Genomic DNA, 57,671 nt, shown 5'->3' with positions numbered 1-57,671 from the left:
GGCGTGTCGCTCTCGATACCCATTAGTGACCAGGTGCCGGAACTGAGGTAGGCGCTGTCGCGGCTCAGTAACGGTGCGCCGACCACCGCGCTGGCGGTGTCGTGCGTGGCGACAGCGGTGACGGGAATTTGCCGTCCGCTTGGTGCTGTCCAGTTCCCTACGGCGTGCCCCGGCTGCACCGGATCGCTCAACCAGCGGCGCGGGATGCCCAGATAGTCCAGCAGTTCGCTGTCCCAGGTTTTCTGTTCCAGATTAAGCAGTTGGGTCGTGCTGGCATTGGTGTATTCGCAGACCAGACTTCCGGTGAGGCGATAGTGAAAATAGTCGGGAATCATCAGCAGGTGTGCCACCTGATTCAGATCGTCAAATGATGTGTCACACAGCGCTTTAAGCTGGTACAGCGTATTAAATGGCAGGAACTGAATGCCGGTACGCTGATAGATCGCCTCACGCCCCAGCTCGGCGGTGACCGTAGCCATCACGCCGTCGGTGCGGTGGTCGCGATAGGAATAGGGTAGGCCAACGCGCTGCCCGTCCTTATCCAGCAACACATAGTCCACGCCCCAACTGTCGATCCCGATGCTATCGGGGGTGATACCCATGGCATCGATTTGGTGTAATCCTGTGAGGATATCGCCTTCCAGCGCGGCCAGATCCCACTGGTGATGGTTGTCCTGAAACACCAGCCTGTTGCTGAAACGGTGAATTTCTTTCAGCGTCAAATGCTGCGTTGCGGTGTGCAAGGTTGCCAGCATGACCCGACCACTGGATGCACCTAAATCCACCGCCACGATATTCTTCACCGCCATAGCCGCACTCCTTACTTGTTAGATGTGTTGCAGTGTAAGGAGCGGTAACAGAAGCCACCTTCCTATGAGTGCCATCTACAACAGGCGGCTGGCAAAATGACAAAGCTGAACGTGAAAGGGCTCACAATCTGGGAAATTACTTAGGGAATAACCATGAGGAAATCAGGGAAAAAGGCGGTGTGATCCTTGCCACACTTCAATCAATTAGGCGGTGAGATCTTAAAAAAAGAGCAGTCAGATGGCGTGTGGGCGACGGTATTTGAAGGCCGGTTTTGTGGCTTCTGACTACTCTTTTTCAAAGGCTACACTTTTGCCAGAGGCTGAATGGAGAACTGAAATGACGTTACTTCGTGGTGATGATTTTTTTACTTCGCGTGCCGTAACGGTTGCGGTGGAGCCGCGTACCCCACAAGTGGCGTTTCCTGAGCATTATCATGATTTCTGGGAAATCGTGCTGGTGGAGCAGGGGGCGGGCGTCCATGTGTTTAACGACCAACCCTATGCACTGTGCAGCGGTTCGGTCTTCTTCGTTCGCGATAACGATCGGCATCTGTTTGAAGACGTCGAAGGGCTGTGCCTGACCAACATGCTGTACCGTTCGCCACGCGGGTTCCGCTTCCTTTCCGATATCGCTGCCTTTTTGCCGTATGGCCCGAACGGCGAGTGGCAAGGGCAGTGGCAGGTGAATGCGACGGGTATGCAGCAGTTGAAACAGTCGATGAACAGTCTGGCGGAACTGGCGCAGAGCGATGCACCGGAAGCGATTGCCGCCAGCGAGAGTCTGTTTCTGCACATTCTGGTGCAACTGCGTCAACACTGTTTCCAGACGCAGGCCAATGGCTCCGAGCGTCAGGGGGTACAGGCGCTGCTGGGCTGGCTACAAAATAACTACAGCGAAGAGGTGAACTGGGGCAGTCTGGCCGATCAGTTCTCACTGCCGCTGCGCACGCTGCACCGTCAGCTCAAACAACACACGGGTATGACGCCACAACGCTATCTGAATCGGTTAAGATTACTGGAGGCTCGTCGGCGGTTGCAGCAGAGTGATGATTCCATCACCACTATTGCGCACGCCTGTGGATTTAGCGACAGCAATCACTTCTCGACGCAATTCCGCAAGGCATTCTCGCAGGCACCTAAGTCACTGCGCCATCAGGCGTTTTCTCGTGAAGAGTAGGTAACGGCAACTGCGGGTGAGGGAATGACGACAGTAATACGGGGTTTGAAATTACAGACTGAAGACTATTTCCTCACCGACAAGAATATCGTGATGGTTGCCGAACGGCATCCACAGCCTGTGTTTCCGCTGCATCATCATGATTTCGATGAACTGGTGATTGTCTGGCGTGGCAACGGCCTGCACCTCTGGAATGATGTGCCTTACCGCATTACTCGCGGGGATATGTTCTATGTCTCTGCGAACGATCGCCACAGCTATGAATCTGTCCACGGGCTCGAACTGGACAACATTCTCTATATTCGCAATCGCCTGACGCTATCTGCCGACTGGCAATCGTTATTGCCAAGCGGGGAGCTACCACAAAGCCAGCGTCACTGGTGTTTAGGTTCAGAAGGTATGGATACCCTCCGCGAGAAGGTGGATGCGTTGACGCAGGAGTGCATGAAGTCGGATGCGTTGTCGCTGCAACTGAGTGAAGCACTGCTGTTGCAGATAGCGCTACTGGCGGCGCGCTATCGCCACACGCCGGATAGTCCACAGTTGGCCGATGCGCATCAGTTGGATATGTTGATGAATGCGCTGCGTGCCAGCATCGCAGCACCGTTCCGCTTTGAAGCCTTCTGTGAACAGCACCACTTCAGTGCCCGCAGTTTACGTTCGCGCTTTAAAGAACAAACCGGCATGAGCGTGCCGCACTACTTGCGCCAACTGCGGCTATGCAAGGCGATGGAGCTGCTGCGTTATGACCTGCAAACCATTGGCGACGTTGCCGCACTGTGCGGCTTTGAAGACAGCAACTACTTCTCCGTGGTGTTCCATCAGGCGTTCGGCGTCTCACCCAGCGCCTACCGCCAGCGCTTCCTGAATGCGGAGTGACACCCGCATCATTCAGGGTTAATATCATTGGTGACACCAGTGATATTAATCGGAGCACATCATGGCTGACACGCCACGCCAAACCACGACGCTGCGCATCGATCAGGACATTAAAGAACGACTGAAAACGTTGGCCGATGACCGCCATAGCTCAGCCCATGCGCTAATGCTGGAAGCCATCGCCGAATACGTGGAGCGTGAAGAAAAACGCAGTCAGTACCGTAAAGAGGCGCTGGCCGCGTGGGATGAATACCAGAGCACCGGCGAACACATCACCGTCGATGAGACGGTCACCTGGTTAGAATCCTGGGGTTCTGGGAGTGAACAGGATGCGCCTGCATGCCACAAGTGATTGTTTCAGAACGCGCAAGACGTGATTTGCAGCGTCTGCAGGATTTTCTAAAAAACAAAAATGCGCTGGCTGCGAAAAAGGCCGCTGAAGTTTTGATTCGCGGCATTCGTCAGTTAGAAGCGCTGCCGAATATCGGGCGACCCGTTGAACATCTCCCTCTTGAATATCAGGAACTGGTGATCGAATTCGGCAGCAGCGGGTACGTGATGCTTTACCGCCATGATGAACTGACTGACAGAGTGGTGATCCTGACCGTCAAGCATCAAAAAGAAGCCGGTTACCAAAACCCTTAATCCTGTCCTCTGAGATTCCCCATTCGCCAAATTCAGCGTGCCACTACACGTCAACAGCGCTACTCCGCCACCGTTGAAAGCAACAGGCGCGTGTAAGGGTGCTGCGGCTGATTGAAGATCTGCTCGACCGGCCCCGTTTCTACGATATCCCCGTCTTTCATGACCGCGATGCGGTGGCTCATATGCTGCACCACGCCCAGATCGTGGGAGATGAACAGCATCGTCAGCCCTAGTTGGTGTTGCAACGCCACTAGCAAATCCAGCACCTGCGCCTGTGTGGTGACGTCCAGCGCCGAGACCGGTTCATCGCAGATCAGAATCTCGGGTTCCGAAGCCAGCGCCTGTGCGATGGAAACGCGCTGACGTTGCCCGCCGGACAGCGCTCTTGGACGGCGGCTCAGTAGGTCGGGCGTCAAGCCGACATACTCCAGTAGCGTCAGAATGCGCCGCTGTTTCTCATCGTCGCTCAAATCGCGGCGCAGGCGCAGCGGCTGATTCAGGATCTGGGCGACGGTAAATTGTGGATCGAACGAACTGAGCGGATCCTGCGTGATCGTCTGAATGCGTGCGCGCAGCGGCCGGCGCTCGCGTTCCGTTAACGTGCTCCAGGCATTGTCCGCGAGTCGGACTTCACCGCTGTCCGGCTTTTGCAGCGCCAGAATGACTTTGCCTAGTGTGGTTTTACCGGAACCGGATTCCCCAACGATGCCCAGCGTTTCGCCGCGCTTGATCTGGAGAGAAACCTGATTGACGGCCTGCATCCGACTGCCGTCAGGGCGCTTGAACGACACTGCAATCCGATCCGCCGTGAGTGCAATGGCGTCGCCGGTGTTGGTGTGATTGGCTGCCAAAGAAGCGGGTGACGGTGCAATGCCGCTCTGTAATGGGTCCGCACCAGCCAGCCACTTTCCACGGGTAGACGCGGTCGGGATCGCCGCCAGCAACTTGCGGGTGTAGGGATGTGTCGGCGCGGACAGGATCTGCTTCGCCTCACCGCCTTCTACCAGCGATCCTTGCTGCATCACGATGACGCGATCCGCTACCTCTGCGACGACGGCAAGATCGTGGGTGATCAGTAAAACGCCGTGCCCTGCCTGTGCTAATGCGGTGAAGACTTTCAGCACCTGCTTTTGCACCGTGGCGTCCAGCGCGGTAGTGGGTTCATCGGCAATCAGCAGCTGTGGGCCTGCTGCCAACGCTGAAGCGATAAGCGCCCGCTGACGCAGCCCGCCGGACAGCTCATGTGGATACTGCGCCGCGCGATTCTCTGGATCGGGAATGCCCGCCTTCGTCAGGAGTTCGGCGACGCGTGCGGGAACCTGCTGGCGAGGCAACAGGCGATGAGTCAGAATCGGCTCGGCGACTTCCTGCCCGATCTTGCGCAGCGGGTCGAGAGACACCAGCGCATCCTGCAAAACAAAGCCGACTTCACGGCCACGAATCGCCCGCCAGTCGCGGTCAGTCAGATAGCGTAAATCACACAGGCTGCCATCATGGCGCGTGAGCTCAATCGCGTTTGCCTGTACGTCAACGTTTTCACCGGCCAGACCCACCAGCGTGCGGGCGGTGACGGATTTCCCTGAACCCGATTCGCCGACCAGCGCCAGTATTTCTCCAGCATTCACCTGAAATGAAAGGTTTTTAACCGAACGAACGGGGCCGAAAGGGCTGGGAAACGTGACACTTAGTCCGTCTACGCGCAGCAGCGGCGTTTTTGCGGACGTTTCTGAAGATGAATGAGAGGGGTGAGAATGTGTGTTCAGGCTCATCGTGCCTCTCCTTTTGCCAAAATGGACTGTAAACGACGTCCCAGCAGCGTGATGGAAATTACCGACAGCGCGACGACGCTGGCGGGCAGCAGGCTGACCCACGGCGCGATATCAAGGAAGTTGCGTCCGTCAGCCAGCAGCGCGCCCCATTCGGCGGTCGGTGGGACGACGCCCAATCCGAGAAAGCTCAGCGCCGAGGCGGACAGCACCGCATGGCCGACGCCAATGGTGGCGACAATCAGCAGCGGGCGCAGCGTATTGGGAATGATGTGGCGGAAAACGATATACAGCGGGTGTTCACCCAGCGCAATCGCGTGCTCAACGTAGCCGGATAGCCTGACTTGCAGCACCTGAGAGCGAATCAAACGCGCATAGCCAGCAATCCCCGCCAGACCGACGGCCAGCATGGTGTTTTCCGGTCCGCGTCCTAGGACGGCGATCACCAGCAACGCCAGCAGCAGATCGGGAAACGCCAGCATGATGTCCAGCAGGCGCACCAGAACCTGACGGATGCGCAGCGGCGCGAGCACCGACAGCGTGCCAAACAGCACGCCGCCGAAGCAGGCGATCAGCATCGCGCCGACGCCAATCCCCAGCGACAGCGAGGTGCCGTGAACGATGCGGGAAAAAATGTCACGTCCCAACTGATCGGTGCCGAACCAGTAAGTGCTATTCGGCGACTGAAATACCGCACCCATATCCATTTCGTCGGCGGTGCGGCTGGTAAATAGCGAGGGGAAAAAGACCGCCAGCGCCAGCAGGAAAACGATAGCCGCAGGCAGCAACGTCGCCGTGCTCAGCCACGGGCTGCGATAGGTTTTTCTTGAGGGGGTCTGAGTGAAGGGCATCGGTTCACTACTCATGGGCGCTCGCCTTCTTGCGTAAGCGGGGATCGATAATGAGGTACAGCGCATCCACCAGCAGGTTGATAACGACAAACAGGAAGGCGGACAGCATGACGACGCCCAGCACCAGCGGCATGTCGCGGTTTTCAATCGCGCTCAGCGTGACCTGCCCGATACCCGCGCGGCCAAAGACGGTCTCGGTCAGCACGGAGCCGCCGAGTACACTTGCCAGCAGCGTGCCAGTCAGCGTTGAGGCAGCCAGCGCTGCGTGGCGTAAACCGTGGCGGAAGCGTAGCCGGATTTCACTGACGCCGCGCGTGCGCACGGTGAGCGAGAACGGCTGGGAGAGCGCATCTTCCAGACCGTCGCGCAGTACCTGACTCAAAATAGCGGCAATCGGTAGGCTCAGCGTGATGACGGGCAGCACCAGCGACATGATGCCATCGTTGCCAGTGACCGGAAACCATTGCAGACGAAAACTGAACAGGCTTAGCAGAACGATACCAATCCAGTAGACCGGCGTGCTAAGCAGCGTGAGTTCCAGCCAGGACACGGTGGTACGCATGACACCATAGCGGCCTGCAGTCAGCAGTGCGCTGGTGATGGCAAGGAGCAGCGCCAGAATCAGGCCGCCGAGCGCCAGCGGTAGCGTTTCATGCATCGCATCGCTAATCACGCTGCCGACTGGCAGGCGGTAAAGATAGCTGACGCCAAAATCGCCCTGTAGCGCCTGTCCGCAGTAGCGCAGATATTGCACCCACAGCGGCTGGTCGAGCCCAAATTGTTTGATGAGTACGGCGCGATAGGCTTCGTCTACCACGTTATCGCCGCCGCTAAGAATGGCGACCGGATCGCCGGGGATCAGTTTGACAGCAATAAACGTCAATGTGGCTGCGCCCCAGAGCACAGCCAGAATGGTGAAAAGACGTTTACCTATCGCGTACAGATTAACGTTTAATCCAGACATCATAGAAGTTCGGTTTTGCGTTGGTGGCCCAGCTTATGCCCTGTACCTGTTTGGACAGGCCGAGTTGGTAGGCAGGAATATACAGCGGAACAACATACGCCTGATCGATGACCTCACGCTGTATTTCGCTATAGAGCTGTTTACGTTCTGCTTCGCCCGCGCCGATGGCTTTTCTCAGCTTGTCATTCAGTACGCTGATACGCGTAAAGTTGTTGCCGTTCGGTGGTGCATAGGCTGAATCGAAGACGGTACGCAGAATATCCGGCTCTGCACGCACGAAGAAGTTAGAAGCGATATCGTACTCGTTGGCATTGGTGCGCGTGGTGAATTCACCCGCATCAACCGGCGTCAGTTTGACGTCGAAGCCTGCCTGCTTCACTTGATATTGCACCGCCTGGAACAACGCGACATCCGCAGCTTCAACGTTGGTTGAAGCGTAAACGAAGCTGACGCTCAGGCGTTGGCCATCTTTGGTTCGGAAGCCTTCGCCGTCTTTCTGTTTCCAGCCTGCGTTATCCAGCAGTTCGTTGGCTTTTTTCACATCAAAGCCCCAGCGGGATGCGACGCTCGAATCGTAGTACAGCGTGGCCGGGCCGAGCACGTTATCGGCGGCTTTCAGCGTACCGAAGAAGGCGACTTTCACCGCCGCGTTGGTATCCACCGCGCTTTGGAATGCCTTACGCACCGCGACATCCTGGAAAGGGCCTTTGGTGGTGTTGAGATAGAGTACACGGTTAACGCCCGGGTTCTCATAGGTGATCACTTCCAGCTTCGGATTGCGTTTCACCGTCGGGAAATTAGCCGGTGGTACGGCGTCAATCGCTTGAATCTGGCCGCTGCTCAGTGCGCCGAGGCGAACCGACGCTTCCGGCAGATATTTGAACACCAGACCGTCCAGATAGGCTGGACCCGTGTGCTTGGCGTAACCCGGTCCCCAGTTGTAATCAGGACGCTTCGTCAGCTTGCTGCCGCTGCCTTTCACAAAGGAATCGAGAATAAACGGACCGGAACCCACCACGGTGGTGCTAGTGTTTGGTGTTTTCTTCAGGTATGTCGGTGATTGAATGCCCAGATACGGCAGGCTCAGGCCTTGTAACAGCGCCGCAAACGGCGAGCTGTAGTGGAGCACAATCGTATAATCATCCGGCGTTGAGATCTTGTCGATAGGACCTAACAGCGATTTTGCGTAGCTGGAGGTGGTTTTTGGATCGAGAATACGTTCGATGTTGTATTTCACCGCTTCCGCATCCAGCTTGGTACCGTCGCTGAACGTCACGTCCTTGCGCAGGTGGAAGGTGTACTCGGTGTTGTTGTCGTTAATTTTCCAGCTTTCCGCCAGCCAAGGCGTAAAGCGGTTATCTTCCGCCTGTCCTACCAGTGAATCCACCACGTTACGCGCAATCAGCGCGGTAACGCCGTAGGCCGTAATGTGTGGATCGATAATCGGCGTATCGCTGCCCAATCCAACATTCAGAATACCGCCGGATACCGGTTTTTCACCCGTTTCCGCCGCGTATGCGCCGGGGTTGAATGCAAACAGTAACGAGAGTAACCCTGCGGCGAGAGTCGTAACTTGCGGATGATTTTTTTCCATTCCCTGTGTCCCTTACCAATGACATGAGGCCATACACGGCGATTTTTTCGCTACTCTAAAGTGTGGCCTTATGCATGTAAAAGAATAAAATTTGATTTTCAATTCCATAAAAATATATATGCGAAAGGGTGTTACGTTCGCTGATGAGTGGGGCTTCTGCTTGAAACCGCAGTGCCTCGAACTGCCGAAAATGAATATCAGCTTTTGCTGAGGTGAGGAAATATTCTGAGTGAGAGGGATACAAGGCGAGAGGATGAGTGACTGCACTGTTATTCTTTCACAAAAAAATAACCAGATTATTTCTTATTGATAATATTATTGGTGAATTATTATTCTTTCTCATCATTTTGGATATACATTTCGAACACGTTAGAGAATCTGGTTTTTCAATGATTGAATAAAAGTTTCACAAAAAATAAACGTGTGATTTCTCTTTTTTATTTTTATAAAATTTAAAACCGTGTTCCTAATAACAAAATAACCTAGAGAGATTGTTCGATATATCAATTAACCTCTTTATAAGTACATGATGTCTATGTAAGACTATAACCTTTAATGGTTAGATTGGTAAAAAAATGAACTTCTTTGAACAAACATCTCCCTCTCGGAGACGCTATGGATTAGCTGCTTTTATTGGTTTGATTGCAGGTATTGTTTCATCTTTCGTTAAGTGGGGAGCAGAACATCCGCTTCCTCCACGTAGTCCTACTGATATGTTTACCGGCGCTTGTGCACCAGAATCACTGATTAGAGCGGCCGAGCAAATTGATTGCTCTCGTAATTTTCTTAACCCTCCCTACATCTTTTTACGCGATTGGCTTGGGGTTGTTGACCCTAATGCGGCGGTTTATACCTTTGCCGGCCACGTATTCAATTGGGTGGGTGTGACGCATATTATTTTCTCTATTGTTTTCGCTGTAGGTTACTGCGTTGTTGCAGAAGTATTTCCTAAAATAAAATTATGGCAAGGTCTGTTGGCTGGTGCGCTGGCTCAATTATTTGTCCATATGATTTCTTTCCCATTGATGGGTTTGACTCCTTCTCTGTTTGTTCTCCCGATGTATGAGCATGTATCAGAAATCGTAGGTCACCTCATTTGGTTCTGGTCTATTGAGATTATTCGCCGTGATTTACGCAATCGAATGACTCGCGAACCTGATCCAGAGATTCCGTTGAGTGCTTCACGATAGGCTGTGATTTTATTTTAGATAATTAATACATCAACGGCTTAACGCATTTTTCCGCCAGTTGATTGACGCTATTGTCATCGCGTTCGGTACTTGCTTTGATGGCACCGAACGCGATGAGAAGGCGCTTACGCGGCCATGCCTAACCCGACGATATTCGCTGCCAGAATAATGACCACGCAGCCGAGAACCAGCATACGCACCGGTTTTTGACCCACAGCCTTCCACTCCTTAAATAGTAACCCGACGATACCGCCGCACAGGACGTAGAAGCTCATGTGCAGCATCCAACTGATGTAGGTGTAATCGGCTAGAATATTGGCGTGCCCCCAAGCATAAAAGAAGAACTGCAAATACCACATGACGCCGCCCAGAATGGCGAAGAGCGCGTTGGCAATCAGTAACGGTTTGGCCTGCGCCAGATCGGCTTTTAATGAAATTCCCTTGCAGGTCGCTAAACGGATGAAACAGAAGCCCAGGTTGACGATGGCACCGCCGCCCATAATCACCACGTAGCTGGGAAGTGCGACATACAGTGCGTTGATCCCCAGCTCTTGTGCTGCGGTGTGCATGGGTTTCGCGGCATCCATCGCAAAGGACATACCTGCGGAGAAGATGCCGCACATCACGGCCAGAATCAGCCCTTTTTTCAGGTTGAACTCCTTGGCGCGAATACCGAGCGCACGCTCTTTCAGTAAACCGGCATAGCTGACAATCGCGACGCCAATGACCGCGACCAGCACGCCCAGTAGCGTCATGCGTCCGCCTGCCGAGCCAAACAGAATGGAGAACTTACCTTGCAGGACGGGCGTCATCAGCGTGCCGATAATCAGCGTCACGCCGATGGCGATACCGATGCCCATCGACATGCCAAGGTAGCGCATCGTCAGGCCGTAGTTGATATTGCCGATCCCCCACATCGCGCCGAAGAGAAAGACGGGGAGTAGGGTCGCCATATCGAACGAACCGTAATAACGCCAAAAATCAGGTAGTAACCACCAACTGATGCACCAGGGCAGGATAATCCACGAGAAAAATCCGCCCAGCGACCACATGGTTTCCCACGACCAGTTTTTGACCTGCTTAAACGGTGCATAGAAACAGGCCGCGCTGGCTGCTCCGATGAAGTGCCAGAAAATACCAAGAAAAATCGGATCGCTCATGCGTAACCCCTTGTTTTATTTTGTGGTAAGCCTGTATTCGGCTCTGAATGTAGAGTGCAGTGTATGATTGCTGCCAGACCTGCTGGCGCTAGACAGTGTAGGAAGGTGAAAAAGGGTGAACCTTCAGATGCGTGCCACTAACGGCAGGAGGACGGCATCAGTTTGAAGGTGGGGGTCGGTCCGATCACAAAACGTGGAAATCATCGCTGAGGGCAAGACAGGGCAGAGCATTCTGTAAAGGGTGCATTCTGCTCAAGAATTGATTAACACCACAGCAGGACTTTTCGCTATTATTTCCCCCTTTTCCACCTGCATATAGTGAGTTATGGAACGTTTTATTGAGAATCTGATGTACTCATCGCGCTGGCTGCTTGCCCCCGTTTATCTCGGGCTATCGCTGGGATTGCTGGCGCTGGCGATCAAGTTTTTCCAGGAGGTGTTCCACGTCCTGCCTAATATCCTAGATATCGCTGAAGCAGATTTGGTGCTTGTGCTGCTGTCACTCATCGATATGACGCTGGTCGGCGGATTGCTGGTGATGGTGATGCTGTCTGGTTACGAGAACTTTGTCTCGGCGCTGGATATCTCCAAAGGCACAGAAAAGCTGAACTGGCTCGGTAAGATGGACTCCGGCTCGCTGAAAAATAAAGTTGCTGCCTCGATTGTCGCTATCTCGTCGATCCATCTGCTGCGCGTGTTTATGGATGCCCGTAATATCCCAGATAACAAGCTGATGTGGTATGTGATTATCCATTTGACGTTTGTGCTGTCTGCATTGGTCATGGGGTATCTGGATCGCATGTCGCGTTACGAAAAAAGTAAAACGGCATAACGAATGCCGCACGGTTTGCGTAGTCAGATGAAAGAACAGATCCTATTGTTAACGAAGTGATGTTATCAACATGCTTTGTTTAACGGAGGATATTATGCCGCAAACCGATCAAATTAACCGCCGTGTGGTTCTGGCTCAGCGCCCGCACGGCGCGCCAACACCAGAGACTTTCCGTCTGGAACAGCAGCCTGTCCCACAGGTCGATTCAGGACATATCCTGCTGCGTACGGTGTTTCTCTCCCTTGACCCTTATATGCGTGGCCGCATGAGCGACGCCCCTTCTTATGCTAAACCCGTCGAACTGAATGACGTGATGGTAGGCGGGACAATCAGCCGCGTGGTGGAATCAAAACACCCGGATTATCAGACCGGCGATTGGGTGCTGTCCTTCAGCGGCTGGCAGGACTATGCAATTTCCGACGGCAAAGGATTAACCAATCTGGGTCAGTCGCCGACAAATCCTTCCTACGCATTGGGCGTGCTGGGTATGCCGGGCTTCACTGCGTATATGGGGTTAACGGATATCGGCCAGCCCAAATCAGGTGAAACGCTGGTGGTGGCCGCCGCGACCGGCCCAGTTGGTGCGACGGTTGGGCAGCTCGGGAAATTGAAAGGCTGTCGGGTTGTCGGCGTGGCGGGGGGCGCGGAAAAATGTCGCTATGCGGTTGAAGTACTGGGATTTGATGCTTGCCTCGACCACCGGGCGGATGATTTTGCCGAACAGCTGAAACAAGCCTGCCCGAAGGGAATCGATATCTACTTTGAAAATGTCGGCGGGAAAGTCTTTGACGCCGTGCTGCCGTTGCTTAATACCTCGGCACGTATTCCGGTGTGCGGGCTCGTCTCTGGCTACAATGCTACTAGGTTGCCGGATGGGCCGGATCGTTTACCGTTGCTGATGGGGACGATCCTGAAGAAACGTATTCGGATGCAGGGATTCATTATCTTTGATGATTATGGTCATCGTTTCGATGAATTCTGGAAGGATGTGTCGCCGTGGGTGGAAGAAGGTAAGATCAAATATCGGGAAGAGATCGTCGATGGGTTGGAAAACGCCCCCGAAGCCTTTATCGGCCTGCTACATGGCCGCAACTTCGGTAAATTAGTGGTCAGAGTCGGACCCGACGCCTGATACACCGGACTCGCCGCTGCGGCGGCGAGTTTTGCACTCGACAGAATGTGTTACCAGTACGGGCAGATAGTCACACGTGTATAGAAACTGCCTGAGTAATACATGAGAATAACAAGGTAAGTAATTATTCTTGGTGGTGTTCGTTTAACCAAAAGAAAAGGTATAGACAAAGGGATGATAATGAAATTTGAAAAACTATCAGAATAACTTCTCGGGTTTTCACAAAAATTTTTAAGTGAGCTGTCACCAAATAGCCACCCTGACTCGATTGATGAAAAAGCATTAATTAAGAAAAAGCACAAGATCGAGTAAGCGTAGAAATAAACGTTGTAGGTATAGTTTTTTTTCAGCATTTTTAGGTTTTTTTAGTTGGCTATTGAACAAACACTAATGCGTGTATAGAAACGGTATGAGTGATACATCAGGATAGTAAGGTAGGTGAAGATTCTAAGTGGAGTTCTTCTAACCAGAAGAAAAGGGATAGATAAAGGAACGATAATAATACTTAAGAAACCATCAGCATCGGCTCTCGGCACTTCACAGAAATCTGCAACTGAGTCGCCATCTATCATCCATTCATATTCGATGGTAGAAAAAGCGTTGATTAGAAAAAAGCATAAGGCAGAATAGGTATAAAAATAGACGTTGTAGATATAGCCGGTTTTCCTTAACATTTATCAATCACTCAGCCGTTTTTAACCACATATTAATGATGTTTTTTATAACCCCAGGCTACTATGCGAAGGGGGTATGGTTTTTTTAGCAAAAATTAAATCTAATATAAAAACTCCAAAAATAATAAAACAATAAAATAATATAAGTAATTGCCCTAGCTAAACTTTTCTTTACAATGAAGAAAGGGATAGATAGCGGGATAATAATAAACGAAAAGAAACCATCGGAATCGCCTTCAGGTATCTCACAGAGATTTCTTATTTCTACCCCATCAACCATCCCTTCGTAATCCCTTATTGATGTGATCAATATAATCAAGGCGCAGAGAGTCGAATAAAAATAAAATAGAATATTGTAAGTCATGTTGCTATAGTTTGGCATGTAAGAGTTCTCGGAATTTTAATTACTGTCACTATTCTGGGGCAGAGTCGTAACCTCATAAAGCAGTTTTGTTATTTTTTCTCGATGGTTTAGCATCGATCTACCGTATGACGACCAGTTCCTTTCTTCATAAGAGATTTTTTCTACATCATTTATCGAATGAATAAAATCACTGCGGCTGCGTTCAATACCTCTGTTATAGCGTGAACCTGCAAGGATGAACTGCTCGTCGGTTAGGTTCAACGTGTCAGTACCGGGATAGTCATAGTTGATTAACTCGTAAAGATGGCGTGCGACCATTGTCAGGTTAAAATTATCCTTATTTAAGCAGATGGAGATGTATGTTGCTTCAGCATTCCTTAGTGCACTGGGATTCTTGCCGAAAATTTCGGCAACCACCCTAATTTGCATGGCGATAATACCTATTGATGTTTTCTCTGGGGACGGTATGATTTTTTCCTTTCCTGGCCAGCCACTGTAAGAATGCACCACCTGCCTGCCAAATAATGTTGGATATTTAAAATAGTCAACCATTCCTCCGGCTTCTGCATGGGCAACCGATGCGAGAAGAATAGAGGGTATTTTATATTGTCGGGCTATCTCTTTTATTTTTTCTCGATGGAAAATGATATAGCCATCTTTGTATTTGTTTAAATAATCATCACCACCAAATGTTTTCCACCAAGCAGCATCAAGCGAAGACCAGCGCGGATAGTTCTTTCCCCAATCGGAAAAACTAAGGTCGCATTCGTTGATAATATCATTGAATTTATTCATGGTTTATCAGTACATATTCTCAGTTAATATGCTGTATCCCGATGTCCCTGCAATATTGTGTTGGCAGGTAATGCTTTCATAACGCAGGCTCAGGGTTTCAAATGGCTGCATATCGCTATGCGTCAATGAGTTGGGGTTCTGATTAGAGATATTGACAATAGAGGCATCCCTTAATGTGATTGTCATGTAGTTCTCTTGCGTCCCGCTGGCGGAGGTGCGGTAATATCTCAACTCAATTTCCAGTAGTTCATTATTAGCGATGCTAGTTAGGACTAACGGTGTAGACTTATCAACGACTTTGGTTACGGAAAAGGGGTGATGATTGACGTGTCGATCTCTTGATAAGTCGTAATTTGTTGCATAAACAAAAATCTCATCTTCGTGACCAGATATATGTTTATTTCCTACAGAATCGATACTTAAACACCCTTCAGAGATCAGTCCCTGAATTTTTCCGGTGATCTTCATAAAAATAGAATTAGCCATTCGTGTAACTCCCTGTTAAAAAATCCTTGTTGGGAAAGTTATAACGTAAATCTTGATTGAAAAAAAGAAGAACTCGAGTGTTTAATAGAAATTCTGATTTCTGTCAGAAAGATATCCTTTCCAAAATTCTATAATTGATTGTTTTTAATGGTAAGTCGCCATATAGAGCTTATTTATTAGTTCGCTAATTATATTACAATGATAAGTTTATTTACCTAATAAACCTCAAGATGTAGGTTTGAGCATCTGAAAGCGATCGTGAATTCTGGACATCAGTGAGACCGGCTATTTCTGGTGCTTGGTTGAGAACAAATTGAATATTGCAGTTCGAAACTCGCTCATGTTTTCAAAGTAGTGATTATTCCATGCATGTTCTTTCATCACTCTCCATCAGCGATGAAGGAATAGATTAATAAGGTTTTTTATTAATGATAACGCCTTTTGGCGTTTATTTTTAAGCCAAGGACAGATCAAATGCAAATATACTCATTTTTTAATCCATTACGCCATTCACTCAGTCATAGTATTAATTATTGTTGTTCCTTGGATAAATCCAACATTAGACATTCTATTTCTTTCATTGTAACTCTGTCTTGCTCTTTTGTTTTAATGATCTGAAAGTATTCATCGAATGGTGGGTAATTACCTAAGGAAAAATCATTAACTAATGGGATGCCAGTACTGTTAACATAATCGAGCAACTTATCGTAAGCCTCATTAATGTTATCTAGATCGCATAAATATATCGTGCTTATCTGAGGGTTTGCCTCATCACTCGGCCCATAAGAAAAATAATAATTCTTTGATAGTCTCGGTGCGTCCCTGATTTCTTTATAGGTTAATGTATAGTACTTAAAAATGTCTTTTTCCGTATAAACGGTATAAGGAACGATGATAAGCCATCCCCAAAAGAACATCAGGGAAGAGAATAAAATGAAGATAGTTAAGATCGTTTTCATAAGCTGAAAACATCTTTCTCGTGACCAGAAATATGTTTATTTCCTACAGAATCGATACTTAAACACCCTTCAGATATCAGTCCCTGAATTTTTCCGGTGATCTTCATAAAAATAGAATTAGCCATTCGTGTAACTCCCTGTTAAACAATCCTTGTTAGAGACGTTATAACGTAAATCTTTATTAAATAAAAGAAGAACTCGGCTATTTAATAAGAAATAGGATTCCTGTCAGGAAGATATCCTTTCCAAAATTCCATAATTTATTGTTTTAAATGATAATTAGTTGTGTGGGGCGGTTTTTATTACTCTGCTAATTATGTTTTGATGATGGTTTTATTATATAAACAAAAAATAATGATCGCTTAAATAACAAAGGAGATGGAAAAATAAATGAGTGATTTAATTAAGGTGAAAGCGTTATTGATAACTCGCCGCTTAAGCGGCGATATTATCTATTCTGGTTTTATTATTTCCCGACGTTAAGCCAGTCTGGCAGATCGTGTAATCCCATTGCCTGACGTACCAGTGTGGGTTTAATGCCGGGTAGTTTATCCGCCAGAACCAGACCGACATCACGCAGCAGCTTTTTCGCCGGATTATCGCCGTTAAACAGTTCGCGGAACCCCTGCATGCTGGCGAGCATCACTGCGGCGCTGTGTTTGCGGCGGCGTTCATAGCGTCGCAGATAAAGGTGTTGGCCGATGTCTTTGCCCTGCGCCTGTAAGCGCTTCACTTCCGCAATCAGTTCGGCGACATCCATGAAACCCAGATTGACGCCTTGTCCTGCCAGCGGATGAATGGTGTGCGCTGCGTCGCCGACCAGCACCAGCCGGTGTGCCGCGAAGCTGCGAGCGTAGCGTCCGGTCAGTGGGAAAGTCTGGCGTTCGCTTTCCAGTTCACATAGCCCCAGGCGCATATCAAACGCCATCGCGACCTGACGATTGAATTCTTCTGCTGGCAAGCTCTGCATCGCCTGAGCCTGTTCCGGTGACAGCGACCAGACAATTGAACAAAGGTGAGGCTCGTCCAGCGGCAAGAACGCCAGAATACCGTCACCATGAAACGTCTGACGCGCAACGGATTGATGAGGGTGTTCAGTTCGAATATTGGCGACCAGCGCGTGATGGCCATAGTCCCAAAAGGTCAGCGGAATATCCGCATGCTGGCGCAGCCACGAATGTGCACCGTCCGCGGCGACCACTAGCCGAGCGGTCAGCATGCTGCCGTCCTGCAACGTAATAAAGGCTTCGTTCTCGCCCCAGGCGACCTGTTTTAACGAGGCGGGGGAGAGCAGGGTGATATCGCTTAACTGGGAGGCGCGTTGCCACAGCACCTGCTGAATCACGGGGTTTTCAATGATATGCCCAAGGTGGGAAAAGCCGAATTCTTCACCGCTAAAACTGATTTTGCCGAAGCTGTCTTTGTCCCACACCTGCATATCGTTGTAAGGGCTGACGCGTTGCGCCACGAGATTTTCCCAGACGCCGATATGGCGCAGGAGGCATTCGCTGGCGGCATTGATGGCGGAGACGCGCAGGGCATGGTCTTTCCCGAGCGGCTGAGGTTCGGCCGCCTGTTTCTCCAGCACGGCGATACGCAGGCCGCTGCCCTGTAAGCCGCAGGCTAGCGCCAGACCGACCATACCGCCACCGGCAATAACCACGTCGAATGATTGCATTTCCGTCTTTTCCTGTTGGCGAGCTTAATTAACGTTCTACCCAGCCCAGCGTGCGACGAGCAAAGGCGTCGCGCATCAGCGGCAGGTTATTCATGGCGATCAGACCCAGATTACGGCTGATTGTCAGCGCGGTATAGCGGTTAGCGAACAGCCTGACCAGTCCATCGGTGATCGCCACCGTGCTGTGTTGATCGGGCGTGCGCCGCTGTTGATAGCGGTTGAGTACCGTGTACTGGCCGATATCCTGCTGATTTTTTGCTGCCTCGATGACGGTTTCCGCCAGCGACATCACATCGCGAATCCCCAGATTAAAGCCCTGTCCGGCAATCGGGTGCAGCGTTTGTGCCGCATTGCCCACTAGTGCCAGCCGATGGCTAATATGCTGGCTGGCCGTGAGTAAGCGCAGCGGGTAGCTGTGGCGTTCGCCGATATGGGTGAACTGCCCCAGACGCCAGCCGAAAGCCTGCTGTAGCTGCTGGCGAAATTCGGCTTCGCTCCACCCATCGACCTCATGTTGACGGTGTTTGTCATGGCACCAGACGAGCGAGCAGCGCCCGTTGCTCATCGGCAAGAGCGCCAGCGGGCCGTGCGGGGTAAATCGCTCGAACGCGCGGCCGCGATGGGGTTCGGCAGTTGTCACATTGGCGATGGTCGCGATCTGATCATAATCATGCTGCTGCCATTGAATGCCGCAGGACTGTGACAGCATGGAGCGCGAACCGTCGGCAGCGACCAGCAGTTGACCCGTTAGCTCAGTGCCGTCGTCCAGCGTGAGCGTCGCATTATCCTGCGTCCGCGTGACGGCCACGACTTTGGCCGGGCAGTGCAGGCGCACGCCCGGTGCCTGTTGCAGCAGGGAAAACAGGCGTTGTCCGACGTCGTGCAGTTCAACCACATGGCCTAATGCCTGAACGTGATAGTCCGGGGCCTTCAGGTTCACCACGCTGGCGTGCCCGCGTTCGCTGACGTGAATGTCGGTTATCGCCGTTGCATTACCCGACAGCGCTTGCCAGATGCCCAACGCTGCTAGCTGCTGACGTGTGCCATCAGACAGCGCGAGGGCGCGTGCGTCAAAACCCGGATGTGCCTTGTCGAGTGGCGAGTGTGCCTCGATCAGGTCAACCGAGATTGCGCCCTGCGAAAGCCGCGATATTGCCAGCGCCAGCGTTGCGCCCGCCATCCCGCCACCGACAATTATGACCGCCATGCTGTTGTCCTTTGCAATTATGCCATTGTCCTTTGAAAGGGATTGTCCTTTGAAAGGGCTGCTTAGTGTTGTTTATCATGCCGTTGCGCCATGAGCGCTTCGATGGCATCAGCGTCTTTGATTACGCCAGCCGTCAGGTTTTCATTGCCGTTTTCGGTGATCACGATGTTATCTTCGATACGCACGCCGATTCCCCGGTACTGCTGTGGCACTTTGGCATCAGGCGCGATGTAAAGACCCGGCTCGATGGTCAGTACCATACCCGGTTCAAGCGGGCGACCCCGATCGGTGGTGCCGTAATGGCCTACATCGTGTACGTCCAAACCCAGCCAGTGGCTGAGGCCGTGCATGAAGAATTGGCGATGTGCCTGCTCGGCAATCAGCTCTTCCACTTCACCTTTTAGCACGCCGAGTTTGATAAGCCCGCTGACCATGATGCGCACCACTTCTTCGTTCACTTCACGGATGCTGCGGCCTGGGCCAAACAGCTCCAGTGCGCGCAACTGCGAACGCAGCACGATGTCGTAAATGGCACGTTGCGGCGCGGTAAATTTACCGTTCACGGGGAAGGTGCGGGTAATGTCGCCAGCATAGCTTTTGTATTCACAGCCTGCGTCAATCAGCACCAGATCGCCGTCGTGCATTTGCGTTTCATTTTCGGTGTAATGCAGGATGCAGGCGTTTTCGCCGCTGCCGACGATGGTGTTGTAAGAAGGATAGCGTGCGCCGTGACGGGTAAATTCGTGGTGAATTTCGCCTTCAAGCTGATATTCATACATGCCAGGGCGACATTTCTGCATGGCGCGTGTGTGGGCCAGTGCGGTAATTTCACAGGCGCGGCGCATTACGCTGATTTCTTCCGGTGATTTAAACAGGCGCATCTCATGAACCCACGGGCGCCAGTCAGTCAGCGTAGCAGGGGCAGCAAAGCCCTGACGGGTGCCGTTGCGCAAGGTGTCCAGCGCGGCGAAGACCAGCTTGTCGGCATAATCGTACTGCCCTTGCGCGTGGTACACCACGTCCAGTCCATTCAATAAGAGATGCAGCTGTGTGCCGATTTCGCCAAACGGCAGAGCGCGGTCAACGCCGAGTTTGGCGGGTGCCGCTTCCTGACCGAGACGACGACCAAACCAGATTTCGGCCGTCAGATCGCGTACGCGGTTGAAGATCACGCTGTGATGATGTTTGGCATCGCTTTTTACCAGCAGCAGCACGGCTTCCGGTTCGTTGAAGCCGGTGAAATACCAGAAATCGCTATTTTGACGATAAGGATAGTCACTGTCGGCATTGCGCTGCGCTTCCGGCGCAGAAAAAATAATCGCCGCGCTGCCCGGTGCCATTTTTTCCAACAGACCCTGACGACGACGAAGAAATTCTTGTGGATTCATCACCTGCTCCTGAAAATAGTCCGTGCGGTTACCTTTCCCTTCTGCCTTGCATAACAATCAATGCAGCGTCGGTTTTTGCTGCTCGGGCGCAGTCACAACGCGCTGGCTGGTAAACTCGGTATGGCACAAAATGGCAGAAACGCGAACATACTCAATCACTTCTTCCAGCGATTGCTCCAGCTCTTCCTGATCTTCATCTTCGTCGTAGCCAAGTTGTGCGATGTTGCGTAAATCTTCGATGGCTTCTTTCAGCTCACCTTTGGCTTTGTTCAACTGCGGTTGAGCCACGCCCAGCCCAAGCAGGAAGTGGTTGACCCAGCCTGCCAGCGCGTCGGCGCGATCGAAAACGCTCACGCTATCCAGCGAATCGTCCGGCAAGAAAAGCTGGAACAGAAAGCCATCATCTTCCAGCGCTTCACGCGTGGCCTGGTACAGGTCCTGAAGCGGTTGCGACAGCGTCTGGGTAAACGCCATGCCTTCATTAGTCAGTTCAAAAACCAGCGTTCTCCAACTGTCGTCATGGTTTCCACCACACAGCATCCCACTGATCAGACCGTGCATTTCTGCTGCGGTCAGCGCGACTTGCTGTTGGTGAAGCAGTTGGTTAAGGCCTTCATAGGCGGGAAACGTATTCTCTATAGACATGCGGATTCGTCATCGTTGGCTGGATGGGTTCGTGCTATGCTACCACCAAGCTCCCTTTCGATACCAGAAAGGGCTTGTATCTTAGATCTCGGCTATATATAGTTGCGCCCGCTTTAACGAGCCCGATGTAACGGGTAATGCTCATGCTATGCGGCACCCGGGCGCAAGAACGACAAAAGGCAGGAAGGTGGTATGTCTGCACAACCAGTAGATATTCAAATTTTTGGCCGTTCGTTAAGAGTGAATTGCCCGCCAGAACAACAGGATGCGTTGAATCAGGCTGCGGAAGATCTTAACCAGCGGTTGCAAGATCTTAAAGTTCGCACTAGAGTCACAAACACTGAGCAATTGGTGTTTATTGCCGCGCTGAACGTGTGCCATGAGCTGGCGCAGGAACGGGGTAAGACGCGTGATTATGCGTCGAATATGGAACAGCGTATTCGTATGTTGCAGCAAACCATCGAACAGGCGTTGCTGGAGCAGGGCAAGATCACCGAACGTCAGGGTGCACAATTTGAATAACGTCGTATTTTGACAAAAGTACGGTATTTTTACGCGATAATACGTGCTAAGGTTTATCGCGAGTAACGAATAAAATTTCTCTGAGATGTTTGTCGGCGGGCCAGTCCCCTGAGCCGATATTTCATACCAACAGAATGTAATGCTCTGCGGTTGGTGAGCACGCTCGGTTCGTCCGAGAAGCCTTAAGACTGCGACGTTATGTTCACCTTGAACCAAGGGTTCAAGGGTTACAGCCTGCGGCGGCATCTCGGAGATTCCCTTTCTTTTATCATTCTTGACCCGTGGCGAATGCAGCCCATGTCATCTTCTGACTCATCTTCATCGGCACTTCCCGATATGTTACTCTCCTCTACGGCAGCATCGCGTCAGCAAATTCGTCAGGCTGTGCGGCAGAATCGACGTTTACTGACATCAGAGCAGCAGTCGCGTTTTGCGCAACAGGCGTGTGAGCGCGTCATGGCGCATCCGAAAATAATACGGGCAGATAGTGTGGCGGTATTTCTGTCATTTGATGGCGAGCTGGATACGTCCCCGCTGATTCAACAGTTGTGGCGGCAGGAGAAACGCGTGTATTTGCCGGTTCTGCATCCGTTTCGCGCCGGGCATCTGCTGTTCCTGCACTATGCGCCGGACACCGAGCTGGTACGCAATCGTCTGAAGATTATGGAACCGCGTTTGGATGTGCGTCAGGTGCTGCCGTTACCGCAGTTAGACGTTCTGCTGACGCCGCTGGTGGCGTTTGATCATCTGGGGCAACGGCTTGGTATGGGGGGCGGGTTTTACGACCGCACGTTGCAGTATCGCAGCCAGATGTCGCGTGGGCCTTACCCGATCGGCCTGGCCCACGATTGTCAGCAGGTTGACGCACTGCCAGTGGAAAGCTGGGATATTCCGCTGCCGGAAATCATTACCCCCTCCCGCCATTGGCTGTGGGACACGCGCTAGCTTTTGAGCGGTTCGGGCGAGCGATCGTGGCCCAACATCTGTTGTACCAATTCCACACAGTGCAGGAAGCGCGAATCGTAGTCCGACTCTTTGATGTAAACGTACGGGATATTATTGTTAGCCAGCATCGTTTTCAGCAGATCCTGGAACTCCGAGCGGGCGGTCGTGCTGCCTAAGCTACGCAGCCCGTCGGCCACCCACGGCGTGTTGTTTTCCAGCAAAATCACTAGATCGAAGCGGTATTCATCGATCAGCGCCTGAACGAACGGGTGCTCACGGCCCTCGTATTTCTTGCAGAATGCCTGCGTGGTGACAAAATCGGTGTCGATAAAGGCCACTTTATTGGCATATTTTACTGCAAAATCAATGTACTGCGCCTGGCCTAGCGCGATCTTGTCGTAGTCGGAATACTGCAACGCCATCTCGTCACCGCCCAGATGGGAGAACACGTAATCGCGGCCATATTCCCAGGCGCTGGTGGTGTTGAAGATATTCGCCAGTTTGTTCACCAGCGTGGATTTACCGCTGGATTCGCCGCCAAGAATGGCCACGGTACGCACAAAGAACGGCTTCACTTCGGTCGGGATATAGTCCCAGTAGCGGAAGGGATCGTGACGAATTTGCGAACCGCTGATGTTCATAAAGGAGCGCTGCGGGTCGATCAGGACGGCCTCAATGCCCAGCTGTTCACGGTATTGTGCGGCATCCTGTTCTTCGCTGGTGTAAACGAAATTCGGCGTGATGCTTTTTTCCTGCATAAACGCCTGAATTCCTTTGCTCCACACATCCCAGCCGTGCGGGTAAGGCTCCATTCCTTGCTCATTGAAGGCGTGAATATGAATATTTTTCTGATATTTAAAGGTCTGCAATAGCCAGCGCAGGCGATCGCTGACGGTGGGCTGCTGTGACATCGAGCTGTTCTCAAACAGCAGACGGTCGCGCGGTTCGTCGTAACCTAAAATCACATGCAGTTCATCGACCTGGCTACAGGCTCGCTGAATCAGATAAATGTGGCCAGTGTGTAGCGGATAGAACTTGCCGAAGACGACACCAATACTCTTTTCGTAGCGCGGGAATTCCAGTTCAAGAAAGCGATGCAGCGCTTCCAGCTTCTGGGCGCTAGGGCTTTTGATTTTGGCATTAAGTAATTGACTGAGATAGCCTTTGGTCATATCGGTCGCGTCAGCAACCTGCTGTAGGGTGCAACCCTTCTGCCGGATAGCGGATTTCAGGTAATCAAATGATGACATGGTGCAGCACTCTTGTTTAGCTTACTAAACAAAATACCACAGAACAGGGCAACATCCGCTACTCTTTCCCCCTGTTTAGTTCAGGATGGAAGCGAGCGGATGGCCTTCTGTGGTCCGTTTAGAGATCGTCGAGGATCGCCAGCGCGTCGGCCAGCTTTTTCACGCCGAACACCTGCATGCTGGCAGGGACTTTCTTCGGCATATTGGCATGAGGAACGATGGCGCGTTTGAAGCCGTGCTTGGCGGCTTCGGTAATCCGCTCTTGGCCGCTCGGAACAGGGCGGATTTCCCCCGCCAGACCGACTTCACCGAAGATGACAAGATCCTGCGGTAACGGGCGGTCGCGGAAGCTGGAGACCAGTGAGAGCAGCAGCGCCAGGTCTGCGCTGGTTTCGGTGACTTTAACGCCGCCGACGACATTCACGAACACATCCTGATCGGACATCTGCAAGCCGCCGTGGCGATGTAATACCGCCAGCAGGATCGCCAGGCGATTTTGCTCCAGCCCGACCGCCACGCGACGCGGGTTAGCCATCATCGATTGATCTACCAGCGCCTGAATTTCGACCAGCAGCGGACGCGTACCCTCCCACACCACCATGACTGAACTGCCGGACGTGATTTCGTCCCCGCGACTGAGGAAAATTGCTGACGGATTGCTGATTTCGCGTAGACCCTGTTCCGTCATCGCGAACACGCCCAGCTCATTAACGGCACCGAAACGGTTTTTATGGCTGCGCAGGGTGCGGAAGCGCGAATCGGCATCGCCATCCAGCAGCACGGAGCAGTCGATGCAGTGTTCCAACACTTTCGGCCCGGCGAGTGAACCGTCTTTGGTGACGTGGCCGACCATCACGATGGCGACGCCGCGTGTTTTGGCGAAGCGCGTCAGGTAGGCGGCGGTTTCACGCACCTGCGCCACGCTGCCGGGAGACGATTGAATATCCGCGAGATGCATCACCTGAATGGAGTCGATCACCATCAGCTTCGGCTGTTCCTGCTCGGCAATCAGGCAAATCTGTTCGATGCTGGTTTCTGACAGCATATTGAGATTCTGGGTCGGCAGGTTGAGACGATGCGCCCGCATCGCCACCTGCTGCAAGGATTCTTCCCCGGTGACGTACAGGGTTTTCATGTTCTCTGACAGCTTGCAGAGCGTTTGCAGCAGTAAGGTACTTTTACCCGCGCCGGGGTTACCGCCGATCAGAATCGCACTGCCGGGGACGACGCCGCCGCCCAGAACGCGGTCAAACTCCTGAAAGCCGGTAGAAAAGCGCGGCAGAGCTTCGAGACTGATTTCCGAGAGCTTTTGTACCCGGCTGACGCCAGCGCTTTCGCCCGCATAGCCAGTGAGACGGTCGGAACGTGATACTGACGCCGAGGCCAGACGGACTTCGGTAATGGTGTTCCAGGCATGGCAGGCGCTGCACTGCCCTTGCCAGCGCGGGTAGTCAGCCCCGCATTCATTACATACAAACGCCCGTTTGACGGCTTTTGCCACGTATCACCTCCCACTGATTAACGCTTTTCGTGTCTCATGCTACCGCTAAGGATGCACAGCACGCCGGTCAGATCGGCATGACGGATGGTCACCGCAGACTGTTCATTGACCTTCGGTTTGGCGTGATAGGCAATGCCTAAGCTGGCTGCCTTGATCATCGGCAGATCGTTCGCGCCGTCACCAATCGCAACGGTCTGATGCATGGGGATTTCCAGCTTTTCCGCCAGTTGTTGCAGCGTGGTCGCTTTATATTTTGCATCGACAATCGTGCCGATGACATCGCCGGTCAGCTTGCCGTCTTGCATGCCTAATTCGTTGGCAACGGCGGCGACCAGACCTAATTCATCACGCAAATAATCGGCAAAGTAGGTAAACCCGCCTGATGCAATCGCGACGTGCCAGCCTGCTTCCTGAAGCTGGCTAACCATATTACGCAGGCCCGGCATCAGTGGCAGTGTTTTACGCACCGTCTGTAAGATAGTGGCGTCGGCACCTTTTAATGTTCCCACGCGCTGGCGCAGGCTGGCCGCGAAATCCAGCTCGCCGCGCATCGCGCGTTCGGTGACTTCAGCGACCAATTCACCTGTGCCCGCCAGTTTGGCGATTTCATCAATACATTCGATCTGAATCGCGGTGGAATCCATGTCCATCACCAGCAAACCCGGCGAACGCAGCGATGGCGCGTTACGCATGGCCGCGACATCGATGCCCAGTTCGTGGGCCAGCTTGGTGGCGCGTGGCGTCAGCGTGCCGGCTAAACGCACGACCTGATAATCGCCCACGTTCCAGGCGCTCACGATCACCATCGCACTCCCCAGCTTACGCTGGTAGCGGGAAATCAGGTTCTTATCGAGGACGTCGCTGTAGATCAACCAGCCGGTGTCGCCAGCGCGGTAGTCAAGCGGCATCACTTCGTCACCGCTCAGTGATAGTGGCAGTCCCGGCCAACAGTTGATCTCATTCGGGAGATCACGATAGGTCAGACTATTCGACATGGGGTAAATCCTCTGCTGGCAGTAGTGCGATAAAGTCGTGCGATAAAGAGGGGGACGGCGTCGCCGAAACATATCCCTCCAAAAACTGGGCAACAAGCTATCCTATCATCGGCGCTTCTGGCAACATGAAAGTATCCAAATCGTGTAAGGATTATCATGGTTCGTGCCCGGGTGAAATTTCGGCTACACCGCACGGCAATTGTGCTGATTTGCCTCGCTCTGCTAGTGGTATTAATGCAAGGTGCGTCCTATTTCAGTTTGAGCCACCAGATGGCGCGATCTGAACAAGTTGAAGATCTGGCGCGCACGCTTTCCAGACAGGTGGCTTACAGCCTTTCGCCGCTGATGGGCAGCGTGGACGATAATAGTCAAAAAATTAATACTATCCTCAAACAGCTTACCGATCATAGCCGCATTCTGGATGCTGGCGTGTATCAGCAGGACGGCTCGCTGGTGGCGCATATCGGTGAGCAGGTGCAACTGAGAGACAGACTGGCGCTGGATGGCAATCGGGTCGGTAGTTATTTTAACCATCAACTGGTGCAGCCGATTGAGGGAAAAGAAGGGCCGATCGGTTTCCTGCGGATTACCTTAGATACGCATGTACTGGCGACCGAAGCCAGACAGGTCGATAACACCACCAATATTCTGCGTCTGATGATTTTGCTTTCACTGGCTATCGGCATCATTCTGACTCGCACGCTCTTGCAGAATCGCCGTACCCGCTGGCAGCAGTCGCCTTACCTTCTCACGGCGAGTACGCCAGTGAAAGAAGAAGGGGATGAGGCAGAGAGCGATACGCGGCCGAACGACGGGACGGTAGTGAAAAAAGATGGGGAAGAGAAAAGCCTCTGACACCTAATGGCTCCCGTACAAACCGAGTGTTTGTACGGGGCGTGTGTGCTATTTCAACTGCTGCTGGAACTGCAACCAGTGAGATTGGAATTTGCTGATGACGGAGAGATGATCGTTTTGGGTATAGTGGTCAGACACCGTTGCAGAGATATAGTTACGAAGGCTGTCAAACAGCGAATTAGCAGGTGCTGAGGTGGCAAGAGAAAAGATTTGCTGCCGTTGAACCTGCGTGGCCGATGTGCCTTCCGCATTTTTCTGTAGTTCCAGGAACGTCGTGTTTGTCTTCTCGGTGTCTCCCGTGTCGACGCTGCGCTGATACTCATCTTGCAGAATGTTTTTTTCCAGGTTACTCAGTGCATCAGACTGGTGTTTGATGAAATCCTGAATATCTTTATCGGCTTTCTGGTGAGCGCTGCTATCCACATAGCGGTTTTTCAGTTCTTCTAACTTCGCCGCTTTTAGCGTGATTTCTACGCTATCGGTCGCATAGCTCCATGTTGTCACGTTAGACGGTTTCGACAGTGCTTGATGAATCAGACCGACAAACTCTTCTTTACTGATGCCGCTGTCTTCTTTGAGATTATTTGACCAGCGTTCAAGCGCCATTTCGTTTGTGCCGATGGGATCAATAGATAACGTGATGTCTGGGGTAGTATTGGTCGTGTTGCTTTGCTGAATGAGATTCCGTGTTTTAAGGGTATCGTCTAGCGCTTTACTTTTCTCCTCCTCAGTCAAAGAGGAAGAGGGGGGATTACCTGCATTTTCTTTCAATCGTGCCATTGCTTCCGCAGAGATTTTTATATTGGTGGGAAAGCTGACGGTTTTTCCGGTAATCGGATCGATGACTTTTATACTGTCACTGTTGATTGTGATGGACTCTGTTGTTGTCGATTTTTCTGTCGCTGACTGTGCTGTAGTCGATGGCGTCGCGGTGCTTTGGGCCTGAGAATTGCTATAACCCGTATTATTTACAGACAAGCTCATACTCTCTCCTTAAGTGCGATCAAATGGTTAAATATTGACCCAGATATTATCGGCAAAGATAAATGATAACTTTATAAATGATTTATGGCGTAATTGTTGATGGCGATATCAGAACGGTGACGGCGAGCATGATATCTCCGCGCTGTTTATACCATCACCGATTGTGTCTGCACGTTAAATCAGGGAAAATACTCGGCTACAGTTTATTTCCGCTTTGCCTGACGATCTGACATCGGTGTGTTGTTGCCTTGATGCTGACGCCGGGTGGCTAACAAAAGAAACCTGAAAATCATGTCTCCAAGTGAATACGCCCGCGAAGTCTCCAAAAGAAGAACGTTCGCTATCATTTCTCACCCCGATGCCGGTAAAACCACGATTACCGAAAAGGTCCTGCTGTTCGGACAGGCGATCCAGACTGCTGGTACGGTAAAAGGGCGTGGTTCGAACCAGCATGCGAAATCCGACTGGATGGAGATGGAAAAGCAGCGTGGTATCTCCATCACTACGTCCGTGATGCAGTTCCCCTACCGCGAATGTTTGGTGAATCTGCTGGATACCCCAGGGCACGAAGACTTCTCCGAAGATACCTATCGCACGCTGACGGCGGTGGACTGCTGCCTGATGGTGATCGATGCCGCAAAAGGGGTCGAAGATCGTACGCGTAAGCTGATGGAAGTCACGCGCCTGCGCGACACCCCGATTCTGACGTTCATGAACAAACTTGACCGTGACATCCGCGATCCGATGGAAGTGCTGGATGAAGTCGAGAGCGAGCTTAAGATTGCCTGTGCGCCAATTACCTGGCCGATTGGCTGCGGCAAATTGTTCAAAGGTGTGTACCACCTTTATAAAGACGAAACCTATCTGTATCAGACTGGTAAAGGCCATACGATTCAGGAAGTGCGCATCGTTAAAGGGCTGGATAATCCGGAACTGGATACTGCCGTTGGCGAAGAGCTGGCTGCGCAACTGCGTGAAGAGTTGGAGCTGGTGCAAGGGGCATCGCACGAATTTGAGCTGGACGCGTTTCTGGCTGGTGAACTGACGCCGGTCTTCTTTGGTACGGCACTGGGTAACTTCGGCGTTGACCACATGCTGGATGGCTTAGTCGCCTGGGCGCCTGCGCCGATGCCGCGTAAAACAGATACCCGTGAAGTAACGGCGGCAGAAGAGAAATTTACCGGCTTTGTGTTCAAGATTCAGGCCAATATGGACCCGAAACACCGTGACCGCGTGGCGTTTATGCGCGTGGTGTCTGGGAGATATGAAAAGAGCATGAAGTTGCGTCAGGTGCGTACGGGCAAAGACGTGGTGATATCAGACGCGCTGACCTTTATGGCGGGCGACCGTTCCCATATTGAAGAAGCCTACCCCGGCGATATCATCGGGTTACATAACCACGGCACTATCCAGATTGGCGATACGTTTACACAGGGTGAAGACATGAAATTCACCGGTATCCCCAACTTTGCGCCGGAACTGTTCCGTCGTATCCGCCTGCGTGACCCGCTCAAGCAGAAGCAACTGCTTAAAGGGCTGGTACAGCTGTCTGAGGAAGGCGCGGTGCAGGTCTTCCGTCCACTGACCAACAACGACCTGATCGTGGGTGCGGTCGGTGTGCTGCAGTTTGATGTGGTCGTTGCCCGTCTGAAAACGGAATATAACGTTGAAGCGATTTACGAGTCGGTGAACGTCTCTACCGCGCGCTGGGTTGAGTGCAGCGATGCGAAGAAGTTTGAAGAGTTTAAACGTAAGAACGAACAGCATCTGGCGCTGGATGGCGGGGATAATCTGGCCTACGTCGCTCCGACGATGGTGAACCTGAACCTGACGCGGGAGCGCTATCCAGAAGTGACGTTCCACCAAACGCGCGAGCATTAATTTTGAACGGTGGCGCTACGGTTTCATGAAAATCATCGTGACTGTGGCGCTTACATCGTGATCACATTGTTAAAATAATCATCACCCGGCTATGCTTGGCTTTAGGCCAAAAGTACCGGGTGTTTTTGTTTTTTAATGTATTTAAAAACAATGTATTACCCTGACTTCTTCCCTGCTGTGATTTCTCGCTTCAGTGCAACAGACAAATCTGAATTGCTGCGCATATTCCCTTGCTCCCCTGTGATTTTCCATTCTGTAGGCTATAGTTAACAGTATGTTAACTGATTTAGCTTGTTCAACTGTTAGTACAATTTAAGTTGGTTCATTATTTTGATTTTTTTCGCCTTTGCAATTCAATACTCTGATTTTTTTATGCACGTAGAGGGAATCATCGGAGTATTGATAACGTCATTATCACCTTGATTTGCTGATGACGGTGCGGGCGTTAACGTGACCCAAATAGGTTATTTCGGGTTTATAGAAGAGCATAAGAAGGAAGATATCGATGAAAAAGACCACATTAACACAATCGCTGATCGTCGTTGCTCTGGGTTCTATTCTGGCTGGCGGTGCCATGGCTGAGGAAACGTTAGGGCAGAAAGTAGAACGTATCGCGGACACAACGGGTGCAAAAATCGATAGCTCCGCCAATAAAGCCTCTGGCTACATCAGTGACAGTGCGATCACAGCAAAAGTGAAGAGTGCGCTGTTGGAAGACAAATCGATTGCCAGCAGCGATATTTCCGTTGAAACGTCAAATGGCGTCGTCACGCTGAGCGGTTTTGTCGGTAGTCAGGAATTGAGCACCCGTGCGGTGCAAATTACTACGCAGGTTGAGGGCGTCGAGTCCGTCAGTGATAAACTGCAGGTGAAGGATTCCCAATCACAATCGGTTGGCGCCTATGCCGATGATGCTGTGATGACCAGCACGATTAAAGCCAAACTGCTGGCAGATGATATTGTTCCGTCCCGTAAAGTGAAAGTCGAAACGCAGGCTGGCGTCGTGCAACTGAGCGGCGAGGTGGACAACAACGCGCAGTCCGCTCGAGCTGAAAGTATTGCGAAGGCCGTTGACGGCGTGAAAAGCGTCAAGAACGACCTGGCAGTGAAATAACCGCCACCATACCGTACAGGGTTATCCGTCATCGCGGATAACCCTACCTAATCCGCACAATAAAACACCACTTGTGGATACGCCGTCAGGACGCATGAAGCGCGTCAGGATGACCACCATGATTTTTCATTTTTTGTCTGGTAAGGAGAGCGTATGTTTCGTTGGGGCATTATATTTTTAGTTATCGCACTGATCGCGGCAGCACTGGGTTTCGGCGGATTGGCCGGTACAGCAGCTGGCGCGGCGAAAATCGTCTTTGTGGTCGGTATTATTCTGTTTCTGGTTAGCTTGTTCACGGGTCGAAAACGGCCGTAGCACAGCACCTTCTTTCATTCTTTCTCCATAGAAAGAAATGTCATACAGAGCACACAGCCGCGCCACGCGGCTGTCATATTTTACCGGCACACTATCTTCTAATACGACCCGCGTATTTGCTGCATTTCGACAGTTTATCAGGAGGGTTATGATGAATAGCGATATCGTTGTTGGCAAATGGAAACAGTGGAAAGGGAATTTCCTGGCACTGTGGGCTGATTGGTTTGACAGCGACTGTGCCTGGCTTGAAGGGAGCAATGATTACCTGTCCGGCGTCTTGCAAGAGGGTTACGGAAAAGCGCACGAAGAGGTATCCTCAGAGAAAACCACGTTACACTGAGGCCTCACCGCAACGACAAGTCCGATTCTGCCATGAGGCTTTGGCAGGATGTGACTTGGGCGTAGATTAGGTCGCCTCATCTTGATGGGCCTAATCTTGACGGAGAGAAGCAACGTGCTTTCTGAACGACACCGCTTTATCGATACCCACTGCCATTTCGATTTCCCCTTATTCTATGATGATGCACCGGAAAGCTTGCGTCTGGCGCAAGACGCTGGGGTTGAGCGCATCATTATTCCGGCTGTAGCTTCTCAGCATTTTGAGCGCGTGTTGACGCTCGCTCGCACCTACTCTCCACTTTATGCCGCACTGGGTCTTCACCCGCTTTATATCGCTGAACACCAGGAAAGCGACCTGCTCCGTCTGGAAGAGGAACTGCGCCAGTTGCCTGTAACGCTGGTGGCGGTGGGGGAGATTGGGTTGGATCTCTATATGCCGGAACCGCAGTTTGAGCGACAGCTTACCTTTCTTGAGGCTCAGCTTCGGCTGGCGAAAAAATACGATCTCCCGACGATTCTGCACTCGCGACGCAGTCACGACAGGTTGGCGCAATTGCTCCGCCGTATCGACGTGCCGCGTACTGGCGTAGTTCATGGCTTTGCAGGCAGCCTGGCGCAGGCGCAGGCCTTTATCCGGCTGGGCTATTACATCGGCGTAGGGGGAACCATTACCTATGACAGAGCAAATAAAACGCGTCAGGCGATCGCGCGGCTGCCGTTAGATAGGCTGCTGCTGGAAACTGACGCGCCCGATATGCCGATGAGTGGCTATCAGGGGCAGCCCAACCGACCTGAGCGTATTTCGTGCGCGTTTCAAACGCTGTGTGAGCTACGTGCAGAACCGCCTGAAGAGATTGCTGAGGCGCTGTGGCAGAATTCGTTCAGGCTGTTTGGGCGGCTCACTTCGACATAACAACGTTACCGTTATGCTGAAACGCTTCCCCGAAAGCGGAAGCCCTGTTTGCACCCGCTTTTCTCTTATTTCTGTGCAACAGCAGACAGAACGGTCATTCCGATTTCATATATCACCCATTAAATTGTGATGCAGATCACTTTTCAGCGTTTTTGACTGTTCGATGTTGTGTGTATTTGTGACATAAATTAGCGACCTTTTCGGGCCACTCTTTATAATCGGCTCGCCAGGGCGTACTTACCGTTCTGGCGAAACGATTTTTATTCTGTTTTCACTTTTTTCACGCGTTATAGGGAACTGCACATGCAACTCGTTATGAGTCTCATCGGCATGCTTGTTCTGATTTTGTTCGCGGTTATGTTGTCCAGTAATCGTAAAGCGATCAGATTGCGCACCGTAGTGGGTGCTTTCATTCTTCAGATTGGTATCGGTGCGCTGGTGTTGTATGTGCCAGTAGGACGCAAAATTCTGGAAGGATTAACGGGCGGTGTAGCAAACGTTATCGCCTACGGAAACCAAGGGGTTTCATTCATTTTTGGCGGTCTGGTTTCCGACAAAATGTTCGAAGTCTTTGGCGGTGGTGGGTTTGTTTTCGCATTCCGTGTTTTACCGATCATCGTCTTTTTCTCTTCCCTTGTGGCGGTACTGTATTACATGGGGGTGATGCAGTGGGTCATCCGTTTATTAGGCGGCGGATTGCAGAAACTGTTGGGAACCTCCCGTACTGAATCGCTCTCTGCAACCGCCAACATCTTTGTTGGGCAAACGGAAGCGCCGCTGGTGGTTCGTCCCTATATCGCCAATATGACACGTTCTGAGCTGTTTGCGGTGATGTGTGGTGGATTGGCTTCCATTGCGGGATCGGTGATGGCGGGTTATGCCCAGATGGGGGTGCCACTGGACTACCTGATTGCGGCCTCCTTCATGGCGGCACCGGGTGGATTGCTGTTCGCCAAACTGATGGTGCCAGAAACGGAGAAAACGCACGATCATGACGAGATGGTTGGCTTTGTCGATGAAGACGATCGCCCGGCTAACGTCATTGATGCAGCGGCAAGCGGCGCGGCGTCCGGTATGCAGTTGGCGCTGAATGTGGGCGCGATGCTGCTGGCTTTTGTCGCGTTGATTGCTCTTCTTAACGGCATTCTGGGCGGCATCGGTGGCTGGTTTGATTATCCGCAACTGTCGCTGCAACTGATTCTGGGATGGGTGTTCTCGCCCGTCGCTTTCTTGATCGGTGTACCGTGGCATGAAGCAACGGTTGCGGGCTCGTTCATTGGGCAAAAACTGATCGTCAACGAGTTCGTCGCTTACATGAATTTCAGCGAGTACCTGAAGGCAGATGATGTGGTTGCCGCTGCGGGCTTGCAGGTTTTGTCAGATCATACCAAAGCGGTGATTTCGTTTGCGCTGTGCGGCTTTGCTAACCTTTCGTCTATTGCTATCCTTATTGGAGGTTTGGGCAGTATGGCACCGACTCGGCGTCAGGATATTGCCCGTTTAGGTTTGAAAGCGGTTGCGGCAGGTACGCTTTCTAACCTGATGAGCGCCTGCATCGCAGGGTTCTTCCTGACCCTGTAATGTAACCAGGTATTCTTGCAGTAGCGAGATGATGGGCGGCGAAAGTCGCCCATTGTTCGTTTAAGTCCCAACATTGTCCATAGACTTAAACGTGGCTTATGTAGCATTTACCGAATGCGGGCGCGATAGGCTTGCCTGAGTGGAGCAACATGCTTTCTGCTTTTATTGATGATGTTGAATGGATTACGTTTCCACGGGCAACGGACGGTGCCGCTTACCCAGGTATGACTGCGCGCTGCCATTTCCATTTGTCTGCCTACGACGACGCGCTTTTTGCCGAGGCGAACATTCCTTTCTCCGACGCGCTAGAGCGCGCCGTACCGAAACGCCGCGCCGAATTTCTGGCCGGGCGCTGTGTCGCCAAACACGTGTTAAATAAGCTGGAACACCCTGATTTTGTTCTGCATAGCGGGGAAGATCGCTCACCGCAGTGGCCGGGTAATATTGCCGGTTCGCTGAGCCATAACAAAGACAGCGTACTCTGCGCCGCACATTTACGGAGCGACGCGCTATCGTGTGTGGGGGTGGATATCGAAGGATTTATGTCTGACGAGCGTGCGCAATCGCTGTGGCCCGGCATCATTGGTGACGAAGAATTCCAATGGTTTCAGGGGCGGGAAGAAGCATTTAGCTGTTTGCTGACGATCAGCTTCTCAGCGAAGGAGAGCCTGTTTAAGGCGCTTTACCCGCAGGTCAGGCACTATTTCGATTTTCTGGATGCCAGACTGGTGGCATTGGATATCACCAAACGCGAATTCGAGCTGGAACTGCTGACCGATCTGACGCCGACGTTTTACGCCGGACGCCGTTTTAAAGGCGCGTATCTGTTAAGAGAGTACGACGTCACCACGTTTCTCTGCTGCTAAAAAAGCCCGCGTTAGCGCTGAGGTTGCTGACAACGTCCGTAGAGCGGGAGTAACGGATAGATCGTAAAGACGCTGTAAATACGTCCATGTAAGCTCGGTTTGCGCCATCCTTGGCGCAAACGCTTTACTCTTCTATTCCGTTACTCCCGTTTTCATTCGGCAAATAGGTTTGTCAACGGCCTGAAGCCCGCGTTAGCGGGCTAGAGCTATGACCATCAGAACTTATAGCTCACGCCGCCGTATACCGTACGTCCAGACAGAAAATAGTCGTTGTTGGTAGCAACGTAATCCCGTTTTTCGTTGGTCAGGTTAGTGACGCCCAGTTTTAGATCCACGTTTTTAACCGGTGTATAGGTGGCACCGACATCCATGGTATTAAAGCCGCTTGTCTTGCTGGCTTCCTTATCAAACAGATACTGGTTACCCGTGTACTGATAGGACACATAGGCTGATAAGTTATCCAGCGCCTGCCAGTTCAACTGCGTGTTAACCGTATTTTTCGGCGTTTGCTTCAGGCGCATTTTGGTGGTGCGGTCTTCGGCATCCACAATAGTCCAGTTAGTGGTCCAGTTCAGGTCATCTGTTACATCGACCCAGAATGAAGTTTCAATCCCCTGAATTCTTGCCTTATTCACGTTTTCATAGGTGAGGCGCGTTGCGACTCTGTCCCAGGTTTGTACCTGAATCATGTCTTTAATATCGTTATTGAATAGCGTAACGCCCGCGCCAAAGCGTTCGGCTTCATAAGCGGTGCCAATTTCATAGCTGATTGACGTTTCAGGTTTCAGGTCTGGGTTACCTACCGTCTGGCAACGGCCACGGCAGGCCGCGATGGCATAAGATTCTGATGATTGCGCAATGGAAGGTGCTTTAAACGCTTTGCTGACACCACCTTTTACCACCCAGTTGTCAGTTAGACTATAGGTAGCATAAGCGCGTGGGCTGAATTCTGTACCGTATGTCTCATGTCTGTCGATACGTCCGCCGAAGGTTAATGCCAGATCGGCGAGTTTGAACTCATCTTGCAGGAAGAGTGCTCCCTGACTCACGTCAATGGTGCCGTTGGGCAGATTCATGCTGTGTTTTAGTGAGGTCAGACGGTATTCTCCGCCACCGGTCAGTAAATGGTCGCCCAGATAACCAGAGACCTGTCCGTCAACGGTATGGTTGTCCTGTGTAATATCTGCTTTGCCATTATTGAGCTGGGAATTATCCATCAATTCCACATTTTCATAGAAGTAGCGCAGACGCGTATCGGCGTTATCCCAACTTCCGTTGTGCGTTAACCCCAGTCCCAGTCGCTCCATTTTTTGGATGTTACGCACCGCAGCACCATAGTTATTCCAACGTACATCACGGTCGTCCTTGGTATATGTTACGTCAAAATCCAGACTCTGTTGGGAATCAAGCAGCCACGTCAGGTTGCCTATTACGTTGTAGTTGTCACGTTTTTCCAACGCATCAGTATTCTGATTGATCGACTGTTCCGTTTTCCATGCGTCACGTGTTCCGCCATCGGCCAGCAGGCTTCCCAGTAACGTATTCTCTATCAGTGGACCGCTGATATAACCGTTCAGACGATTATGATCTCCGCCGGAACCTTCAGTCGGTGCTTCAAAGTTATAGCCAATTTCACCTTTGAGATCGTTACCTGGTTGTTTCAGAATTACGTTAACAACGCCGCCTAACGCATCAGCACCGTACAGCGAAGACATGGGGCCACGAATGACTTCTACACGTTCGATAGCGGAGATAGGAATCGCACTCAGGTCGAAATCGTTCCCCATATTGCCTGCAAGTGCATCACGAGAATTTACTCGACGACCATTGATCAGCAGTAATGTGTAGTCCGCTTTCATACCACGGATCTTGATTTCGTTACGACCATAGGTAGATGACGGATTGATGTTAATGCCCGGCAGCTTTTTCACCGCGTCGGTAACGTTATTCACCGACATCTTTTCCAGCTCGGCGCGGGTGATGACAGAAACGCTGGCGGGGGCGCTTAGCGTGGTATGTTTCGTCTGTGTTGCCGTCACGACGATTTTTTCATCTGCCGCATTTTCTGCCTGTGCGAGTGCGGGCAGTGCCAGTAACCCCGTCACCAGCAGGGCGCGATACACCTTGCTGTGTGGGAAATGATGATATGAAAAACGACTTTCTGATTTTAGCTGCATGTCAAAAACCCCATCAAAGAGTGGAAAAATATCCCCGTAAATAACGTGTGGTGTTGCGTATATTGCCGACCCACTCGTACGTGAATCGATCGGTTTATTGCCCTGTAGCCTGTGCCGTTTGGCGTGCGGCCATCTTTCGGCTACGTTCAGCCAACTGCGGAATCAGGCGCAGGGTCAGCAGCATGGCGGCCAGCGCAAATACGGCGCTGGCGATAGCAAGTTGTGAGAAGCCGTCAATTTTTCCCTCGGCAGAGGTGCTCAGATAAGCGGCAGAAGCGACGCTGGCAAGCCCCGACGCCACGTTGGCTGCGGTTCCCTGATAGGACATAAACGCGGCGCGCTGATGCGGCAGCGGAATACCTGCGGTAATCGCCAGCGTGCTGCTGGAGCGGGCTGCGCTGAGCGCCATGAACAGGGTGAACACCAGATACAGGGAAAGTGAAAAAGGCAAAACGAAACCGCAGAGAATCACAGCAGCCAGCAGCAGAGTCGTCACTACGATTGTCCGGCTGGCATAGCCGCGATCCAGCAGATTGCCGCACAGCTGCATGGTCACCATACTTGCCAGCCCGCCGCAGAGATAGAGCAGGGAAATATCATCCCGTGGGAACGCCAAGTTGAACTGAAAGTAGTTGGAAAAATGGGGGATCAGCAGGAAATGACCGAACATTTGCAGCGAAATTACCGTCAGCCCCAGCAGGAAAAGGGGGGACGCTAACAGGTCATGCAATACCGAAGCGGGCGTTGTCGTGGGTGACGAACCTTGCTGAACCCGATGCGTCGGCGGCATGGAAGGAAAAAACCACAGCACTAACAGCGCCAGTAGCAGGCCGCCGAGGCCGAAAATATAAAACGGTGCTTGCCAGTTAATACGGTGAGCCAGCTCCAGCGACAGCGGCATGATGACAATCGCCGCGAGCGAAAAGCTCATGCCGACATAGGCTAACTGCTTTCCACGTTCGTTGGCCGGCACAATATCGACAACCGCCGCCATCAACACGCCAGAGGCCGGCCCGGCCACGCAGCCCGCCAGAATAAACAGCAGTAAAAGATGAGTTTGGCTGGTGGCAAACATGCAGGCGGCCGTCAGGCCGAAGCGCAGGGTTAGCAGCACGATCAGAGCATGTTTACGGTTAAATCTGTCCAGATAGGGAGCGGCGAGGAAGCCGACGATGGCAGAAGCAAACGTTGCGCCGCCGCTAATGTAGCCGATGTTCTTGGCATCCATGGACAGCGCGCTGATGAAATCGGGGCCTAACGGCATCACCATCATCAGGCTACCGAGGGAAAGCATGTTAATGAGCAACGCCAGATGCACAACGGATCGGGTGTGCGGGCGGTACATGCTTTCATCCATGACAGGCTCACATTTAGACACAGTTAGTAAAATATTTGCGCAGTTTAGCGCAGCTTAATTTCCTTGACAATAAATGATAAGTATTTTCATTATCATTTGTGATGTAAGTTTTATAATCAATACATTCCTGTTGTTAATCATTATCCATTCTGAAACATACACAAAAAAATTGATTAACATCAATTTAACCCCTAATTACTGGGAGTGAATAACCATTTTGTGGAAGGATTGACCGAACACGTTACTTCAGTGTAATTTAACTGCGCTTGATATAAATGATAATGATTTTAATAATCATTGGTATTTAATTTGCGAGCGCAGGAGCTGTCTTGTGGATACACTGATTACAGAAACTGAAGCATCTAGCGGACTCACCTATTCGGAACAGACCGCTTTTTTATATGCATCGGAACACCGAAGCCTGTCTACTTCTGGCTTATTTGAACGTATTTCTTCCCCTGTTTGTGTTCCGGGCTCGCACGATGACAGGCTAAGCCCTGCCATCGCGCAGGCATTCCAGCGAGCGCGTCAGGCAGGGCAGTCGCTGCCTATTGTGGTGGGGGCGATTCCCTTTGATACCACGCAACCGTCTTGTCTCTATATCCCTGATAGCTATACCGTTACGACGAAATCTGAACTCGTCAGCCGTGCCCGTAAGCACACGTCGGCGAGCCCTACCGCGTTAACGTTAAACAGCGTCCCAGACGAATATCAGTTCAAGTCCATCGTGGCAGAGGCCGTTGAGCGCTTCCGCCGTAGTGAACTGAGCAAAGCGGTGCTGTCACGCATTCTGGATATTGAGCTGGCGAGCCCCGTTAAGGCGCAAACGATCCTCAATAACCTGATGGTGCAGAACGCCGGTGGGTACCACTTCTCACTGCCGCTGCCGGATGGTTCGGTATTGCTGGGTGCAAGCCCGGAACTGCTGCTGCGTAAGCAGGGGAATGTCATTGTCTCTAATCCGCTGGCGGGATCGGCGCGACGAATGAACGATAAACATCTGGATTACCTGAACAGCCAGCGCCTGCTGAAATCGGGTAAAGACAAGCACGAGCACAAGCTGGTGGTGGACGACATCCGCCAACGCCTGATGCCGCTGTGCGCGTCGTTAACGATTCCATCGGTTCCTTCGCTGATGCACACCGCTTCCATGTGGCACCTGTCTACCGCTATCCGCGGTGAACTGGCGAACCCAGAGATGACGGCGCTTCAGGTCGCCTGCCAGCTCCATCCGACCCCCGCACTGTGCGGCTTCCCCACGCAGGAAGCGCGCCAGTTGATCGCCGAGCTGGAACCGCACGATCGTGGCGTATTCAGCGGCATCGTCGGCTGGTGTGATGCCAACGGCGATGGTGAATGGGCGATAGCGATTCGCTGCGGCACCATCAAACACAACAACGTCCGCCTGTTTGCCGGTGCGGGCATTGTTGAGGCGTCCGTCCCCGAGGATGAATGGGCTGAAACCGCCGCCAAATTAAACACGATGCTGAATGCGTTTGGGCTTAACTCAGGTGTGGATGGACTATGAGCATTGAATTTACGCCCTGGCCAGAGGAACTGGCGCAGCGTTATCGCGACAAGGGATACTGGATCGGTCTGCCGCTAACGGATGCCTGGGAGCGCCATCTGGCCACGCAGCCTGACGCCGTTGCGGTGGTGTGCGGCGAGCGGCAATGGAGCTATCGCGAGCTGGATCGGCAATCTTCCGCACTGGCATCACGCCTGACGGAAAGCGGCTTGCGCTGCGGCGACACCGCGCTGGTGCAGTTACCGAACGTGGCCGAATTTTACCTGACCTTTTTTGCGTTGCTGAAAATGGGTGTCGCGCCGGTTAACGCGCTGTTCAGCCATAACAAGCTGGAGCTGCTGTCGTACGCCACGCAGATCGAACCGCGCTTACTGATCGCCTCGGCTGAACATCCGCTATTTGGCAACGGTGAGTTTCTGGATCGGCTACAGACGCAGGTTCCCCGCCTGCAAACGGTGGTGATGCTCGGCGACAGCCCGCTGGGGCACAGCCTGTCAGACTGGTTGCAGCCGTGTGCGTCGACCAGTCAGTATCAGCCTTCTGCATCGGGGCAGGTCGCTTTCTTCCAGCTTTCTGGCGGCAGTACCGGTACGCCGAAGCTGATTCCCCGTACCCATGACGATTATTACTACAGCGTGCGCCGCAGCGTGGAAATTTGTGAGCTGACGCCACAAACCCGCTATCTGTGCGCGTTGCCTGCTCCACATAACTTCCCGTTAAGCTCGCCCGGTTCGCTCGGCGTGTTTTACGCCGGTGGACGCGTCGTGCTGGCGCCCGATCCGGGGGCGATGACTTGTTTCCCGCTGATCGAACGCCATCAGATCGATATTACCTCGCTGGTGCCGCCCGCTGCCGCGTTGTGGATTCAGGCGGCCGAACAGTTTGGTGGCGCGCTGCGTAGCCTGAAGATCTTGCAGGTGGGTGGGGCGAAGCTGAGTGAAACCGTCGCCCGTCGTATTCCGGCGGTGTTGGGCTGTCAGCTACAGCAAGTGCTCGGCATGGCGGAAGGGCTGGTGAATTACACCCGACTGGATGACAGCGACGAGCACACTTTCACGACGCAAGGCTATCCGATGAGCCCGGACGATGAAGTGAAAGTGCTGGATATCGACGGCAATCCGGTGCCGAGAGGCGAGGCGGGGCTGCTGGCGACGCGCGGCCCGTATACCTTCCGCGGCTATTACCGCAGCCCGGAACACAATGCCCGCGCCTTCGACAGTGAAGGCTTCTACCACTCGGGCGATGTGGTGCAGATGACCGAAGAGGGCTATTTGCGCGTGGTCGGGCGGGAGAAAGATCAGATTAACCGAGGCGGTGAAAAGATTGCCGCGGAAGAGATCGAAAACCTGCTGCTCAAGCATGACGGCATTCTCCATGCCGCGCTGGTGTCCATGCCCGATCCGGTCATGGGCGAAAAGAGCTGCGCTTTTCTGGTGGTCAGCGATCCCGCGCTGAAAGCCATCACGTTAAGAAAATATCTTCGCAATCAGGGTATTGCTGAATTCAAACTGCCGGACCGCTTCGAGATGATCGACACTTTGCCCGTTACGCCGGTCGGCAAGATTGATAAGAAATCACTCCGTCAGCGCATCCAGACCCAACTTAGCACTCAAAACCGAACTTAGTATTCAAAACAAATAAGGATTTTGTGATGGCAATCCCTTCTATTGCTTCTTATCCCCTGCCGCGCGCACAGGATTTCCCTGAGAGCACGGTTTCTTGGGCGTTTGAACCTGAGCGCGCGGTGCTGCTGATTCACGACATGCAGGACTATTTCGTGAACTTCTATGGCGCGGACAGCCCGCTGGCGCAGCAGTTGGTCGAGAACATCGTGGCGTTGCGAACCTACTGCAAAGCACAGGGGATTCCAGTGGTGTATACGGCGCAGCCGAACGCACAAAGCGCGGCCGACCGGGCGCTGCTGAACGACATGTGGGGCGCAGGGCTGAATAATCATCCTGAAAAACAGCGTGTCGTGAGTGCGCTGGCACCGGATGAGCACGACACGGTGCTGGTGAAGTGGCGCTACAGCGCATTCCACCGCTCACCGCTGGAACCGATGATGAAAGAGATGGGTAAAGATCAACTGATTATTTGCGGCGTTTACGCACATATCGGCTGCATGATTACTGCAACGGATGCCTTCATGCGCGACATCAAGCCGTTCATGGTCGGCGATGCAGTGGCGGATTTCTCACTTCAGGAACACCAGATGGCGCTGAAATATGTGGCGACGCGCGCCGGACGGGTGGTTAGCACGGCAGAACTCACAGGAGCAAAAATGGCACAGGCACTGACGAAACAAGGACTGAGAGCACATCTGCTGACTTTGATCGACGAAGAAGAAGATCAGTTCGATGAAGATGAAAACCTGATCGACTACGGTCTGGATTCGGTGCGGATGATGTCGCTGCTGACCGAATGGCGTAATCAGGGTGTTACGCTGAGCTTTGTCGATCTGGCGCGTAACCCTAGTCTGAATGCCTGGTGGGCGCTGATCGAAAAACAGCAGGGAGCTGCATCATGAAGCCCTTGAGCGTTGCGCAGCGTGGGCTGTGGTTAGGCCATGCTCTGAACGATGATAAGGCGACGTTCAACACGGCAGAGTGCATTGCGTTTGATGGCAAGGTCGATATTGAAGCCATGCTGAGTGCGATCCGTCAGGCGGTCATGGAGTGCGAGTGCCTGTACTGCCAGTTTGTTGAGGTCGAGGGTGAACATACCGACCAGCCGGAAATCGGCTTTGTGGCTTCACAACTACCGGTGCCGATTGGCGTGCTGCCGATTATTGAACTGTTGCCTGCGCCGATGAAGGATGAAGAGCAGACGATACGCCAGTGGGCGCGTGAGGAAATCGCCCAGCCGCTGGATCTGCTGAACGGATTACCCTGCCGTTTTGCGCTGCTGTGCGGTGAAAAACGTGATTTTCTCTACAGCTGCGTGCACCACATTGCGCTGGACGGCTTTGGCACGACGATGCTGTTTCAACGCATCGCCCAGATCTATACCGCGCTGACGGCGAGGCAACCCGTGGCGGTGGCGGAGTTCGGCCCGTTCAGCGAGGTACTGGAAGAAGAACAGCAGCGCGATGCAAGTGGGCAGACGGCGCAGGCGCGCGATTTCTGGCTGGAAACACTGAACGCGATGCCGGAACCGGCCAGTTTCAGCGAGAAGAAAGCACCGATTGCGGCGCGTTTTTTGCGCCAGAGCAGCGTGTTGCCGACGGATATCTGGCAGCCGCTGACCGCGCTGTGTGAAGGCAATAAAATCAGCTGGCCGGATCTGTTTCTGGCGATGCTGGCGACGCACCTCAAGCTGGTGTCCGGCAGCGACAGACTGACGTTCGGCATGATGGTGATGAACCGCATCGGCTCCGCCTCGCTGACGGTGCCGAGCATGCAGATGAATATCGTGCCGCTGTGCATTCAGGTCGATGAGCAGGCGGACTTTGTCACACTGGCACAGCAGGTTGCCCGCACCAAACGCACGCTGCGTCGTCATCAGCATTATCGCTATGAGCATTTACGGCGCGATCTGAACCGCGTCGGCGGTGAACAGCGGCTCTTCGGCCCGCTGATCAATATCATGCCGTTCGATCATCCGCTCAGTTACGGATCGCTGTCGTCCAGCACGCTGAATCTCAGCGCCGGACCGGTAGAAGATCTGACGATCGAGATCCACTTCAAACCCGATGGCACACCGGTATTGGATTTTGATGCCAACCCGGCCTGTTACAGCGCAGAAGCGCTTGCCAGCCTGCAGGAAACGCTGTTCACGCTGCTTCAACGCTGGCTGGCACAGCCGCAGCAGACCAGCGGCGAGCTGTTGGGACGCTGGCTGCGTGAAGAGCGCGAACTGGCACTGATCACCAGCCGCGAACCTGAACCTTTTGTCGAACCGGTTCTGACGGCGATTGCCAAGCAGGCGCGTAAAAACCCGCATCATCCAGCGCTGACGCAGCGCGACCGGCAGTACAGCTACCAGCAGTTGCTGGATCTGAGCGGTCAGGCCGCTGCGGCGCTGCATGAGCGCGGCGTTCAGCCCGGTGAACGCATCGGCATCATGCTGAACCGCAGCCCGGAAACCATCATTTGCCTGCTGGCCGTGATGCAGTGCGGCGCGGTGTATGTGCCGCTCGATCCTGAACAACCGCACGAACGTCAGCAGCACATCATACAGATTGCCGGGCTGCGTACGATTGTGACGCAGGCCGACTACCAGCATCGGCTGGCATCGGTCTTCTCCGGCGAGATCGTTCTGGCGGGGCATCTTCTGTCATCCAGCGCACAGGCTGCCGCGCTGCCGCCGGTGGAAGCGAGAGACGGACAGATTGCCTATGTCATGTTCACCTCGGGTTCGACCGGATTGCCGAAGGGCGTGGAGATCGGCGCTGACGCGTTAGATCACTTCACGGCGGCGGCACGCCAGCGCTACGGCCTGCGTGCGGCGGATCGCGTGCTGCAATTTGCCCCGTTCAATTTCGATGCCAGCATTGAAGAAATTTTTGCCACGCTGACCAGCGGTGCGACATTGGTGCTGCGCACCGACGAGATGCTGGAATCGATTCCGACCTTTGTCGAACAGGTAGAAGAACAGGCGATTACGCTGCTCGATCTGCCGACCGCATTTTGGAACGAATGGGTAGTGGGGCTGAAAACCGGCACGCTGACCATGCCTGCCGCACTGCGCGCCATCATCATTGGTGGTGAAGCGGTATACCCCGAACAGCTGGCGCAGTGGCAACGCCATGCACCGAACACGCTGCGTTTAATCAACACCTATGGGCCAACAGAAACCACGGTGGTGGCGACCAGTTGCGATCTGCAAACGCAGTCTGCCGATGTGTCGCAGCTTCCTATCGGTCTGCCGCTGGCGGGGGTCAACGCGCTGATTCTGGCAGCGGGCGACCGCCCTGCGGCAGAAGGGGAACTGGTGCTGCTGGGGCCAACGCTGGCGGCGGGTTACATCGGTACAGAACACACGGCGTTTACGCAAATAGCGGTGGGCGATCGGGATCTTCCGGCTTACCGCACGGGCGACAGAGTCCGGCTGGAAAAAGGACAGTTGCTGTACCTCGGACGCATGGACAACGAATTCAAAATCAGCGGCTACCGGATTCAGCCAGGGGAAGTCGAAGCCCATCTGCTGGCGCAGCCGGACGTTGATGAAGCCTGCGTACAGGGGATTGTTTACCCCAACGGTGTGCGGCGTCTGGTGGCATTTGTCGCCACGAAAGCCGGAGAGATTGATGCGCGTGCGCTGAAACAGCGTCTGGGCAGCGTACTGCCGCCAGCAATGATCCCGACCGATTATCGCGCCTTCCGCCAGTTGCCGAAAACCGGCTCCAACAAGGTCGATCGCAAGCGTCTATTAGCGGAATACCGCGACGAAGCACCGGCGCAGGCGTTAGCCAGCGAAACCGAGAATCGGGTTAGCGCCATCTGGCAGCAGATCCTCGGCGTGTCGGGGATCCAATCGCGGGATAACTTCTTCGAACTGGGCGGACAGTCGTTGCAGACCATCCAGATCGTCAACCGTCTGGCCGCTGAATTTTCCGTCAGCATCAAGGTGTCTGATGTGTTCGATCATCCCCAGCTCAGCGACTTCTGCCGCTATCTCGACGACAGGCTGTCACAGGATGAAAACAGCGTGGAAATGGTGTGGTAGGGAAAATGATGAACAAGGCACAACCTCTTCAGTTTGATTTCAGCGGCCAGACCGTCTGGGTCACCGGTGCGGCGAGCGGCATTGGCGAAAGCATTGCCCGCCAGTTTGTCGCACTGGGCGCGAACGTGATCGGCTTCGACCGCGCATTTCGACATTACGATCATCCGTTTACTTGCGTGACGCTGGATATCAGCGAACCGGACAGCGTAGCGGCGGTCTGTCGCCAGCAGTTAGCAGAAACAGGGCTCGACGTTTTTGTTAATGCTGCCGGGATTCTGCGCTTGGGCGACATCGACGCGCTGAGCGTGGACGACTGGCACCAGTGCATTAACGTCAACGCCTCCGGTGCGTTTTACCTGCTGAACGCACTGGTTCCGCATTTCAAGCAGCAGCGCCGTGGCGCGATTGTCTGCGTGGGCTCCAATGCTGCGCATGTCCCCCGTCTACAGATGGCGGCGTACTGCGCTTCAAAAGCGGCGCTCACCAGCCTGTCTCACTGTGCCGGTCTGGAGCTGGCACCTTACGGCGTGCGCTGCAATCTGGTATCGCCGGGCTCGACGGATACGCCGATGCAGCGCGGCATGTGGCACAGCGCCGATGCCGAGCAGCGCACTATCGCGGGCTTTCCTGACCAGTACAAACTGGGGATTCCGCTGGGCAAGATTGCTCAGCCGGAAGAGATTGCCAATACCGTGGTTTTTCTGGCTTCCGATCTGGCCAGCCACATCATCATGCAGGACGTGGTGGTGGATGGCGGGGCAACGCTGACGGCCTGATTTGCTGAGAGAGTGACAAGTCATGAAAGATATCGTAACGCTGTTAAAGCAGTTGGAACGGCAGGGCGTTCGTCTGGCGTTGAATCCACAGGGGCAGTTGATTTCGCAGTCCAACAAAGACGCGATCACGGCAGACATCGGGCGCACGATTAAGGAAAGCAAAGACGCCATTGTGCGCTGCCTGACGGCGCAGCAGGCGTTTGAGCGCCCCATCACGCCGCAAAATGCCACGTCTGGCCCGCTGTCGTCATCGCAAAGCGGACTGTGGTTTATCGAACAGTACGAAGAGCAGTCACACCTCTACAATATGCCGGTCTATTTTCGCCTGACCGGCACGCTGGATGTGGCTGCGCTGGAGTTTGCCTTTGACGCGCTGGCGCAGCGCCATGCCAGTCTGCGCACCCGCTTTGTGGTCAATGAACAGGGCAAGGGTGAACAGCGTATCGATGCCTATCAACCGTTTGTGATACAGCATGATGACTTCTCACTGCTGCCGGAAGCCGAGCGGGAAGCGCGCTTGCAGCAGCAGGTAAAAGCGGAAATCAGTCGCCCGTTCGATCTCACGGCGGGCGATCTCACCCGCGTGCGGCTGGTGAAAATGAGCGAGCGGGTGCATGTTCTGATGATCACCCAGCACCATATTATTTCCGACGGCTGGTCGGTGAAGAATATGTTTGCGGACTTCAAACCGGCTTTTCTGGCCTGTCAAAACCGCCAGCCTCATCCCGTCGAGCCGACGCAGCTTAACTATATTGACTACGCACATTGGTTCAATTCCGCCTCGTTTCTGGATTACCACAACGAGTTCAAACCGTTCTGGGTTGAGCGGCTGACGGGGATCCCTGAGGTGCACAGCCTGCCGCTGGATAAACCGCGTCCGGCACACCAGAACAGCGGTGGTGAGGTGATCTTCTCCGCGATCAACAACGATCTGTGGGATAAATTCAAACGCCTGTGCCAGCGCTACAACACGTCTAATTTTATCGGCTTGCATGCGGTGTTTTCCCTGATGCTGGCGCGGATCAGCGGCGAGAAAGATATCGTCATTGGTTCACCGCTGGCCTACCGCGAGCGGCCGGATATCGAAGATGTCGTCGGCTTCTTCGTTAACACCATCGTGCTGCGCACCCAGTTGCAGGATCAACAGAGCTTTGTCGATTACCTGCAATACTGCCGTGAGCAGGATCTGTCAGCGTTCGATCATCAACTCTATCGTTTTGAAGCGCTGAGCGAGGCGATCGGTTCCGATCGCACCACGGCGATCAACCCGATCTTCCAGGTGATGCTGGTGTATCAGGCCAAAGTGGATTTCAACGATCTGATCCCCGGCTGTGATGCGGCGGAGGAAACCTCGCCGGTGCTGCCAGCTAAAACGGATATTTCGGTCAAGGTGACGGAGCTGATGGGCGAGGTGCGGTTGGACTGGCTGTTTGCCACTGCGCTGTTTGAGCGTCAGACGATCCAGTATTACGCCGACCGCTTTATCCGGCTGATTGAGGCCGTGGTGGAGGCACCGGAAACCGACGTCTGGCATCTGCCGCTGATGGAAGCGGAGCGCTTTGCCTCCGTGCTGGCGGAGAGTCAGCAGCTACCGCGTAGCTATCCGCAGCCGCAGCTGACGGTAACCGACGTGATTGAAGCCATCGCCCAGCGCGATCCCCAGCAGCTGGCGATAGCTTTTGACGGCGAACAGCGCACCAATACGCTGACGTATGGAGAACTGAACAGGCAGTCGAATCAGCTGGCGCACTGGCTGCACCGTCAGGGGCTGGGCGAACAGTCGCTGGTTGGCGTGCTGGCGAAGCGCGATCGCTATTTTGTCATTGCGCTGCTGGCCGTCTGGAAAGCGGGTGCTGCCTATGTGCCGTTGGATCCTGACTATCCGCCGGAGCGGCTGCGTCACATCATTACCGATGCCAATCTTGCTGTCATTCTCGGCGGTGATGGGCAACAGCTGGCACAGTGGTCTGCCGAACAGTGCATCGATCTGACCGATCCTACAGTTGTCGCGCAGTGGCACGATCTGCCGGGCGATGAACCGCCAGCCATTCCGCGCCATGCACAGCAACTGGCACAGGTGATCTACACCTCGGGATCGACCGGTCTGCCGAAGGGCGTGATGATCGAACACGGTTCGCTGATCAATCTGCTGGACGATCATCGCGATCGCATCGCGTTCACGCCGCAAAGCACCATGTTCAACTGCATGTCGCTCTCTTTTGATGCCGGTAACATGACGACGCTGTTGCCGCTGAGCAGCGGTGGCACGCTGGCGTTTGGCGAACCCAACGATCGGGCGATTGTGCAGGCGGAACAGGCGGGTGCGACGCACCTGATCCTGCCGACGGCGCTGATGTCGATTCTCGATCCACAGCACGTTAACGGCATTCAGGCCATTGGCATGGGCGGTGAAGCCTGTCCGAACGCCGTGGTGGAAAACTGGGCCGATAAGGTCGCGCTGTACAACATGTACGGGCCGACGGAGTGTACCGTCACCGCGTTGAGCTCCCGCCTGCGTAAAGGCCAGCCTGTGACCATCGGGAAACCCATCACCCATATTCAGGCGTTGATTCTGGACGCAGCAGGACAGCTGTGTCCGGCGGGCGTGCCGGGTGAATTGTGTCTTGCGGGACTTGGGCTGGCGCGCGGTTACCTCAATCAGCCGCAGATGACCGCCAGCCGCTTTGAACACATCACGCTGAATGACGTGAACAACACCGAACAGAGCACGGCGACGCTGCGTATTTATCGCACGGGTGATAAGGCCAGACTGCTGAACAACGGCGACTATGAATACTGTGGCCGTATTGATGAGCAGATTAAGCTGCGCGGCTACCGCATTGAACTGGGTGAAATTGAGGCACAGCTGGCGGCGGTATGTCCGTCGCTGAAGCAGGTGAAAGTCGTCGTGGCACAGGTCGGGAACCGTCCGGCGCTGGTCGCTTATGGCACGGTGAAAGCGGGCTGCGGCACACCGGAACCTGCCGCGGTGCTGATTGATGTCGCGAAGCACCTGCCGGAATACATGGTGCCTTTCCGACTGATTCTGCTGGAAGACATGCCGCTGACGCCGAACGGCAAACTCGATACGAAACAGCTGCCGCCAGTGCTGGAGACAAGGGAAGGCGACGGTGAAGCCGATAATCCGCTGGAAGCGGACGTACTGGCGATTTGGCGCAGCGTGCTGAATACGCCGCTGGGCGTTGAGGATGATTTCTTCCGCTTAGGCGGAGATTCCATCCTTAGTATTCAACTGACGACGCGCTTGCGCAGTGCGGGCTATGTCTGCACGGTGAAAGACGTTTTCGAAGCAAAAAGCGTGCGGCGTTTGTGTCGCGTGCTGGCACAGAATGATCGTGATACAGGTGTTGTGGCGGAGCAGGGCACGCTGGAAGGCGAATTCGCGCTGCTGCCGATTCAGCGCTGGTTTATGGAACAGCCGCTGGCACGTCCTGAGCACTGGAATCAGGCGGCGATGATCCAACTGCCGGACGTGGATACCGAACGTCTTACCACGATGTTGCAGGCGCTGATGGCGCAACATGACGCGTTGCGTCTGGCCTGTGATGCGGACGGGCAACGCTATCTGATGGATGTGCCTTGCCCTACATTGCAGACGCTGGATTATCGCCAGCTCGGTGACGACGGCCTGCAACAGGCGTTTACCGCATTGCAGAGTGAATTCGATCCCGCGCAGGGAAGGACGATGACCGCCGCACTGGTACGCCACCATCCGCAGGCGGACACAGCTGTGTTCCTCGCTTTCCACCATCTGGTGATTGATGCCGTGTCCTGGCGCATTTTGGTCGACGATCTGGAGCGGCTGTACCTCGGTGAACCGCTGCTGTCGAAAACGTCGAGCTATCGCCAGTGGGGCTCGGCGCTGCAAAACTACGCCACGCAGCATGCGGAACAACTGACGTACTGGCAGGCGCAGGAAGACGGCGTGGATCAGATGGCGCTGATGGCGGCGAAAGATCCGCAGGGCCTGGCCAGCGCTGCGATTTTGACGCTGGACGCGGAAACCACAGGCCAACTGGTGAGCGAGGCCAATCGTGCCTTTAATACCGACGTCAGCGATCTGCTGCTGGCGGCACTGACCCGCACGCTCAACGATCTCGGCTGGGGCGACAAAGCTCGCATCATGCTGGAAGGGCATGGTCGCGAGGCGATTGATCCGACGCTGGATGTCAGCCGCACGGTGGGGTGGTTTACCAGCACCTATCCGGTGTGTCTGCAAGATCGGTCCGACTGGGCTTCCCTGATTAAATCCAGCAAGGAACAGCTGCGTCAGGTGCCGGATAAAGGCGTCGGGTTTAACTCGCTGCGTTACCATCACCCGCAGGGCGGTTCGCTGACGCTGTCGCCGATTGTGTTCAACTATCTCGGGCTGTCGGTTCAGGCGACTGGCGTGTGGCGTCCGGTGGATGTCGCTCCAGGAGGCTGCGTTTCGCCGGAGAATAAACCGGCGGAGATTATCAGCCTTCACGGCGGTATTGCAGGCGGACAGCTGACGCTGCGTCAGGTGGGTTGCCTCAACCAGCGCGACAGCGAACGCCTGATGACGCGACTGACCGAGAATCTGCGTGCGCTGACGGCAGCCTGTCTGGCACAGCTACGTCACGGCACCGCTTTTACCCCCAGCGACTTCCCAGCGGTGACGCTGAGCCAGACGCAGCTCGACAGCCTGTCGCAGCGTTATGACATCGATACGCTGTTGCCGCTGTCATCGCTCCAGCAGTCGATGCTGTATCACCGTCTGCGCTGTCCGCAGGACGATGCTTATCATCTGCAAACGCCGATTCGCTATGCGCAGGCGCTGGACGTGGAAGGCTATCGTCGGGCATGGCAGCGTCAGATTCAGCGTTTCCCGGCGCTACGTGCCGCGCTGGAAAGCGAGTATGCCAGCGTGCAGGTGATTGTGACGCAGGCAGACCTGCCTTTCTACTATCAGGATGTGGCGCAGGAGGCCGATCCACTGGCTGTCATCGAACGCTATCGCCAGCAGGATTTACGCACCGGATTTAACTTGTCGCAACCGCCGCTGTTGCGTATTGCCTGTTTCCGTTTGGGTGAGCAGGATTATCGGGTGCTCCTGAACTGTCATCACAGCGTGATTGATGGCTGGAGCGGCCCGCAGCTGCTGGGCGCGGTACACCGTGATTATCAGATGTTGATGCACAGTGAAACATTTATGCACGGCGAAACATCCGCGATTCAGGTGGATCGCGCTTATGTGGATTATGCGCGGCATGCCGTGGCGCAGCAGTCCGCCGTTGAGGCTTTCTGGCAGCAGCGGCAGCCGCTGCTGGCGCAGACGAACGATGTCGCGATGCTGTTTGCGGCGGCGGGGAAACGCGCCGATCTCAGCCAACATCTGACACAGGTTGAACCGCAGGTCACCGGCGTTAGCCTGAACGAGCAGGATCAGGCTGCACTCATCGCCTTTGCCCGCGAGGTGGGCGTTACGCACAGCATTATTGCGCAATATGCCTGGCACCGGCTGCTGGCGCGGTCGACCGGCGATGCGGTCAGTATTGTCGGGAATGTGCTGTCGGGCAGAGAAAGTCCGGTGGAGGACGTGGCGAGCAGTGTGGGTCTGTACATCAATAGCCTGCCGCTGGCGCTGAGCTGGCAGCAGCCGGTATCGTTGCAACAGCATTTGGTGCAGTTGCAGAATGAGCTGATGGCGATGAATCAGCATGCCACACAGTCGCTGATTGCCCTGACGGCCGGACGCTCGCGTCTGTTCAACAGCCTGTTTATTTATGAAAACTATCCTATTTATGAAAAGCAGCCTGGTACGAAAGCAGAACAGGGCCAACGCGCTGACGATCCGCATCGGCTATCTCCCGAGTTCTCAGCCGCCTATGAAAAAGTCGAGATGCCGCTGAATCTGGTGGTGCGTGAGCAGGCGGGTTGCATGCTGCTGCGCTTCGAGTTTGACGCCGATGTGCTGGACAGTGCGCAGGCGCGTCGGGTGCTGATGCGCTGGCATGACGAAGTGGTCGCGCTGATCAATAGCGCGCCGCAGCAGCCAGCCGAGATTATCGGGCATGAGAAAGCGACAGGCTCGGTGGTTGCGCAGAAAACGGTGGCAGATAGCGGTATTAGCCAGCCGGATACGCCATCAGCCCAGTCGCTGTTGCGCGTGTGGGCGCAAACGCTACATCTCAATGAATCCGGCCTCTGGTCGCAGACGCTGTGTGAAAGCGGCGTCGATTCGCTCCAGCGTATTGCGCTGGCACAGGCATTGAGCTGGGCGTTAGCGCAGTCGGTGAGTGTGGCGCTTTTACAGCGCTACCCGTCACCGCAGGCGCTGAGCGGGTATCTGGCACAGTCGAGGGCTACCGCCAATGAGGAAACGCTGTCATGACAGGGAACGATGAAGCAGTGGGGACTCCGCTGGCGGATATCCAACAGCCCACGGCCTTCGGGCAGCGGGCGGGGGCCGCGCACGGTGAACAGCGGCACAGCAGTGAATTGGTTAAGCACTATCCCACGTCGCTGGTGAGCGCGGCGTGGAGCTGGCTGCTGTACAAATACAGCGGTGAAGAGCAGGTGTGTGCGGCGCTCGTCACGGGCGATCTTCCTGACAGCGTAAGGCCGCTGATCGTGCATTTTCAACAGCGCGATCGTCTCGTCAGTGAGTGGATCACCGCCGTGGGATCGTCGTGCGATCCGCAGTCTGCGCCAGAGATTCCGGCCGCAGATAGCCAGCATGCGCTGTTTAGCAGCCTGCTGATCGTGGGGGAGAGGGCATCGTTACCTGCCGTAGCTCAGAATGTGGCGCTCATCGTGCAGGTTCAGCACGATCGGGTCATTCTGACCGCGCCTGATGGGCAGTTCGACAATCGGCAGCTACAGCGTATTGCCTGCGATCTCACGCAGCTACTTGATGGCCTGCTGACACAGCGCTGGGAGCGGCTGGCGCAGATTCGCCTCAGTCCGCTGGTGGCACCGCTACCGCACAGGGCGACGACGCTCGCGTTGCACGATGAACTGCTGGCGCGTCTTACTGAGGAAGCGCGTCAGGATCGTGTGGCGATCGCCTTCCAAGAACGCGAAATTCGCTATCGGGAACTGCTGCAGCGCGTGGCGCTGATTCAGCAGGCGCTGGCGGCGAAAGGGGTGACGGCTGGTCAGCGAGTGGGGCTGCACCTTAGCCGTCAGCCTGACACCGTAGCGGCGCTGCTGGCCTGCCTGTTTTCTCAGGTGACGTTTGTACCGCTGGAGCCGGATTTTCCGGGAGAGCGTCTACAGGCGATTCAGCAGGAAGCGGCGCTGGCAGCGGTCTTACAGGACGGCTATACCGGCGGTTCGCTGGCGTTTGACTGTCCGATACTGAACCTGTGTGATTTACAGTATGCCGCCAGCGATTCCACGGCGAGCGTACAGTTGGCGCGGACCGGTGGGCCGGAAACCGCGGCCTACATGATGTTTACCTCCGGTTCGACGGGGAAACCAAAGGGCGTGGTGATTGGTCAGCGGGCGCTGCAAACCTTTATCCATGCCAGCGTAGATCGGCTGGCGTTAACGGATCACGCCAACTGGTTGCTGATTACCACGCTGGCGTTTGATATCTCCATGCTGGAAGTGTTTGCGCCGCTGTGGGTTGGCGGCGTGCAGCATCTGACTACGCATGAGGAATACAAAGATCCGCAGGCGGTCGCGGCGTATTTGCAGGCTAGGCCTGAGATCAACGTATTGCAGGCCACGCCCGCGTTTTGGCGCATGATGTTCAAGGCGGGCTGGCAGGGTAAACTCGATCTGGTGGCGCTGTGCGGCGGTGAAGCGCTGGATCTGCGACTGGCGCAGCGTCTGGTCAGCCGTTGTAAGACGCTGTGGAACTGCTATGGACCAACCGAAGCGACAATTTGGTCGCAGATGGCGCAGATTGATGGCGCCGAGTTGGAGAATCAGCACACGGTCGCGCTGGGTAACACGCTGGCGGGCTATCAGCATCTGGTGATCGATGACGATCGTCATCCGCTGTCGGAAGGGATGGTTGGCGAACTGTGCATTCTCGGTGAAGCGCTGAGCAGCGGGTACTGGCAGCGTAACGATCTGACGCAGGATCGTTTTATTCAGCAGGCGGAGTCTGGACAGCGAATGTACCGCACCGGCGATAAAGTCCGGCTGCTGGCGGACGATCGTTATCAGTATCTGGGTCGCTTTGACGATCAGGTGAAATTACGGGGATTTCGCATCGAGTTAGGGGAGATCGAGGCGCAATTGAAGCGGATCGAGCAGGTGCAGGATGCGGCCGTCAAACTTCAGGGTGAAGGGGATGAGGCGGTACTGGTCGGCTACGTGGAATATAAATCCGGCTCGGAGATGACTAAACTGGCGTTGCGTAAACAGCTGCATCAATTCTTACCGGCTTACATGGTGCCGGGACGCATTGTGGTGCTCGACAAGCTGCCCAAAACTGGCAGCGGTAAGGTCGATCGCAAGCGCCTGACGGACATCTGAAAATTATAAAGGGCAGCATCGCTGCCCTTTATCGATCGCGTAAAGAATGACGGTGGCAATACGCGATTGCCACACTGCGATCAGAACGATTGTAAGGTACTGATTTTACCCTGTTGCCAGTTGGTGTCAGATTGACGCAGTGCCTGGCTGATATCTGTAAGCCTATCGGATGGCAGTGATTTTGGTAGCAAGTCCAGTCCGATCGTCGAGAATATCTGGCCGTAAGTATTGCGTAGTTCTGCGTAAGCCAGATCCTGACGCAAACTGGCGTTGAGGGCGTTTAACTCACCTTGAATCAACTGCAATTCACCAATACTGTTAGCCTTATAGCGGTTTCTCAGCTGTTCGACGATTTTAGTGTCAAGATTACGTAATTCTGAACTGGTTTTATATTGTCGCTGCGCCTCATTGAAGTTGGCTCGAGCGATGTACAACTGTGCCATAATTGCCAGTGACATCGCCTGACGCTGCATTTCTGACACGGATTCGTTAGCCTGAGCGGCTTTACGTGCGGCTGGGCCAGACAACAGATTGAACAGGTTCCAGGTGGCTTTTACGCCGACGTCAGCCCAGCTGTTGTTGACCAGGAAGGAGTTGCTGTCATAGTGGCCGCCTGCGCTGATTTCCACGCCGGGCAGCATACGCAGCAGCGCTTTGCGGGTTTCTGCAGCATGAATTCTTACCTGATAATCCTGCTCGCGCAGCTCTGGGCGACTGACCAGCGCCGCTTCTTCCAGCACCCTTACATCGACATTCAACTGCGGTACGGTCTCGTCACTGTTTTGTGGCAACGCGAGCTTGTAGGACGTATCCAATGGCAGATTCATCAAGGTTGCCAGCTCAGTCTTGGCGAGCGACAGTGCGCGACGCTGTTCTTCCAACTGGCGTGTGGCATCGATCAGCGCGCGTTGATAGCTCAGCGCTTCAATGGGATCGCCAATCTGCTGTGACGACATGTGCTCACTCGCGTCGCGCGCCGTGTTGACGCGGGCGATCAGGCCATCAATCTGTCCCAACAAGCGTTCGGCTGCTACGGCACGCCAGTAGGCGGAGCGTACGTCTTGCAGGATGGTATGCACGACTTTGCGCTTACGCTCTTCGGCAATCCAGCGTTGATCTGACTTTTGCTGGGCGGTCACGTAGCTGACGCCAAAGTCGAGCACGTTCCACACCATGGTCAGATCGGCCACATCGCGATCGCGATCTTGTGAGGTGGACGGTTCAAGAGAGGTACGTCCCGTTTCTACGCTGCGGCTGCTGGAGGCACTCATATTATTACGCCCCACGTAGCCTGCCGATGCGGCGATCTTGGGCAGCATATCGTAACGTGCCAGTTCCAGTTGCTGCTGACTCAGTGCATATTCCATCACTTTTAAGCGTGATTCGAGGTTGTATTTCAGTGCACGCGCCATGGCATCATACAGCGTGATCGGTGCTGTTACCGGTTCTTGCTGGCTGAACATGGTGACTCGGTCCTGCTGGCTGCGCTGCCCGCTTTCAATCTTGCTGATCGGCTGGGTGGTTACGGCACAGCCGCTGGCGGCTAGCACGATGGCGCTAAGGCTAAATAGTTTCCGACCCTTTAACACGATTCCGCTCCTCGTTATTGTCATCATTACCACTGTTATTTTTGTGATGGTTTTAGTTGTTTTTGCGATCGTCTTGCGTATCGCCAGTTGCTGTGCTGTTGCACAGGGTTATCCTTGCTGCTGACTACTTTCCTGCAATGCTTGCTCAATAACCGCCAGACGTTGCAGTTCCGAGTCACCTATCTGTTGTAATTGCTGATGCAGCGAAGGCGTAAATGCCACTGAGCGTCCTGTGCTGTCATCCGTGCTATTCATTGCGCTACTCGCCCTATCGAGCGGAATGTCTTTCCAACTGCCACCGGAGAAGACCTCCATTGGCGTCAGTGAAGGCAGGTAGATCCCCGAGAACGCACTGGCCAGCGATGAGGTACCGCCTAAAGCGGGATCTTTGCTGAAGCTAGGGAAAGAACCTAGCGTGCTGTCGAAATTAACGCCAATACCGCTGGTTACGCCACGTCCGAAAGTGCCCGCTACCTGGCTAGTTGGGAGGGTACCTCCCTCAGTGTTCTGGCGTCCGGTAGCAAAAATGGCAGACATTACAGATTTCGGTGCACCGTCATTACCCACGGTAAGACCGCCGAGTGACGGATTGGTAATCAGACCACCTAACGTCGGCTCTGCTATCGCAGCATCCTGCGTGGACAGCTGGCGTGTATCGCTGGCTGACGGCGTCCGGCCAATACCGTCGTTGGCTTTAAATTGGGGATCGCCGCCCACAATGCTGCGTGTCACCGTCAGGCCAAAGCTGGTGCTAATTGAGGTATTGCTGCCGTCAGTGGCCGTTACCCGGATCACCAGCGTACTAACATCACCATTGCCTGGCGTACCGGAGAAGGTGCCGGTGGC

48 protein-coding genes and 1 other RNA gene (1 of these 49 running past the window's edge) are annotated in these 57,671 nt (G+C 53.8%); 25 read left to right on the top strand and 24 right to left on the bottom strand.

Annotation, left to right across the window (positions count from 1 at the left end; translation table 11 throughout):
* Window positions 1-809: the 5' portion of a rhamnulokinase gene (gene rhaB / locus H0248_RS10100; RefSeq protein ID WP_180785834.1), read on the bottom strand. It extends 682 nt beyond the left edge of the window; 809 of the gene's 1,491 nt are visible here — the first part of the coding sequence; the start codon lies at window positions 807-809; the stop codon falls past the left edge of the window.
* 337 nt (window positions 810-1,146) lie between these two features.
* Between rhaB and rhaS the strand changes: the two genes are divergently transcribed.
* The 4 genes from rhaS (at window position 1,147) to H0248_RS10080 (ending at window position 3,510) form a co-directional block, all read left to right on the top strand.
* A complete protein-coding gene (rhaS, locus tag H0248_RS10095) occupies window positions 1,147-1,986 on the top strand; it encodes an HTH-type transcriptional activator RhaS (protein ID WP_180785833.1) in 840 nt (279 codons plus the stop codon).
* Window positions 1,987-2,010: 24 nt separating this feature from the next.
* Entirely contained in the window at window positions 2,011-2,865 is an 855-nt protein-coding gene (locus H0248_RS10090; protein WP_180785832.1) for a helix-turn-helix domain-containing protein, read from the top strand.
* A gap of 61 nt (window positions 2,866-2,926) precedes the next feature.
* On the top strand, window positions 2,927-3,217 hold the full coding sequence (locus tag H0248_RS10085; protein ID WP_110162773.1) for a CopG family ribbon-helix-helix protein: 291 nt from the start codon (window positions 2,927-2,929) through the stop codon (window positions 3,215-3,217).
* Window positions 3,205-3,510 (top strand): type II toxin-antitoxin system RelE/ParE family toxin, encoded by a 306-nt coding sequence (locus tag H0248_RS10080; protein WP_012822278.1) that lies wholly within the window; start codon window positions 3,205-3,207, stop codon window positions 3,508-3,510. The genes H0248_RS10085 and H0248_RS10080 overlap by 13 nt, the downstream gene beginning before the upstream one ends.
* A 59-nt stretch (window positions 3,511-3,569) precedes the next feature.
* Here the strand turns inward: H0248_RS10080 and H0248_RS10075 are convergent, their stop codons facing one another.
* Genes H0248_RS10075 through H0248_RS10060 form a run of 4 tightly spaced genes read right to left on the bottom strand, consistent with a single transcriptional unit; the run spans window position 3,570 to window position 8,685 of the window.
* A complete protein-coding gene (locus H0248_RS10075; RefSeq protein WP_180785831.1) occupies window positions 3,570-5,279 on the bottom strand; it encodes a dipeptide ABC transporter ATP-binding protein in 1,710 nt (569 codons plus the stop codon).
* The gene (locus H0248_RS10070; protein WP_180785830.1) at window positions 5,276-6,142 is read right to left on the bottom strand and encodes an ABC transporter permease; all 867 of its coding nucleotides are present in this window, start codon (window positions 6,140-6,142) and stop codon (window positions 5,276-5,278) included. The genes H0248_RS10075 and H0248_RS10070 overlap by 4 nt, the downstream gene beginning before the upstream one ends.
* Entirely contained in the window at window positions 6,135-7,094 is a 960-nt protein-coding gene (locus H0248_RS10065; protein ID WP_039282569.1) for an ABC transporter permease, read from the bottom strand. Before H0248_RS10065 ends, H0248_RS10070 begins: the two co-directional genes overlap by 8 nt.
* Entirely contained in the window at window positions 7,072-8,685 is a 1,614-nt protein-coding gene (locus H0248_RS10060) for an ABC transporter substrate-binding protein (RefSeq protein WP_180785829.1), read from the bottom strand. The genes H0248_RS10065 and H0248_RS10060 overlap by 23 nt, the downstream gene beginning before the upstream one ends.
* A 575-nt stretch (window positions 8,686-9,260) precedes the next feature.
* On the opposite strand from H0248_RS10060, the gene H0248_RS10055 reads away from it, so the two are divergent.
* The gene (locus tag H0248_RS10055) at window positions 9,261-9,875 is read left to right on the top strand and encodes a YagU family protein (RefSeq protein ID WP_180785828.1); all 615 of its coding nucleotides are present in this window, start codon (window positions 9,261-9,263) and stop codon (window positions 9,873-9,875) included.
* Window positions 9,876-10,000: 125 nt separating this feature from the next.
* Here the strand turns inward: H0248_RS10055 and rhaT are convergent, their stop codons facing one another.
* The gene (gene rhaT, locus H0248_RS10050; protein WP_180785827.1) at window positions 10,001-11,035 is read right to left on the bottom strand and encodes an L-rhamnose/proton symporter RhaT; all 1,035 of its coding nucleotides are present in this window, start codon (window positions 11,033-11,035) and stop codon (window positions 10,001-10,003) included.
* 325 nt (window positions 11,036-11,360) lie between these two features.
* Here rhaT and H0248_RS10045 point away from each other — a divergent pair, with 325 nt between their 5' ends.
* Both H0248_RS10045 and H0248_RS10040 read left to right on the top strand, forming a co-directional pair.
* The gene (locus H0248_RS10045) at window positions 11,361-11,867 is read left to right on the top strand and encodes a TIGR00645 family protein (RefSeq protein ID WP_180785826.1); all 507 of its coding nucleotides are present in this window, start codon (window positions 11,361-11,363) and stop codon (window positions 11,865-11,867) included.
* A 94-nt stretch (window positions 11,868-11,961) separates the two neighbouring features.
* Window positions 11,962-12,999, top strand: coding sequence for an NADP-dependent oxidoreductase (locus tag H0248_RS10040; RefSeq protein WP_180785825.1), 1,038 nt, complete (start codon window positions 11,962-11,964; stop codon window positions 12,997-12,999).
* A gap of 50 nt (window positions 13,000-13,049) precedes the next feature.
* On the opposite strand, the gene H0248_RS10035 is transcribed toward H0248_RS10040, so the two are convergent.
* The 10 genes from H0248_RS10035 to H0248_RS09990 all read right to left on the bottom strand — a co-directional run bounded on the left by H0248_RS10035 (window position 13,050) and on the right by H0248_RS09990 (window position 21,195).
* Window positions 13,050-13,352 (bottom strand): DUF2645 family protein, encoded by a 303-nt coding sequence (locus H0248_RS10035; protein ID WP_180785824.1) that lies wholly within the window; start codon window positions 13,350-13,352, stop codon window positions 13,050-13,052.
* A gap of 12 nt (window positions 13,353-13,364) precedes the next feature.
* On the bottom strand, window positions 13,365-13,673 hold the full coding sequence (locus tag H0248_RS10030) for a DUF2645 family protein (protein ID WP_072038407.1): 309 nt from the start codon (window positions 13,671-13,673) through the stop codon (window positions 13,365-13,367).
* A gap of 85 nt (window positions 13,674-13,758) precedes the next feature.
* A complete protein-coding gene (locus H0248_RS10025; RefSeq protein ID WP_233990511.1) occupies window positions 13,759-14,037 on the bottom strand; it encodes a DUF2645 family protein in 279 nt (92 codons plus the stop codon).
* Window positions 14,038-14,073: 36 nt separating this feature from the next.
* Window positions 14,074-14,832, bottom strand: coding sequence for a hypothetical protein (locus tag H0248_RS10020; RefSeq protein WP_110162766.1), 759 nt, complete (start codon window positions 14,830-14,832; stop codon window positions 14,074-14,076).
* Between the two features lie 6 nt (window positions 14,833-14,838).
* Window positions 14,839-15,318: an Hcp family type VI secretion system effector gene (locus tag H0248_RS10015; RefSeq protein WP_110162765.1), complete on the bottom strand. Its 480-nt coding sequence runs from the start codon at window positions 15,316-15,318 to the stop codon at window positions 14,839-14,841.
* 530 nt (window positions 15,319-15,848) lie between these two features.
* Window positions 15,849-16,277, bottom strand: coding sequence for a hypothetical protein (locus H0248_RS10010; protein WP_180785823.1), 429 nt, complete (start codon window positions 16,275-16,277; stop codon window positions 15,849-15,851).
* A 466-nt stretch (window positions 16,278-16,743) separates the two neighbouring features.
* Window positions 16,744-17,955 carry an FAD-dependent 2-octaprenylphenol hydroxylase gene (gene ubiI, locus H0248_RS10005; RefSeq protein WP_180785822.1) on the bottom strand — a complete coding sequence of 404 codons (1,212 nt, stop codon included), beginning with the start codon at window positions 17,953-17,955 and terminating at the stop codon, window positions 16,744-16,746.
* 28 nt (window positions 17,956-17,983) lie between these two features.
* Window positions 17,984-19,162, bottom strand: coding sequence for a 2-octaprenyl-6-methoxyphenyl hydroxylase (gene ubiH, locus H0248_RS10000; protein WP_180785821.1), 1,179 nt, complete (start codon window positions 19,160-19,162; stop codon window positions 17,984-17,986).
* Between the two features lie 62 nt (window positions 19,163-19,224).
* Entirely contained in the window at window positions 19,225-20,550 is a 1,326-nt protein-coding gene (pepP, locus tag H0248_RS09995; protein WP_180785820.1) for a Xaa-Pro aminopeptidase, read from the bottom strand.
* A gap of 57 nt (window positions 20,551-20,607) precedes the next feature.
* Window positions 20,608-21,195: a YecA/YgfB family protein gene (locus tag H0248_RS09990; protein ID WP_010284662.1), complete on the bottom strand. Its 588-nt coding sequence runs from the start codon at window positions 21,193-21,195 to the stop codon at window positions 20,608-20,610.
* 192 nt (window positions 21,196-21,387) lie between these two features.
* On the opposite strand from H0248_RS09990, the gene zapA reads away from it, so the two are divergent.
* From zapA to H0248_RS09975, 3 genes are all read left to right on the top strand, one after another.
* Window positions 21,388-21,717, top strand: a complete 330-nt coding sequence (gene zapA, locus H0248_RS09985) for a cell division protein ZapA (protein ID WP_010284667.1) — start codon at window positions 21,388-21,390, stop codon at window positions 21,715-21,717.
* 74 nt (window positions 21,718-21,791) lie between these two features.
* A non-coding RNA gene (gene ssrS / locus H0248_RS09980) (6S RNA) lies at window positions 21,792-21,975 on the top strand.
* 39 nt (window positions 21,976-22,014) lie between these two features.
* Window positions 22,015-22,662: a 5-formyltetrahydrofolate cyclo-ligase gene (locus tag H0248_RS09975; RefSeq protein ID WP_180785819.1), complete on the top strand. Its 648-nt coding sequence runs from the start codon at window positions 22,015-22,017 to the stop codon at window positions 22,660-22,662.
* Here H0248_RS09975 and nadR read toward each other — a convergent pair.
* The 3 genes from nadR to serB form a co-directional block, all read right to left on the bottom strand.
* Entirely contained in the window at window positions 22,659-23,912 is a 1,254-nt protein-coding gene (gene nadR / locus H0248_RS09970; protein ID WP_039279404.1) for a multifunctional transcriptional regulator/nicotinamide-nucleotide adenylyltransferase/ribosylnicotinamide kinase NadR, read from the bottom strand. The genes H0248_RS09975 and nadR overlap by 4 nt on opposite strands.
* Window positions 23,913-24,030: 118 nt before the next feature.
* On the bottom strand, window positions 24,031-25,413 hold the full coding sequence (gene radA, locus H0248_RS09965) for a DNA repair protein RadA (protein ID WP_010296280.1): 1,383 nt from the start codon (window positions 25,411-25,413) through the stop codon (window positions 24,031-24,033).
* A 17-nt stretch (window positions 25,414-25,430) separates the two neighbouring features.
* Window positions 25,431-26,408, bottom strand: coding sequence for a phosphoserine phosphatase (serB, locus tag H0248_RS09960; protein ID WP_180785818.1), 978 nt, complete (start codon window positions 26,406-26,408; stop codon window positions 25,431-25,433).
* A 156-nt stretch (window positions 26,409-26,564) separates the two neighbouring features.
* Here serB and H0248_RS09955 point away from each other — a divergent pair, with 156 nt between their 5' ends.
* The gene (locus tag H0248_RS09955; protein WP_180785817.1) at window positions 26,565-27,263 is read left to right on the top strand and encodes a YtjB family periplasmic protein; all 699 of its coding nucleotides are present in this window, start codon (window positions 26,565-26,567) and stop codon (window positions 27,261-27,263) included.
* A gap of 48 nt (window positions 27,264-27,311) precedes the next feature.
* Here H0248_RS09955 and H0248_RS09950 read toward each other — a convergent pair whose 3' ends face one another.
* Window positions 27,312-28,247, bottom strand: coding sequence for a hypothetical protein (locus tag H0248_RS09950; protein ID WP_180785816.1), 936 nt, complete (start codon window positions 28,245-28,247; stop codon window positions 27,312-27,314).
* Between the two features lie 291 nt (window positions 28,248-28,538).
* Between H0248_RS09950 and prfC the strand changes: the two genes are divergently transcribed.
* The 7 genes from prfC (at window position 28,539) to H0248_RS09915 (ending at window position 35,256) form a co-directional block, all read left to right on the top strand.
* Window positions 28,539-30,128 (top strand): peptide chain release factor 3, encoded by a 1,590-nt coding sequence (gene prfC / locus H0248_RS09945; RefSeq protein WP_180785815.1) that lies wholly within the window; start codon window positions 28,539-28,541, stop codon window positions 30,126-30,128.
* Window positions 30,129-30,633: 505 nt separating this feature from the next.
* Window positions 30,634-31,242: a molecular chaperone OsmY gene (gene osmY / locus H0248_RS09940; RefSeq protein WP_180785814.1), complete on the top strand. Its 609-nt coding sequence runs from the start codon at window positions 30,634-30,636 to the stop codon at window positions 31,240-31,242.
* A gap of 153 nt (window positions 31,243-31,395) precedes the next feature.
* A complete protein-coding gene (locus H0248_RS09935; RefSeq protein ID WP_003019081.1) occupies window positions 31,396-31,557 on the top strand; it encodes a DUF1328 domain-containing protein in 162 nt (53 codons plus the stop codon).
* Between the two features lie 151 nt (window positions 31,558-31,708).
* Window positions 31,709-31,897, top strand: coding sequence for a CsbD family protein (locus H0248_RS09930; RefSeq protein WP_010284712.1), 189 nt, complete (start codon window positions 31,709-31,711; stop codon window positions 31,895-31,897).
* A gap of 114 nt (window positions 31,898-32,011) precedes the next feature.
* Window positions 32,012-32,809, top strand: coding sequence for a TatD family hydrolase (locus tag H0248_RS09925; protein WP_110162755.1), 798 nt, complete (start codon window positions 32,012-32,014; stop codon window positions 32,807-32,809).
* Between the two features lie 303 nt (window positions 32,810-33,112).
* Window positions 33,113-34,390, top strand: a complete 1,278-nt coding sequence (locus tag H0248_RS09920) for a NupC/NupG family nucleoside CNT transporter (RefSeq protein ID WP_039548022.1) — start codon at window positions 33,113-33,115, stop codon at window positions 34,388-34,390.
* Window positions 34,391-34,539: 149 nt separating this feature from the next.
* On the top strand, window positions 34,540-35,256 hold the full coding sequence (locus H0248_RS09915) for a 4'-phosphopantetheinyl transferase family protein (RefSeq protein WP_180785813.1): 717 nt from the start codon (window positions 34,540-34,542) through the stop codon (window positions 35,254-35,256).
* Between the two features lie 215 nt (window positions 35,257-35,471).
* Here the strand turns inward: H0248_RS09915 and H0248_RS09910 are convergent, their stop codons facing one another.
* Together H0248_RS09910 and H0248_RS09905 are read right to left on the bottom strand one after the other, a co-directional pair.
* The gene (locus H0248_RS09910) at window positions 35,472-37,433 is read right to left on the bottom strand and encodes a TonB-dependent receptor domain-containing protein (RefSeq protein WP_240345924.1); all 1,962 of its coding nucleotides are present in this window, start codon (window positions 37,431-37,433) and stop codon (window positions 35,472-35,474) included.
* Between the two features lie 94 nt (window positions 37,434-37,527).
* Window positions 37,528-38,790: an MFS transporter gene (locus H0248_RS09905; RefSeq protein WP_257981547.1), complete on the bottom strand. Its 1,263-nt coding sequence runs from the start codon at window positions 38,788-38,790 to the stop codon at window positions 37,528-37,530.
* A gap of 331 nt (window positions 38,791-39,121) precedes the next feature.
* Here H0248_RS09905 and H0248_RS09900 point away from each other — a divergent pair, with 331 nt between their 5' ends.
* From H0248_RS09900 to H0248_RS09870, 7 genes are read left to right on the top strand one after another with little or no spacing between them, the layout of a single operon-like run.
* On the top strand, window positions 39,122-40,318 hold the full coding sequence (locus H0248_RS09900) for an isochorismate synthase (protein WP_180785811.1): 1,197 nt from the start codon (window positions 39,122-39,124) through the stop codon (window positions 40,316-40,318).
* Entirely contained in the window at window positions 40,315-41,943 is a 1,629-nt protein-coding gene (locus H0248_RS09895; protein ID WP_180785810.1) for a (2,3-dihydroxybenzoyl)adenylate synthase, read from the top strand. The genes H0248_RS09900 and H0248_RS09895 overlap by 4 nt, the downstream gene beginning before the upstream one ends.
* A gap of 26 nt (window positions 41,944-41,969) precedes the next feature.
* Complete coding sequence (locus H0248_RS09890; protein WP_180785809.1) at window positions 41,970-42,845, top strand: isochorismatase; 876 nt, start codon at window positions 41,970-41,972, stop codon at window positions 42,843-42,845.
* Window positions 42,842-45,985, top strand: a complete 3,144-nt coding sequence (locus H0248_RS09885) for a non-ribosomal peptide synthetase (RefSeq protein WP_180785808.1) — start codon at window positions 42,842-42,844, stop codon at window positions 45,983-45,985. Before H0248_RS09890 ends, H0248_RS09885 begins: the two co-directional genes overlap by 4 nt.
* A 5-nt stretch (window positions 45,986-45,990) precedes the next feature.
* A complete protein-coding gene (gene dhbA / locus H0248_RS09880) occupies window positions 45,991-46,761 on the top strand; it encodes a 2,3-dihydro-2,3-dihydroxybenzoate dehydrogenase (RefSeq protein ID WP_180785807.1) in 771 nt (256 codons plus the stop codon).
* Window positions 46,762-46,783: 22 nt separating this feature from the next.
* Window positions 46,784-53,137 (top strand): non-ribosomal peptide synthetase, encoded by a 6,354-nt coding sequence (locus H0248_RS09875; RefSeq protein ID WP_180785806.1) that lies wholly within the window; start codon window positions 46,784-46,786, stop codon window positions 53,135-53,137.
* Entirely contained in the window at window positions 53,134-55,236 is a 2,103-nt protein-coding gene (locus H0248_RS09870; protein ID WP_180785805.1) for an amino acid adenylation domain-containing protein, read from the top strand. Before H0248_RS09875 ends, H0248_RS09870 begins: the two co-directional genes overlap by 4 nt.
* 80 nt (window positions 55,237-55,316) lie before the next feature.
* Here the strand turns inward: H0248_RS09870 and H0248_RS09865 are convergent, their stop codons facing one another.
* Entirely contained in the window at window positions 55,317-56,825 is a 1,509-nt protein-coding gene (locus H0248_RS09865; RefSeq protein WP_180785804.1) for a TolC family protein, read from the bottom strand.
* Between the two features lie 108 nt (window positions 56,826-56,933).
* Window positions 56,934-57,671 (bottom strand): putative Ig domain-containing protein (locus H0248_RS09860; RefSeq protein WP_374705265.1); only part of this gene is annotated, 738 nt, incomplete at its 5' end.

This window comes from Pectobacterium brasiliense, assembly GCF_013449685.1.
Classification (GTDB): Bacteria; Pseudomonadota; Gammaproteobacteria; order Enterobacterales; family Enterobacteriaceae; genus Pectobacterium; species Pectobacterium brasiliense_A.
The sequence above is the reverse complement of the archived record's forward strand: the minus strand, read 5'-3'. Positions and strand labels throughout refer to the sequence as shown.

Coding starts and splice junctions, on each gene's coding strand:
- rhaS (WP_180785833.1), top strand. CDS start 1,147: ATGACGTTACTTCGTGGTGATGATTTTTTTACTTCGCGTGCCGTAACG.
- H0248_RS10090 (WP_180785832.1), top strand. CDS start 2,011: ATGACGACAGTAATACGGGGTTTGAAATTACAGACTGAAGACTATTTC.
- H0248_RS10085 (WP_110162773.1), top strand. CDS start 2,927: ATGGCTGACACGCCACGCCAAACCACGACGCTGCGCATCGATCAGGAC.
- H0248_RS10080 (WP_012822278.1), top strand. CDS start 3,205: ATGCCACAAGTGATTGTTTCAGAACGCGCAAGACGTGATTTGCAGCGT.
- H0248_RS10075 (WP_180785831.1), bottom strand. CDS start 5,279: ATGAGCCTGAACACACATTCTCACCCCTCTCATTCATCTTCAGAAACG.
- H0248_RS10070 (WP_180785830.1), bottom strand. CDS start 6,142: ATGAGTAGTGAACCGATGCCCTTCACTCAGACCCCCTCAAGAAAAACC.
- H0248_RS10065 (WP_039282569.1), bottom strand. CDS start 7,094: ATGATGTCTGGATTAAACGTTAATCTGTACGCGATAGGTAAACGTCTT.
- H0248_RS10060 (WP_180785829.1), bottom strand. CDS start 8,685: ATGGAAAAAAATCATCCGCAAGTTACGACTCTCGCCGCAGGGTTACTC.
- H0248_RS10055 (WP_180785828.1), top strand. CDS start 9,261: ATGAACTTCTTTGAACAAACATCTCCCTCTCGGAGACGCTATGGATTA.
- rhaT (WP_180785827.1), bottom strand. CDS start 11,035: ATGAGCGATCCGATTTTTCTTGGTATTTTCTGGCACTTCATCGGAGCA.
- H0248_RS10045 (WP_180785826.1), top strand. CDS start 11,361: ATGGAACGTTTTATTGAGAATCTGATGTACTCATCGCGCTGGCTGCTT.
- H0248_RS10040 (WP_180785825.1), top strand. CDS start 11,962: ATGCCGCAAACCGATCAAATTAACCGCCGTGTGGTTCTGGCTCAGCGC.
- H0248_RS10035 (WP_180785824.1), bottom strand. CDS start 13,352: ATGCTGAAAAAAAACTATACCTACAACGTTTATTTCTACGCTTACTCG.
- H0248_RS10030 (WP_072038407.1), bottom strand. CDS start 13,673: ATGTTAAGGAAAACCGGCTATATCTACAACGTCTATTTTTATACCTAT.
- H0248_RS10025 (WP_233990511.1), bottom strand. CDS start 14,037: ATGACTTACAATATTCTATTTTATTTTTATTCGACTCTCTGCGCCTTG.
- H0248_RS10020 (WP_110162766.1), bottom strand. CDS start 14,832: ATGAATAAATTCAATGATATTATCAACGAATGCGACCTTAGTTTTTCC.
- H0248_RS10015 (WP_110162765.1), bottom strand. CDS start 15,318: ATGGCTAATTCTATTTTTATGAAGATCACCGGAAAAATTCAGGGACTG.
- H0248_RS10010 (WP_180785823.1), bottom strand. CDS start 16,277: ATGAAAACGATCTTAACTATCTTCATTTTATTCTCTTCCCTGATGTTC.
- ubiI (WP_180785822.1), bottom strand. CDS start 17,955: ATGCAATCATTCGACGTGGTTATTGCCGGTGGCGGTATGGTCGGTCTG.
- ubiH (WP_180785821.1), bottom strand. CDS start 19,162: ATGGCGGTCATAATTGTCGGTGGCGGGATGGCGGGCGCAACGCTGGCG.
- pepP (WP_180785820.1), bottom strand. CDS start 20,550: ATGAATCCACAAGAATTTCTTCGTCGTCGTCAGGGTCTGTTGGAAAAA.
- H0248_RS09990 (WP_010284662.1), bottom strand. CDS start 21,195: ATGTCTATAGAGAATACGTTTCCCGCCTATGAAGGCCTTAACCAACTG.
- zapA (WP_010284667.1), top strand. CDS start 21,388: ATGTCTGCACAACCAGTAGATATTCAAATTTTTGGCCGTTCGTTAAGA.
- H0248_RS09975 (WP_180785819.1), top strand. CDS start 22,015: ATGTCATCTTCTGACTCATCTTCATCGGCACTTCCCGATATGTTACTC.
- nadR (WP_039279404.1), bottom strand. CDS start 23,912: ATGTCATCATTTGATTACCTGAAATCCGCTATCCGGCAGAAGGGTTGC.
- serB (WP_180785818.1), bottom strand. CDS start 26,408: ATGTCGAATAGTCTGACCTATCGTGATCTCCCGAATGAGATCAACTGT.
- H0248_RS09955 (WP_180785817.1), top strand. CDS start 26,565: ATGGTTCGTGCCCGGGTGAAATTTCGGCTACACCGCACGGCAATTGTG.
- H0248_RS09950 (WP_180785816.1), bottom strand. CDS start 28,247: ATGAGCTTGTCTGTAAATAATACGGGTTATAGCAATTCTCAGGCCCAA.
- prfC (WP_180785815.1), top strand. CDS start 28,539: ATGTCTCCAAGTGAATACGCCCGCGAAGTCTCCAAAAGAAGAACGTTC.
- osmY (WP_180785814.1), top strand. CDS start 30,634: ATGAAAAAGACCACATTAACACAATCGCTGATCGTCGTTGCTCTGGGT.
- H0248_RS09935 (WP_003019081.1), top strand. CDS start 31,396: ATGTTTCGTTGGGGCATTATATTTTTAGTTATCGCACTGATCGCGGCA.
- H0248_RS09930 (WP_010284712.1), top strand. CDS start 31,709: ATGAATAGCGATATCGTTGTTGGCAAATGGAAACAGTGGAAAGGGAAT.
- H0248_RS09920 (WP_039548022.1), top strand. CDS start 33,113: ATGCAACTCGTTATGAGTCTCATCGGCATGCTTGTTCTGATTTTGTTC.
- H0248_RS09915 (WP_180785813.1), top strand. CDS start 34,540: ATGCTTTCTGCTTTTATTGATGATGTTGAATGGATTACGTTTCCACGG.
- H0248_RS09910 (WP_240345924.1), bottom strand. CDS start 37,433: ATGCAGCTAAAATCAGAAAGTCGTTTTTCATATCATCATTTCCCACAC.
- H0248_RS09905 (WP_257981547.1), bottom strand. CDS start 38,790: ATGGATGAAAGCATGTACCGCCCGCACACCCGATCCGTTGTGCATCTG.
- H0248_RS09895 (WP_180785810.1), top strand. CDS start 40,315: ATGAGCATTGAATTTACGCCCTGGCCAGAGGAACTGGCGCAGCGTTAT.
- H0248_RS09890 (WP_180785809.1), top strand. CDS start 41,970: ATGGCAATCCCTTCTATTGCTTCTTATCCCCTGCCGCGCGCACAGGAT.
- H0248_RS09885 (WP_180785808.1), top strand. CDS start 42,842: ATGAAGCCCTTGAGCGTTGCGCAGCGTGGGCTGTGGTTAGGCCATGCT.
- dhbA (WP_180785807.1), top strand. CDS start 45,991: ATGATGAACAAGGCACAACCTCTTCAGTTTGATTTCAGCGGCCAGACC.
- H0248_RS09875 (WP_180785806.1), top strand. CDS start 46,784: ATGAAAGATATCGTAACGCTGTTAAAGCAGTTGGAACGGCAGGGCGTT.
- H0248_RS09870 (WP_180785805.1), top strand. CDS start 53,134: ATGACAGGGAACGATGAAGCAGTGGGGACTCCGCTGGCGGATATCCAA.